Raw genomic sequence first — 47,835 nt, forward strand, 5'->3', positions numbered from 1 at the left:
ATTGGAGTAATGAATAGTCTGATTTTAATTTCTCGCCTTTAGGGCTTGGGGCTTTAAACCAATTCTTTCTGGTAAAAGGGCGGTTAGAAACCGCGTCTACACAGGTAAAACCCACCTCCGTGGGTAAAAAAACCTTGATTTTTTCTGAGCCCACGGAGGTGGGCTTTGTTTGTCTGCCCGTAAACTCCGCGAATTCCCTTCGCTGGGGCTTAAGGTAAAAGGGCGGTTAGAAACCGCGTCTACACAGGCAAAACCCACCTCCGTGGGTTAAAAAACCTTGATTTTTTCTGAGCCCACGGAGGTGGGCTTTGTTTGTCTGCCCGTAAACTCCGCGAATTCCATTCGCTGGGGCTATATTTCAGAGAATTCAAAACTGCGATCGAACTTAAAACTCAAAACTCACAACTACTTAAGTACCTTCTGCCTGGGAGGAATTTTCCTCAATAACCGATGACCTGAGTGTCAGCGGGCAGTGCAGTGGCCTCGGAGACCTTTTTAAACACGGTTGCCTGCTCGTTTAAGGAATTAGGCCGCGCCTGTCCGGGATTGGTGCCTTGCAACTGAAGGCGCATTTGACCTTCGGGAGTCAGCTCAAAAACAGTCTGAACGATTTCTGTGCTGCTGAGGCCGACATCCAGGTGCATCGGTTTTTGACCGAGATTAACTTTGTACCTCATTTCTTTGGCGCGGGCGGCTCCGTCGGGGCCTTTAGCCATGAGAAACAATTTGCCTTCTGGGGCAAAGACGAAGGTGAAAGACTGACCGGAGGGGACTGTGCCTTGCCATTGACCTAGGAGTTGCTTGTCGAGGTTGCTAGCGGCCGGGGCTGCTGCTTCGGCAATTGTTGGTGCTGCTGCGGATGCGGGGCCTTGCGCGGCGTTGAAGCTGGCGAGGATGCCGAAGAAGCAAAGGCCACCTGCGATCGCTTTGCCAATCATTTTTGAATTAGACATGAGACCGATCTCAAAATTGGTTATTTGTTTTGTACACTTTAGCGGTAAAACCGTACATTGTTTAGTTTTAATCTTTTTTGTGGGGAGGGAAATAGATTTAGGTAACATCCCATACCACCCGCTGCAATTTAGGGAATCTGCCGCCAAAGTACGCGCGGCGTAGCTATCCCGCGCGTGAATCGCCTCAACTCTCCTGACTCGGCTCTGATTTTGATTGTTGGCGCGAGCACTTCGCCAGCGCTGCGCTCCCCTCAAATCCGGCTGTATCGGATCTGTTGACTGTGAATGCGTTGATTCTTCTCAACGCAAAACACCTTGACAGATCAATTGCTTTCAGAAGTGCGATCGACTGTTTCTGCCGGAGATTCTGGTTGCGATTCTGGCGCGGTTTCCTGTTGTTTTTCAGCGCGTTTCGTTCGCTCCAAGGCTTCTGCGTAAGACCAAGCCACACTCACAATAAAAGCTTTCGCCATGCCGTCCAAATTTTCTGAATCTTCGCTTTCCGGCGGTTCAGGTTTTTGGTTGCCGTCGTTCATCATGTTTTTGTTTGCTCCCGGGCTGGTTTTTATAGCGAGTTTTTGCAGTGTGCGATCGATACCCACAAATTCTGATTTTTCTTGCACCCGCACCCTACATATCTTTGAAGGTATGACCTTGATTACCACAAATAATATCATAAATACGCGGATTCGATGACCGCATCAGAAATAAACTTGGTTCTTCGCTGGTTGCCCGCAACACTGACTCCTGATGAAATCTCTGCTTGTAAGTTTCGATAATTTCATTAATAGCTCGATTTTTTTGCGGGCTACTTTCATAAATCAAAATAACTATTGCTGCTGGAAACAATATAATTTAACATAAAAAGCTGCCCGCTCAAAAACCCAGTTTCTCATGAGAAACTGGGTTTTTGAACGTCAGTCGCAGTTGATTTATCCTTGCCTACTTGCTAGCGTCTGCGGTATTATCCTTTAATTCGCGGATACTTCTGTCAGCGGTGTCTTTGTACATCTCCCCGAATTCTTTCACGGCTGCTCCAGCTTCTTGACCAATCTTCTGAATTCTTTCGCCCGGAGAGTCAGAGGTGGCGCGAGCTTCTTGCCTCCATTCCCGAGTTGTTTGGGGTCTTTCGGGATTGTTGAGATCGGCATTTGAACCGACTTGTGTGCCATAAGCTTTGTTGCTGCGTCCGGCATCAACATTCGTTGTCAGCAGCAGAAAACCGACTAGAACAACACTCAAAAAACTCTTGATTTGAAAGCCCTTAAGCAGGGAACTGATGCGAGCGATGGCTGTAGAAATCAAATTCATCTCAGTAATACTCCCTAAGTTAATTGGTGATAATTCTCAACATTTTTTCATCTAATTGACTCGCTCTAAAATCAGCTAACGCCAGGGCAAGCCAAACTTAAATGCCACTTGCCATTAGCCACATCAATAGAGTTATAGGTGAGCGATGAATCTGGTAAACACTCAACCAATGTGTCAGTCAATTAGCTTTTTCCAACACAAATATCACCTTAACAGCAGCAAAAAACTTCTACCTCTTACTAAAGTCATAACTTAGTTAGAAGTAGAAATAGTATTTTTCAGCACATGGTTAGACTATTTTCAATCAATCATGATATACAGGGCAAATTATGATTGCAAGCGATCGCCAGTTTTGACATCAAACCAGTGCAGCAACTGAGGCGGAAAAACCAGCTCGACAATTTCTGAATTCCACTGGCGGTCATTTGGTAGCAAAACCCGCACCGTTACTGACTCCACACCTTTAACTCGGACGCTAACTAAATTTTGCATTCCCAAGTTTTCCACTAAATAAACCTCACCCTTAATTGCCTCTGGATCGGGCATCTTGCCTGCACCTGCATCTGCAAAGCTGAGGTGTTCCGGGCGAATACCTAAGACAATTTCTGGCGGCACAGTCGGCAGATTTGGTAGTGGAACTCCAGAATCGCCCAACATTGCAAAATTGCCACGGCATTTAAGCACTAGCAAATTCATTTGTGGGCTGCCTACAAAACCCGCTACAAACTGATTAGCAGGACGGTTATAAATTAAGTGTGGCGGATCTAGTTGTTGCACACTGCCATTATTAAGAACTGCGACTTTTGTTGAAAGTGTCATTGCTTCGGTTTGGTCGTGAGTAACGTAGACTACAGGGGCTTTTTGGGAGGAAAATAATTGTTTGAGTTCGGCCCTAACTTTTTCTCGCAATAATGCGTCTAGGTTGCTCAAAGGTTCGTCGAGTAAAAATACTTCCGGTTGGCGGACTAAGGCGCGTCCTAGGGCTACTCTCTGCCGCTGTCCGCCTGATAATTTGCCGGGTTTGCGATCGGCTAATTCGGTCAATCCGAGGGATGCTGCAACTTCCGTCACTAACCGATTGATTTCGCTGTCGGATATTTTGCGGAGTTTGAGGCTCGATGCCATATTGTCGTATACTGTCATGTGCGGATACAGCGCGTAACTTTGAAAAACCATTGCAATATCCCGATCGCCCGGTCTGAGATAAGTGACATCGCGATCGCCAATTCTAATCTCGCCCCGAGTCGGCTGTTCCAATCCTGCAATCAACCGCAGCGTGGTAGATTTGCCGCACCCAGACGGCCCTAGCAATGTCAGAAATTCGCCCTCGCTGACATCTAAGCTAATGTCTTTTACTGGTACAACTTTGGGGCTGTAGGTTTTATTGAGGTTTTTTAGTTGCAGTTTTGCCATGATTTTTTAATTGTTATTGGTTATTGGTTATTGGTTATTGGTTATTGGTTATTGGTTATTGGTTATTGGTTATTGGTTATTGGTTATTGGTTATTGGTTATTATAACAACCCACAAATAACCAATGAATAACCAATGAATGAATGACTAATAACTATCCTTTGACTGCCCCGGCTGTTAAACCTTGAACTATGCGCCGCTGGAACACCAAAACCAGCAAAACTAAGGGTAGGGTTCCTAAAACGGTGGCTGCTGCGATCGGGCCATAAGGAATCTCAAAGACTGACACACCGCTAAGTTGAGCAGTTGCAACGGGAATAGTTTTCATGGATTCGCGAGTGATAAATGTTAGTGCAAATATAAACTCGTTCCAAGCTGAAATAAATGTCAGAATTCCGGTGGTGACTAAGGCGGGAAATGTCATCGGTAGCACGATTTGCCACAGCATTTGAAAAGTGTTGTATCCGTCAACTTTAGCGGCATCTTCTAAATCTTTTGGCAGTTGTTGAAAGAAACTCCGCATGACCAAAATTGTCAAAGGCAGATTGATAGCGGTGTAAGGAATAATTAAGGCTAAATAATTATTGCCTAAATTCAAAGCTTTGACAATTTCCAACAGTCCCAAAAATAGGAGCACCGCCGGAAATAGCGTCACAATTGTCACAGTTGCCAGGATAATTTTCTCGCTCCACAACCGCAACCTGGCTAAAGCGTAAGCTGCGGGAGTTCCTACAGCCAAACATAGCAATGTCGAAGTAATGGAAACAAAAGCGCTATTTAAAATGTAAAGTGCAAACGGGCGGCGCTGGAACAATGACAGGTAATGCTCGAAGGTAATTCGTTTGGGAATGTAGACGTTGGGAATTGCTGAAATATCTGCGTTTACTTTGAAAGAAGTCAGCACTTGCCAGATGATGGGCGCGAGGAAATATGCGACAATTAATATCGCTGAGATGGGCAAGATTAATTGCCGGATGTTAAAGGTTTTTTTTGTAGGTTGTTCGCGGGCGATCGACATAATTTGTACCAATGAAAGGAATGTGCTAAGCTGTTCTTGATTTAGATTTAACTTTGGGGGCACGCGAACCCGCGCATGGGGCAAGAAACCGGGTTTCTATGAGTTTTGCGAACAGGAACGAGAAATATACGAAGAAACCCGGTTTCTGGGATTTGCGATCGCAAACTAACTTAACTTCCACCAATCCAAAATCTAAAATCTAAAATCTAAAATTGACTGGCGCGGGCTCTCGATAAGAGGTAACTGGCGATCGCAACTGCGGCCACTAACAGCAAAAAAGTACACACCACCAAAGCCGCCCCGTACCCAAAGTCTAAATACCTCATTACCGTGCTGTAAATGTAGATAGAAACCGTCTCTGTTGCCCCCGCCTGCCCCCCTCCCGTCATCACCTGAATCAAGTCAAAAATGCCGAAAGCTTGGGCAAATCGAAACAGCAAAGCAATCACAATTTGGGGCATCAGCAGTGGCAAGGTAACTTGACGGAAACTCTGCCAACTACTCGCGCCATCAATGGCGTGTGCTTCGTACAAATCACCGGAAATCGATTGCAATCCCGCTAACAAAAGCAAGCTGATAAACGGCGTAGTTTTCCACACATCAGCCGTAATCACTGCCATCATTGCCAAAGTCGGATCTCCCAGCCAGCTAATGCTCTTTTGAATCAATCCCAAGCGGATTAATATGTCATTAATTACGCCGTATTGGTCGTTAAAAATCCACGCCCAAGCTACACCCATTAATGCAGTCGGCAGCGCCCAAGGCAGCAGGGAAATTGTGCGGACAATGCCGCGCCCTGCGAAGGATTGATTCAAGACTAAGGCAATACCCATGCCGAGAATTAATTCCAGCAAAACAGAGGCGACTGTAAAGACTGTCGTGTTGCTTAAAGTTTGCCAGAAACGCCCGTCGCCTAGCATCCGACTGTAGTTGGCAAAACCGGAAAAAACCAGTTTTAATTCAGTACCGAGGTTTTGGGTGAATAAACTCAGCCAAAACGCGCGCAGGATTGGGTAAGCAAATACTAGCAGCAGAATTATCAAGGCTGGTGCTACTAATATCCATCCGGTTCTTTGTTCGCGCTGTCGCATCTTGTCTAATTGCACATTTCTCACCTTTAATTTATTTTTGGGCGGGCTAGAAGCCCACCCCACAATTTAATTAACTTTTTGTGGAACAGGCATCTTGCCTGTTTCTAACTCTTTGTGGAACAGGCATCTTGCCTGTTTCTAACTCTTTGTGGAACAGGCAAGATGCCTGTTTCTAACTCTTTGTGGAACAGGCAAGATGCCTGTTTCTGACTCTTTGTGGAACAGGCAAGATGCCTGTTTCTAACAGAATAGCAAGATGTCAGTTTTACGAAGCTTTGGCTGGTTTCAAACTGCCTAATAAATTGCGAGTTTCGCTAGCCGCTGCTTTCATTGCTTGTTCCGCACTCATTCTCCCGGTAAAAGCCGAACTCAAATAGCGCTGCAAAATATCAGAAGCTTGAGCGTATTGTGCTATGGGCGGGCGCAAAGCTGGCCGTTCCACTACTTTTAGCAGTTGCGGGTAGTGAGGATATTTGGCGACTATTTCTTTGTTGGTAAATAGGGATTTGTAACTGGGAATTAAACCTGTTTCTAAAATGAATTTGCGCTGGGTTTCCTCGCTGGTAAGGTATTTAATTGCCTTCCACGCTTGTTCAGGATGTTTTGAGGTTTTGGCAATTCCCCAGCCCCAGCCGCCCAAGCAGGAACCGCCTGTTTTACCGATACTGCTGAGCATTGGCTCGATCGCAATTTTGCCTCTCACCTTAGATCCCTCAGCATTTGCTAGCTTCCAAACATAGGGCCAGTTTCGCAAAAACAGCGCTTTCCCGTTTTGAAACAACAGCCTGGTTTCTTCTTCGCCGTAGGTAGTAACACCCGGTGGAGAGATGCCAGAGGCGATCGTATTTTTGAGAAATTCCACTGCTTTAATTGCCTCCGGTTTGTCTAACCCAACTTCAAAAGTTTTAGGGTTAGCCCAGAAGCCGCCGAAACCGGAGAGCACTTCGACAAACATCGCAGATACTCCCTCGTATTGTTTACCTTGCCATACATAACCCCAAGTTATCTTTCCCTGTTTCTGCAAATTTTGAGAGATTTTCACCATCTCTTCAAAGGTTTTCGGCGCTGGAATTCCCGCTTGTTTTAAAATGTCTTTGCGGTAATAAAGCATTCCGGCATCGGAAGCGTGGGGAATTCGGTAAACTCTGCCCCGATACCGCCCGCCTTCGACGTTACCTGGGATAAATTTTGATAGTTGTGCGGGGGAAATTCTGTCTGTTAAATCCATTACCCAACCTGCGGCTGCAAATTTGGGAACCCAAACAATATCCATGTTGATAATGTCGTAGGGCGAGTCGCCTAAAAGAAAGGCAGATGTATAAAGATTTTCTACCAGGTTTGTGTCAAAGGGCCCTTCTACGAGATTGATGCGAATATCGGGGTTTTTCTGTTCAAATTCTTTGACAAATGGTTTCCAGTTAACAATGTCTTGGCCTTGCATTAACATGGTGAGCACGACGGGCTGTTTCGTCAGTGCGGGCAGAATGAATAGAAACAAGACGGCGACTAATGTGACAGCGAATAAGGCTAAAAAACGGGGACGTTTTTGCCTTCGCTGGGGCGGAGAATTTATTTTTTGCATTGGCTTTTGAGAAGTGGCTGTGCGATCGCCTTATTTATCTGATAACTCGCTTTCTTTTGTTTCACGAGATTTAGCGAGTTTGTGCAATAAAAATTTAAGTAAACTTTAGCTTACTTCATAATCGTTGAGTGAAGAGTGCAAATTTTGATTTAACTGACTAGATCGCGAGTTAAGTAAACATCTATCTACAGATAGATATTGAGAAAATTGTCTAATATCGTTGCCGCTGGCATTGGTATGATTTAATCGTTGGGGCGATGCGTGAGTCATAGTCTCAGAGTGTGGATGTAAAGATTTCTCGCTCTCACGCACCCTACAAATAAATCATTCTTATTCCTTATTCCTTATTCCCTCTTCCCTCTTCCTTCTGTCAACTGTCAACTGTCAACTGTCAACTGTCAACTGTCAACTGTCAACTGTCAACTATCAACTGTCAAATCTTCTTTCTAAATACAAAAAACACCGCTCCTCAAAATAGGAGAACGGTGTATAGGGGGTGTTATGGGTTGTTGTCTGGGATTAACCCTAACAAATCGCGATCGGCTGCGGGTAAGCCTTGTGATGGTTAAAAAATTGGCACAAACCTGGACGCAAGTCCGGATCGCGATCGACCTTTACTGTTAGCCCAACCATTCCACAACAGCATCTTCCTTAGTATTGGTGCGACGTTCAGGGGTTTCGCGCTCGAATTTCATGTGGACAGCGCGGTTTTGTTCGCCGTCGGCTGCTACTGCAAAAATCGGATAGTCGATTAAGCCATCTTGGAAAGACATCTGGAAGCGGAAAGTACCGTCAGCATTGAGTTTAATCGGCTGTCCGCCTACGTAGACGGTGGCATCGGGCTCGGTAGCGCCGTAAACTATCAGTTCAGCATCAGCAACTAACCAGAACTGGCGGGGGCGCATCGGGGCGGCAAAGCCAACTCCCGACATACCGACACCCGACATACCGAAACCGGACATGGTGAGGCCCGACATACCGACACCGGACATACCGACACCCGACGCGGTGAGGCCGGACATTCCGACACCGGACATTCCGACACCCGACATGGTGAGGGCGGACATCCCCGCCCCAGCCCACATTCCAACGCCGGAGGGGAACACGTAGGAACTCAAAGCTTGTTCGTGGATGCCGACTTGCTGGATGGAACCGGCGACGTGCTGCATGGAACCGGCGACGTGCTGCATGGAACCGAAGATGGAACCAGCTACACGCATGGATTCGCCCGATTCTGCCATGCCGAAGATTTGTTCGTAGATGGCGTTGCCGGTGCTGTAACCAACACTGGCGCCGTTGGTGGCTTGTGCCATTTTCTTGGCAGGCGGAACGAGTTCGGCGAAGGTTTTGCCAGCCAAGTCTTCTTCCCATTCGAGGGTGATGAATTGGTCTTCAATCCAGTCGCTGGGATAGATGGGCGGGACGCGGACTTCGGCCGATCGCGCCAACACCAACCAGCGGCCGTCTGCACAGCGGTAGCCGATGTCGATCGCGTAGTCCCGATCGCTCACGGGGATTGGCACGTACCATTCGCGCGCCAGTTCGTCGCAGGGATATTCTTGAATGCTGTGCGGGCTTTGGATGTCGAGGTTAACATCTGTAACGTCGTAGATCCGCAGGGCGAGTTGCTGTCCACCTTGGCGGCGCAATTCTTGTTTGCGATCGTTCGAGATGTCCCAGTAAGTGTAGGCCCATTCTGGATCGCGGGGCATTAAAACAACCCGACTTTCGCCGTAGCCGTTGGGCAAATCTGCTAAACCTTCATCCACAGAGGCCAAAGAACCGCCTGTTCTATCTTCTTGACCTAGTTCAAATTTTGCTGCTTCCACTGCTTCTTGTGCCTCTAGTTTGCGAGATGGACTGTATGAAAATTTGTTGCGCTGAATTTCTTGAATTGATGCCAGGAGTTGCGATTTCCGCATCCGGCTGTAGCGAGAGACTCCACATTCGCTAGCAACTCTGCGGAGTTGTCGCAAAGTCATCTCTTCTAATGGTGGGCGTTCTTTTGCCATGAGTTTTTTCTCCTCTAATTTGGGATGGCGGGTTAGATTTTTCGGTTCAACACAAATGTGTTGAATTTTTGAGTTAGAAACTGTTTTAAATGCAAATATTATCGAGCTTCCAAATCTCTCCAACCTTTGAAGCCTTGCTGGTTTTTAGCTTGTCTTGTCCCCAATTGCGATCGGGGTTTGTGACTTTTTGGCTTCGGCGCGCACCGTCCGATCTAAATAAAACTTTATCTGTCGATTCTTGATTGACAAGATCGATTTTGTGAGTGCGATCGGTGCTGCTAGCAACGCTGTGCCGGCAGCACACGCGCTATTCGATTTCCAAAGCTGCTCAATTAATCAAAGCTTTTCTTTGGGATCGCTTTGTGATGATTTAATATTGCAGACAACTTGCGATCGGGTCAAGGGGTCTTTTGCCTCAATCATGGGTACTTATACGCATTTTCGGGCATCTGGGGATCGGTATGTCAAGACTTGATGACAATAAAACGCTTATGGGGATCTATCGCGAGCAATATATCAAGGTTTCATGACAATATGCTCCCAGGGGGTGATTTCCTTTGGGATAGTCCCGCTTCACGGGTTTGTTGATGAGTCTGGGAGTAGCTGTAGCTGTAGGGTGCGTCGCCATTCACAATCCCTTGCATAAAAATCGACAATCTCATAGCGACGCACCAGTGCCATAGCCGCCGAGTATAAACAAACCCCAAAATTATGTTGTAGCAAGACTTCAGAGAAATGGCATAGCTTGATATTTCTGATTCATTGGGGAGTGTCTAGCTGATCAAACAGTTGATTTAAAAAATCTTCCGCCTTTTGCCCTTTGCCTCGATCCATTTGTTCCAAACCCAGTTTAATTCCCTTTAAAGTCTCCAATAACTCCACCGCATCTAAAAGTTTCTGATAGGATTCGGCATCTTGAACAACTAACTCTGCTTTCCCGTTGACAGTTAGAACTAAAGGATGTTTTGTTTGCTTGAGGCGCTGCACAAACTCATTCGTATTACGTTTGAAATCGGTGAGAGAATGTATGTCTCTTGAAAGGTTTATCATAATAATGGCATTAAATTAGCATCTAATTCAATGCTACACCATGCCGGCGGACTTAGTCAATCAAATTTTGATAGTGAAGAAAATAGCGGAATCAAACGCGCTACTATAATAAATTACAGTAGTACGTCAATCCCAAATCTCAAATCCCATGTCCCTAACGCTTTACAACAGCTTAACTCGCCGCGAATCACCTTTCGAGCCCCTCGAACCCTCAAAGGTGCGGATGTATTGCTGTGGCGTTACGGTGTACGATTACTGCCACGTCGGCCACGCCCGCGCTTACATTGTTTGGGATATGGTGCGCCGATATCTGATGTGGCGCGGATATTCGGTGCGCTACGTTCAGAATTTTACCGATATTGATGACAAAATACTCAACCGCGCCCGCGAGACAAATTCCACAATGGAAGCCGTAGCCGAACGCTTCATCGACGAATATTTCGCCGATATGGACAAACTAAATATTCTCAGGGCCGACGAATATCCCCGCGCCACACACTCAATGGATGGCATAAAACGGCTGATTCACGAGTTAGAAAACAAAGGCTTTGCCTATGCGAACAGTGGCGACGTTTACTACAGCGTCCGCAAGTTTGCCGATTACGGAAAGCTTTCGGGCAGAAAGTTGGAAGAAATGGAAGCCGGGGCTAGCGGGAGATTGGAAACAGAAGAAATAGAAGCTCAAAAAAAGCAAGATTCCTCAGATTTCGCCCTGTGGAAAAGCGCTAAACCTGGTGAACCTTTTTGGGAATCATCTTGGGGAAAAGGTCGCCCCGGATGGCACATCGAATGTTCGGCGATGGTGCGCGATTGCTTGGGCGAAACTATTGATATTCACTGCGGCGGTTCCGATTTAACTTTTCCCCATCACGAAAACGAAATTGCTCAATCTGAAGCCGCGACGGGCAAGTCACTGGCTAATTATTGGATGCACAATGCTTTTGTGACTGTCAATGGCAGAAAGATGTCGAAGTCTTTGTACAATTTTATTACAATTCGCGATTTGTTGGAGGGGAATTGGTCGGGAGAACCTGAATCTGACCCCCCCCAGCCCCCCCTTGCTAAGGGGGGGAGTAAGAGTGACAATGAATCTGCCCTTGTTAAGGAGGGGAGTAAGAATCAAAGTGATAAGTCAAAAGCGGTGGAACCGATGGCGGTGAGGCTGTTTGTGTTTATGGCGCAGTATCGCAGTCAGATTGATTTTACCGAAGATGCGATCGCATCTGCTCGAAATGGCTGGAATACAATCAATGAAGGCTTGCTTTTTGGTATCCGATATGCCGACAAACTGAGTTGGGATGTTGAGAAAGTTGGACAATCTACCGAAGCTGTGCAGGAATTCCAAGCAGCGATGGATAATGATTTCAATACTCCCGCTGCTTTGGCTGTTTTGTTTGAACTAGCTAAGGAATTGGGTAAAGAAAGCAATATTTTGGTGCATCAAGGCAAAACTGAAACTTCGCCGGAATTGTTGCAACAAAAGTGGCTGACTTTGGTGAGTTTGGCGGGAGTTTTGGGGCTGGAGGTTCAGCCGGAAGCTGATAGCGATGATGGGGTTGGTGGTTTGAGTGATGGGGAGATTCAGGCGATGATTCAGCAGCGGAAGGATGCCCGGATAGCTAGGAATTTCGCTGAGGGCGATCGAATTCGTAACGAACTTAAGGATCAGGGAATTACTTTGATTGACCAAAAGGATGGTATCACGATTTGGCATCGCGGTTAAAATTTAGAGTTTTTAACTTAATCAAATGTTCGGACGGGCTAGAAGCCCATCCCACAAGAAAAAAACATTGTGGGATGGGCTTCTAGCCCGTCCTAATTATTTTTTAAAGAGGTCTCTTGTTTGCAAATTCGGCAACAGCCGCGACAAATTCTGCGGTTGATTCGTAGGGTAAAACGTTGCGCCCCGGCATTAATAAACCTTCAGCGTTGGGAAAGTTAGCCAAATATTGTGCTAATCTTTCCTCCGGTTTTTCTTGTTTACCCGATTGGCTGATGCTTGAGGCTTTTTCCCCCATGACAACGAGTGCGGGCTTCACGAACTTTTGAATCGTGCTACTATAATCCTGCCGCCAAAACCCCGCTAAAAACGAGTAAACCGCATGACGGCTGTCAGGATTTGCCGCCCCAGCCTGCAAAGCATCCAACCATTCGCTGTCAACATTTGCCGCATCGCCAAACAGTTGTTTTGCAGAAAAAGAGCGCAAAAATTCAGCGCGTCTGGCGTAGCGGTAAAAAGCATTTCCTAAGGGAGAGTCTAACAAATTCCAGACGATTCTTTGCTGTCTGTCTGTCGAATGTTTGTTCATCACCGCCCAAGCTGGAGGCCCGGCGAGGACTAATCCGTGGATTAAATTAGAACCGCTTTCCTGCTGCAATTTTGCTAATTCCAAGGCTACACACAGTAAAGCACCTTGCACGAGTACGATCGCAGGTTTTTTTACTACAGTCTCCAAGAAAAACTGCAACTGTGCCGCCCAATCGCTAGGATAGCAAGCCACAGCGGGCATTTCGCAATCACCGCAGCCCAAAAGGTCGGGATTGTAAATCGGATTTGTGTTGCCTGATTTGTACCAACTTTCGCAAAATCTCTGCCAAAAGACTCTTGACAATCCAACTCCGATGGGATGGATTAATAACAAAGGGATGCTATCTTCTGTCGCAGTAGTTGGGTTGTAAAAATCGTAAGCACAACGATATTTTTGCCATTCGTAAAACAGCGTTGGTGATTTTATAGATGAAATGGCGGACAAATCTTGGGTTGAATATTGTGGTTGCATATCAATGTTTTAATTGTTTATATACTATGCTACGACAATGCGAGTTTGAGCTTGGACATTTGGTTGCGAGTGGGCAATCCTAATCTCTACATTGCTGCCGAGTGCGTTGAGAAAACGAAATAGGCGTTCTGTAGAGAAGTCTGATAATTTACCGCGCATCAATGCTGATATTTTTGGTTCAGCGATTCCTAAGAGCTTTGCTGCTTCAGTTTGGGTTAGTTGGCGTTCCGAGATTAACTCACTGATTTGATGAGCTAGTTCTGCCTTAATCAATAGTTCATCAGGATTCGGGAGCCCTAAGTCAGCAAAGACATTCCCACTGCTGGAATGTACTTTTATTTCTTCAGCCATTTTGTTCCTCCAATTCTTTCCGATCTAAATATGTTTTATAGTGTTCTTTGGCACGTTTAAGCCGAGCTTCAATTAGCTCTATATCTTGCTTGGCGGTAGCAATTCCCTGCTTAGATTTCTTCTGAAAAGCATGGAGAACATAGACTATTCCTTCAAATTTCACCGTGTAGACCGATCTGTAAGTGTCTCCATCAAAATTATCAACAATTTCTAGAACACCAGCACCTTTAAATCCTCTAAGTGGTTTAGCATCAGGATGCTTTTTACCCAATTGAGCGCGGTACAAGGCGAAACCCATGATTTGCTGGACATCTTCGGGAAAGTCGCGCAAGTCGTCGCGGGAACTGCCGATCCATTCAACGGGTTTTAATAGCGAATTCATAATCTTAATTACACTATTTATATCATATCGTTTATTATAAAATCAAGGGTGACACAGGTAACAATATAATTATTTAATCATGTCAGAACAGCGGATTACCATTTCTATACCCAACTTGCTGCTGATTGTAGCATCGTCCTTGCTGCTAGTGCTGCTGTGGCAATTGCGCAGCCTGCTAGTAATTCTGATGATATCAGTTGTGCTCGCCGCGTCGATCGTCCCGATCGTCAATTGGGCCGAAACCATGCGCATTCCTCGCTGGCTGGCGGTGATTATGGTTTATTTAACTCTGATCGGCGGATTCAGCGGGACGGTAGTGTTAATCGGCCCTACAGTCATCGAACAAATCGAGTTATTGCTGCGACAGTTACCAGTTTACGCCGAAAGTCTCGAAACTGTAGCAACTAATCTATTGAGTCGCCTCACCGACGATGCGCCTGCTTTGGTGAGTCAGTTGCTGGATACTCAATCGCTGACTAATTGGCTGATTCGATCGAGCCAACAACTGGTTTTGCGATCGTACAGTTTAACTAGAGGCATTCTCGGCGGTTTCTTCAGCCTAGTTTTAGCATTATTTATTTCAGGTTACATGGTAGCCGATAGCGACACATTAATTAAAAGTTTAGTGCAGTTTTTCCCGAAACCTTGGGACACAAGATTAGCCGCACAAGCCACGCCAATCGGTCAAAGAATGGGGAGTTACATTCGCGGGCGGGTGTTAGTTTCGGGGATTTTAGGGATATTTATTACCACGGGTTTGAGCATTTTGGGAATGCCGGAATTTGCTTTAGGCTTAGGTGCGATCGCAGGTGTGACAAATCTGATTCCCTTCATCGGCCCGGTTTTGGGAGCAGTACCAGCATTAATCGTAGCATTAGCTAAAGGCGGCTGGGTACTTGTGTGGGTATTGCTGTTATTTGTATTTATCCAGAACTTAGAAACTTACGTGCTCGATCCTTTGCTGGTTGGTTCCTCGGTTGGCGTGCATCCTTTGTATCAATTGCTGTCTGTCTTGGGAGGCGTGCAAGTATTGGGAATTATCGGGGCCGTAATTGTGCCGCCTTGGTTTGCGGGAGTAGCAGCTTTGATTGAGAACTTGTATTTAAAACCGAAGCTGAGGAGTGAACATCGAGAGACAATAAATCAAGCTAAAAATAATTCTGACTTACCGTCTATAACACCTTGAACATTCAACACAGTAGACTTGAATTGTCAGAATTCACAAACTATATTGAAATCATCTGCGTTTATAGGGGTTCTCAAAAAAGTGAGGATAGCCCTATGCCCTATGCCCTATGCCCTATGCCCTATGCCCTATGCCGTTCGCGTACCTCATCTTTCTGAGAAAGGCTATATCTGTGTTTATCCGCTCATATCTGCGGTCGATCTATCAATCAAAGACTTAGGAAATAAGTCTAGTATCTAGAAGCCCGCTAACTAATAACTAATGACCAATGACTAATGACTAATGACCAATGACCAATGCCCTGTTTGGCCAATGCCCAATGCCCTGTTTGGCCAATGCCCTGTTTGGCCAATGCCCTGTTTGGCCAATGACCAATGACTAATGACTAAGGATTAATTGCCACTTCAATGCGGCGATTGCGCTGCCGATTAGCATCAGAACTATTATCCACCGAAGGGCGACTTTCCCCATAGCCGATCGCCACCCAATGATACTTCTGACCGAGCACACCCGACAAATACTGCACCACAGCCTGAGCCCGCGCAAACGACACATTGCGATTGTCCGCCGCTTCAAGAGCGTCGTCTGTGTGGCCCGCAACCCGCACCGTCGCCCCCTCGTAATTGCGCAAATCCGCCACCAAATTGTCCAAAATCGCACTGGTTCCCGCGCGCAAAGAAATGCTACCAGTATCAAACAAAACATCGCTGGGCAAAGTTACCATCAGCCCATCCCCTCCAAACACCGGATTATTGCCATTCTGTGGCGCAGTATTCGCAGTTTCAGGGTTCAGACTGGGGCTGCTGCCGATCGCGGGTAAAGCAGGCGCAAGACTTGCCGCCGTTGCTGGCGCAGCCAATTCCTGCGACATCAACTGCAACCGTTTTTCCAAAGTTTCCGTCGGGCGGCTGCTACCCAACTGACTCTCCAAAGCCGCCGTGCGGCCAATTAGCGCGTTCAACTCTCCCTGTAACCGTCTCAAATCCGACTGCAATTTCTCTCTCTGCGCCGGACTGACTTTTGACTGCGGAGTGGGTGTAGCCGTTGGTGCCGGGAGCGCCGGAATTGGCGTTGCTGGTGCGCGTTGCGGGCTGGGCTTCAAATTTTGAGTTAGACGCAGCAATCTCTCGGCAAGCGGCATCTGGGCGGTGTTAGAAGGGTAAATTTGGGCGATCGCCATCCCCAAAACCCAAGCAAAACCGCTGCCTACCCCCAGCAGCAGCAGTCGAAATATCAGCGATAGTACAAACAAACCTTTTCCCCGCGGCTTTGAGACGCGAGGCGGGGGGATTGAAGGTTTTTGGTTAAAAGATGGCGTCATATTGCCTCCCGGACTGTGCACATACCAGATTAATTTCGATACTATCTTACCTATCCGATTTTAGATTTTAGATTGGAGGACAAATCTACATTAGACAAGGTTGCATAAATCTTTGATTGATACAGAAACCGCAGATGTAAGGCAGATGTACGCAGATAAACGCAGATAAATTTTAAGATAGAAGAGCGAATGAATGCAATTGCTCGTCTAATCTAAAACAAAAACCCGGTTTTTCCAAATCTGGGGTTTAGCCACGCAGCATCTGCTGAGAAACCGGGTTTCTAGTCTCCTGCGTGTAAGCCGGAATTTGTTAGATAATGCTGTATAACTTTTGGAAAAAAACCGATGACCGACCCTTTAAATAGCCCTTATCCCGTTCCTTGGGAATGGATTAGTGACACTCACGCTAAGGTGAGCTCGGCTGCGGGCACCGGCCTCCGCTACTATCGCAGTCCTTCCTTAGTTTCAACTAACGGCCAATACGCGGCTTACAGTCGAATTGAGTTGCAAGTACAGCCGGAATTCGCCCGGTGTCGGGTTAGCAGCGTCATGTTTGTGGAAAATCTCAAAACTGGGGAACTGCAAACAGTGGCGGCTGCTTCCCCGCTGGCGGAAAGCGGAATGTATGCTAGCGATGACACAGATATGTCTGGGACGATCGCCATTTTAGTGCCTGTTGCTTGGAATCAAGAGGGTTCCCGCGTTCTCGCCCGCGAATTTGAAGCACTTTTCAACTCTTCCGATATGTCCGACTACGCGGTCATTTGGGACAAAAATGATAATTACACTTATACCGTTGCTCCCGCTCGCAGTCTTTACACTCATGCTGTATTGTTGGGTTGGAGTCAAGTTTGCCCCGGACAAGTTCTGTTTCGCGCCGGCCATTTGGGCGATCGATCTTGGCCTCTTTGTGCAGTCGATATGACCGGCCAAACGGTAGCTGTCAGCGAAGACAAACCCCTAGTTTTCGGCACTCAAGCCAGCACAGACTGGATCGAACCTAAAACTCGTTTTTAGATATTATGGCGGCATATTCTTTGATTTGGCCCACAATTATTTTACTTTCCGGTCAATCTTTAGAGCGATTCATTTTGACTCTGGGGCTGATAGCTGTGGCTGTTATTTTCGGTCTAACAGCTTTTATTTTTATTCGGATTTTCCTCAATTGGTTCCAGGCTAAATTTGAGCATAACCGCCATTTTTTTAGACGGGAGTTTAAAAAAATTGCAGGCAATTCAACTGCTAATCTTTCTGAACCTGAAAACGTTTTTTTAGAACCGCTGTTCTTCGAAAGTGACGGCAATTTAACTGCTGCTATTTTTGGAGTAGAAAGCGATATCTCAGAAGCGCTTGAGCCGGAGATAATCTGCGAAGATTCAGCAGCAGTTGCCCATCTCTACAAGCCGATCGCACTTTGGCACGGTCGCTTAATTTTGCCATCAAACGAACAGCGTCAGCCCTACGGCACAGTATTTTTAGAAGTAATCAATGCCCCGAAAAAATATCAAAATTTCATTGGCAAAACAGCATTTTTACAGTGGAGTACAAATCGCCAAGTACAGTTTTTTGTCCACGCCGTAAGTCAAGATATCAAGTTCACAAAACAAACTAAAAAAAGTCAAAAATCTGGTAACATCCATCCAGATAGATTGAACGGCTGGCGAAATGTCGGCCCTTTAGAAACTCTAGCAGGAACCAGACTCGAAGACAGCGTGACTGTGATGCTGCGGAGGCCGGTGATTGTCATCAACCACAGCAGCAGCGACAAACAGGAACTAATTATCGATCGCGAACCAGTACAAATTATCGGACGTTTGTGTGCCTTAGTCTCAATTTTACAGCGCCCAGAACCCGACAGCGACAAATTTATTGTCCGCCATTTCAACAAAACATCCCAACAATTTGACGGCGCGGCCGAAATCATTCGGATTCCGCAAGTACAGCCGGACAAAAACGGCATAGCGAGGTCTACAAATCACCAAATAGAACAATCGCCATTAAATCCAGACGGCTGGTACATTTACGGCGAAAGAGACGAAGATAATATTTTTGTAGTCCAAGCAATCGAACCCCGCAAAATTGCCCAATTAACACCTGATGAAACATATTTCGGCTTAAAAAAATCTCTCGATTATTTAAGCAGTGAAAACTGGCAAAATACATCAGCCCAAAAAGGACAAGCCAAAAGAGTATTGTTGACGCCAAATGATGCTACAGAAAATGCTTTAATCTCTCCTTGGCAAGAAGGAGATATCGGCATAGTGATTCACAGTTTCGGCGGTATCGGCGGCAAAAAAGGCGAAGCGGCACCGCTGGGAATTGTCACCGGGCATTTTGCTTTCGGAGTAGCAAAAGTTGTGCGCGATCGCTTTACTAGCGAACTGCGTTTTGACATAGAATACAAACAAGTATACGCCCACAATCCCGACGGAATTGTGGCAGGTTCCAGCAAATGGCAAAGTTACATGGGAGATTTGCAGCGGGGCTGGTTGGGCGATCGCCCGGTGTGCGATATTATTTGTAAATTAGACTGCGTGTGTTGCGACTACGATTTTGACGGCATAATCCTGTCACCCTTAACCGAATTAAACGAGCAACTCGATATCATGATGGCCCGCTACCGCACCGGAGACGGAACTGGTGCAAGTTTAGTCACGCCAGCAACTTCTTGCGTCCAAGATTCAAGTCAGGCAATTTACGCTACAATTAAAAAAATCACTGCCGAAATTGAGTCAAATCCTCAGATTCAAGACTGGCTGAACACCAATCCCACCGCCGCCCAAACTCAAAGATTTCAGCAGTTAATAGCATTAGGACAGAGTTTAGAAAAAGTATTAATTCCCCTTGGTATTGTCCGTCCAGATTGGCGCAAAAATTCCAGATTAGCCGGGATTGATTCGGAAATGAAAAAAACCTTTTTCGGTGGTATGGCGACTTTGATAAAAGCTGCTATTAGTTACAGAACAATGCTACCGAGGCGCACCCAAGATGAAATCGCCAAAGTTTTATTAAAACAAGGAGCATTTTTGTGGATAATTCGCACAAATCAAGTCGGGGGATTTGACTCAGGCATTGAGCCTCTAGCACCGACAGGACTTTGAGGAATATCATCTCCGATAACTACGGAATTATACCTAAGTGCGAGCGTCCCGCACAGCAAAGTCTTATCTCTCTGACAAAAGCTATATATATCCCTCAAGAAATGACTTGTTATCTCAAGGAAGAGTTATCATCTCTAGTTGGATTTAATAATGTTTTGCTTGGTTTTTTGGGAAATAGCAACAACATCAACACTGTACTAATAATACATAGTCCACCGAGTCCTTCCATAAGACTCAGTGGTAAGCGAAGCCAAATAATTGATGCAGCTACAGCCGACACAGGCTCTGCACTTGCCAACAAACTCGCTTCTGTAGGTGTAATATATCGAAGACTGTCTAGATATAGATAAAAAGCGATTAATGTGCCAAATATAATCACAAAACTAACAAACAAACCAGTAATAACAGACCAATGTTGACCTTGTATTTGCCAAGGAGAAGCGATCGGGCATAATGCAATCCCTCCTATAATCATGCCCCAGCCAATGATTACTTCAGAACCCCAACGTTGTAGCAAACTTGATGGATATAATGTGTAAAATGCAAGTGCAATTGCAGAACTTAATCCCCATGCTATTGATATAATGGAGACGGAAAGCTGGTAAATAGATCCATTTGTTACGAGAAGAAATGTACCTAACAAAGCAAGTCCTAGGGCTATAAACTCTTGAATGCTAGGAATTCTATTGTACTTTACTGCTAAGTAAATCATAATAAATAATGGAGCCAAATATTGCAATAATGTTGCTGTAGCAGCATTACCAGTTTGAATAGCTGCGAAATAGGTATACTGCACTCCCAACATACCAAAAATTCCAAAAATCACTAATCGAATCCGATCTTGGGGAGCATTCCACACAGCAAAAACTTGGTTGAATTTCTTTCGGAAACCTCCAATTATTAATAACAATATTCCTGAGATAAGAAGGCGCATTGTAACCAACCAACCGGGAGTAAATCCCTCATCTTGAAAAAGCCTTTGTGCCACCGTACCAGAAAGTCCCCATAAAGTGGCTGCTATCAGCACCATAGCCAGTCCCTTATAACGTAATAACTTAAGCTTTTTTGAGTCAGATGTGAGCATAGTTTTTAATCATTCCATCAAAGTCAACCTGTGCGCAGTGCACACCCTACAAAGTCAACCAGGTTCGTAGTGAGGACTTTAGTCCTCTGAATGGATGCGGACTAAAGTCCTCACTACGAACCCCATAAAATAGGTTCGTAGTGAGGACTTTAGCCCTCTGAATGGATGCGGACTAAAGTCCTCACTACGAACCGTTACCAAGGAGTGACTGCAACAGTGCCGCCCGGTGCCACAACTACTCGGAAATCAGCTAGCGGTTCCGCAGGCGGCCTGCTACCAATCGGTTTGTAAAGCAATTCAGAAAACGGCGTTTCAGATCGATCGACTGCGGCAGAATTCTCCGACTTGTAACCAACAATCGCCCCATCTTTAGCCACACTCACCCGATAAACCAACTCCGTATTAAAAACAGCAGGCTGATTCTTCAAAACTCCGTCAATTTCCTGAGAAAGTTTGCCCTTCAACAGGTCAATTTCGGCCGGATCGGTAATTGCCACGGCAATTGCCCCAGGAGTTGGCAAAGCTTCAGAAACAGGACTCGGCGTGCTTTCCGGTGCAGTGTTCGACTGCGGTGTGGCGCTAGGTGAAGCGATCGGAGTCGGAGTCGGAGTCCCTGGTAGCAAACCGTCAGCCGGAGGCGTGGGATTGGGATTCGGCGAACCCGAACCGCCCGAATTCGGCGTACCGAGATTCTGGCCCGCAGGATTCGGTTGTGGCACCGGATCTCTCGGGCGCTGGATTTCCGGTATCGGCACCAAGAAAAATGCCATCGCAGCCAAAGCCAAACTCGACACCCCCACCACAGCCGGCAAACTCCGCTTCGCCAAAGGTTCGGCCGACTTGATATAACGCTTGGAAATTGGGGTTAATTGCAGCGACAATTCCGGCAGCGTCTGCGTGTCGGCAAAAAATTGATCGATCGCCTCTACCAAGTCAAATAGCTGTACCGTCGTCAAATCTACGAATGCCGACAGTTCTGTTTTTTGATCGATTTGGGTGGCGCTGCCTGCTTCAGCGGGTAGAACTGTCAACCGATGCGAATTCCCGTCAATTCTGTGCAACTGCACCATACCCAAATTCGGGCCGTAGCGATCGGGATAATGCACTCCGCTCATAAATTCTTGAGCGTAGCTGCTGACGGCCCTCACCAAGCTTTCAAAAAACTCTCGTCCCCCGCTTAGGGGCTCCCGGAGACCTGTCACATAGCATTCAGCGCTCATTAATATCGAAAGCACCGGCCGTATATCTAACTGGCTAGCTGCCGATCCATCACTCAACCCTTCTAGAACCAGGGTGCAATTTGGCAGACTGTACTGACGCCTAATAGTCATTTTTACTCCACTTCTCCATCAAACAGGCTAACCCAGAAGCGCTGCATTCCCGCTGTGCCTGTACAAAATAGCAGTTTGCTCAACAAGTTTAAAGCTAGTTCGTTGAGCTTTTCGTCGGAATCGTAAGCTACAACTAGGGATCGCTTTGGGTTCATGCGCGATCGAAAGTGAGCTCGAAAACGTTCTAAATACTCGGCAAGCTGCAAGTTCTGGTTGAGGGGGATATTTCTCGATCGCAACTGCTGCGAATCTAGCAGCAACTGCCGAATTGTCGCGGTTAACTTGCGCGCCATATTGCAGGCGATCGCCACCAGCGCCTTTGCCTCCACAACCGTCAGGGAGCGGCGCTGGGTATAGCGTCTCAGCGGGTTAGTATTGCGCATCAGCCAAAAGGCAACCCGATTTTTGATAATTGACTCCAATTCCAGCTCCTTCGACACTGCCAGCATTTCTTCAGCACCTCCGAGATACAAGGCCTCGATCGCCAGCAACATCAAGTCAATTTGCAATCTAGCCCGGCGGGAACACCCGCCATCGTTCAGCGACAAGTCTGGCAAACTGTCTAAAATCAACGGGTTTGACTCGGTAAGCGAAGTTTCTGACGGCATTAAGATCACGGCAACATCCATTCCAAACAAACTATACGGGCAAGCGGGGTCTCGGGCATGACAAATTTTAAACCCGCGACTCCTCTGAGATACTTTATTTCGATCGTTGACTTTTAAGTATATAGATCAATCTAGCAGCAACCGACCGTCACGAGCGAGCTCTGGCGGCGTTCCGTTCGATCGCCACTGCGATCGGGAACAGGGGAAGAGGGGAAGAGGTGGAGATTGGGAGATTGGGAGATTTGGAGAATGGCCCAATTACCGATTCCCAACCGATTCCCGATTCCCCAGTGCGATCAATGTTCCTTCTTCTGGGGTTTCGCCGCCACTTCTTTTTGAGCCGTAAAATCAGTAGCCGCCACCCGATCCGTCAGACTAATTTTTCCCTTGAGGCTGTCTTTCTCCACAATTCCTCGCAGTTTGACATAACTGTTTTGACCGATCGCCGTGGATTCGCTGCAACCCGCTAAATTAGGAACCGCACCCGACAAGCTCAATCCTTGATTTTCCCACTTCCCGACTAAAGAAGGTTTTTCCTCGGCTGTTTTTTCCCGATCGCCCTCGCTGCTACCCGATCGCAAATTACCACTCAAATAAACACCCGATTGCTGAATTGTCAATACCAAAGCATCAGATTTCAGACATTCCGGCAAACTTTTAGCATCGAAGCGATAACTTCCCGCAATTGCCGGAGGAGCCTTTAAATTTGTTTCCCCGTAAGCAGTTACCACTTTAAACAGCAGCGAAACCGAGCCGATCGCAATCCCGTAAAATGCCAGCGATTTTAGACTTAAATGATTCATAATCTTGGGTAATTAGTCAGTAGTCATGAGTCAGTAGTCATGAGTCAGTAGTCAGTAGTCATGAGTCAGTAGTCATGAGTCAGTAGTCAGTAGTCAGTAGTCATGAGTCATGAGTCAGTAGTCATGAGTCATGACTCATTGGGAATTATTGCATTTTTCATCCGTTACATCCGTTACAAAATCCGCTGCCGAACTTCCTTCTAAGAACTACTTTGACTGAGTACCGAAGCCAAGTGCGATCGCACTTTAACGTAGCACCGCGCAATCAGTAGCGAAGAATGACACTGCACCGCCAATTCATCAGTATACTGTCCCAAAGTTTGGCGCTCAATTCCCCACTCCCGACTCGTACCCGCAATAGTCAAATCAGCATTAGCAGAAGCAGCAATCACCGCTTGAATTGGCTCAGCAGCCTCCACAATCGGAGTTTCAATGCGCGATCGCACCTCAACCGGCAACTGCTCCATCACTCGCTGAAACTCGTAACTCAGCTCGTTTCCCTCTTCCCCGTCAACCGCCACCCGCAGCACCGTCAAACGGCGTTCCTCGCTATTAACTAACAGTCTCAGCGCCAATTCTAACCCCAAATCATCATGAATGTTTGCCGCATAAGGCACTAACAAATTATTCAACCGTTCCCGGCCTCTGTCAACAAAAATTGCTACATCCACCTTAGCGTTGCTGAGAATTTGGCCGACACGTCCTCCCAAACGGTTGCTGCTAAAAGTAGGCCTGTGCCATCCTACTAAAATCAAATCCGCGCGATCGAGTTCCGCAATTTGCGCCGTTTCCCGCGCCACATCCTTGGTAATCCGAATGATGGGATGTACGAATTTTCGCGCCTCCGGCAGTTCCAAACTCTCAATCACTTCTGATAATTTCGAGCGGCGCTCTTGAATAATGCGATCGGCTTCTGCGGGCGTACTTTCAAAGGCATAATTTTCATTTAATTCAATCAAACTCAGAGGATGCACCGCCGCCGACTGCAAATCGTTACCGCCCACACCAGCAGCAGGCTGCGCCAGGGCGATCGCCAGTTGCAGCAAACCTTTCTGAGTGCTAGGATTAGCAACCGGTACTAAAATTCGATAAGTTGGCAGCAATTCCTTGTTAATTTCTGCACTTTCTCCACCCATTGATGAATCTTCTAATTCTGAATCTTCCGAACTCACTTCTGAGATATCTAACCGAATTAACCGTTTTGGATAAGTCCACTCCAATAGAGGCGAAGTCATAAAAGTTGTGACTAAAGCCATGATGACTAACATCGTAAATAGCAGCGGCGAAATCACCCCCAGAGAAAGACCGATATTCAGCACAATTAGTTCAGTCAAACCGCGAGTATTCATCATCCAGCCCAGCGCCGAAGCTTCGCGATTGCTAATGCCGCAGACTCTAGCAGCAACGTAAGTGCCGACGTATTTACCAATAATTGCTACTCCTAAAACTGCGGCACATAACAACCATAACTCTGGACTGTTTAGCAGACCGATTTCAGTTCGCAAACCGCTGTAAGCAAAAAAGATTGGCAGCAAAAATATCAGGACAAAATCTTCGGTTTTCTCAGCTAGTTCTCTGGTGAGTCCGGCATTTTTAGGCATAGCCGCCCCCAGCAAAAACGCGCCGAAAATTAAGTGAATGCCGATCAATTCAGTAATTAAAGCCGATGCTACAACTCCCATGTAAATGCCGGATAGCACTAATTGACTTAATCTGCCGGTGCGGTTGTAGTGCTTGGAAAGCCGCTGCAAGAACCAGCGGACTACAGTCAGCATGAAACCGATGTAAATTATAGATTCAAAAATGGTCGGCAAAGCGCCGATCATCGAGTTAGTGCGCGTAACTGCGATCGCCACCGCCAACAAACACCACGCCGTCACATCGTCTACAGCAGCGCAAGTCAAGGCCAGCGTCCCCAATTTTGTATTCTGCAAGTTGTGCTCTGTAATGATTCTTGCCAGCACTGGAAAGGCAGTAATTGACATCGCCGCCCCTAAAAACAGGGCAAAGGCTGTAAATGAAACGCTATTATTTGAAACGATCGGGTAGAGCAGCAGCGCTAGCAAACTCCCCAGGGAAAACGGCACTAAAATGCTGACGTGGGAAGTTAAAATCGCTATATCTAAATTGTTTTTGAGATACTTGGGATTCAGTTCCAAACCAATCAAGAACATGAAAAATATCAGCCCAACCTCAGAGAGCACGTTGAGGAAGGGAACGGCTTCGGCTGGAAAAAGTGCGGCTCCTAAATCTGGTGCAACCAAACCGAGGAGAGAAGGCCCGAGCATAATTCCTGCTACAATTTCTCCAATAACTTGAGGTTGTTTGATCGCTCGAAATGCTAAACCGACAAGTCGGGAAAGTGCGATCACAATTAGAACTTCAAGCAGGACGAGAATGGGGATGGGCATGGCGTTTTTAGCTTTGGGATTTTTGCGGTGCCAGAGGGGGACTCGTAAAGCCCGTAGAATTGCCGATCGAACAAAATGAATAAATAAATAAAAGCTCGATCGAACGTAGAAGGCACAAGACACGCACCAACGCCATTCTCTCACAGGCTAACAAAGGCTTTGGCAACCTCCAAGCTGGATCTTTTGTTTTTTTTCGTTTTTTCTCAGCAGCGCGATCGACTAACTTTAACCGTATTGTGCGCCCCCCGCACCCAACCTGCGGACTAAATCTCACTCAAGCGGGCGCGCACCCACCACGCAACACTACGGATAACCCAACCCAAACGATATCAGATAGTCAGAAAAAGTGGTGCTTCTAGTGATAAACTAGAAAAGTTGTTTCAATTCGCACATCCGGGTTTTCGGGTGTTTCGAGGGTGAAAACCCTCAGAAATACGACCGGGTGGAGGATTAACCCGAATACAGGAGTTAGAAATATCATGCCAGTAGTTAGTTTGGCTCAAATGTTAGAGTCAGGGGTTCACTTCGGACACCAAACCCGCCGGTGGAACCCGAAAATGGCTCCCTACATTTTTACAGAGCGCAACGGGGTTCACATCATCGACCTCGTGCAAACCGCTCAGCTTATGGAAGACGCCTACGAGTACATGAGAGTGGCCTCGGAAAAAGGCAAAAAGTTTTTGTTCGTGGGTACGAAGCGCCAAGCAGCCGGGATTGTAGCCCAAGAAGCTCAACGCTGTGGTGCTTACTACGTTAACCAGCGCTGGCTGGGTGGAATGCTCACCAACTGGACGACGATCAAGTCTCGCGTAGAGCGCCTCAAGGATTTGGAGCGCCGCGAGGAAATCGGCGCCCTGGATTTGCTGCCGAAAAAAGAAGCTTCAGTGTTGCGCCGAGAAATGGCAAAACTCCAGAAGTATCTGGGCGGAATCAAAACTATGCGCAAGATTCCTGACGGAGTGGTGCTGGTAGACCAACGCCGCGAGTATAATGCTGTGTTGGAATGCCAAAAGCTGGGAATTCCCATCGTCTCTCTGTTGGACACCAACTGCGACCCGGATTTGGTTGACATTGCGATTCCGGCAAACGACGATGCTATTCGATCGATCAAACTGATTGTCGGCAAGTTGGCTGACGCCATCTACGAAGGCCGTCACGGTCAGCAAGGCGGCGACGGTGAGGAAGACTACGACTACGAAGGTGGTTACGAAGGCGCTGAATACGATGTCGAAATCGAAGAATTGGATGACCCCAATTATGTAGAACCCGACGAAGCCGACGCTGACGGCGAAGAAACCGAGAGCTAATATTGCGATCGGAATCTGACACTAAGCAATTAAAAATTAAAGATTGAAAATTAAAAATAATAATTTTTAATTGGACATTTTTAATTTTTAATTGTAAATGGCACAGGTCTAAGTCATTAGTAGATTTCGGACAAAAGCATTCGTTGTGTTAGTGTTAGCACCAAAATTAATTATGGTGCTACACGTACAAAGTCCGCCCTAATGCCGACTGGGTATTTCTTCACTCCTGTCCAATCATTAACATTAAGATTAGTAACTAATGACTAATGACTAATGACTAATGACTGATGACTGATGACTAATGACTAATGACTAATAACTAATTTTGATTGGGAACTTAAAGAAGATGGCGGACATATCTGCAAAACTTGTTAAAGAATTGCGCGACAAAACCGGCGCCGGCATGATGGACTGCAAAAAAGCCCTCATTGAAAACGATGGCGATGTCGAAACATCAATTGAGTGGCTGCGGAAAAAAGGTCTAGCTTCAGCAGGCAAAAAAGGTGGACGAGTTGCCTCGGAAGGTATCGTAGGCAGCTACATTCACACTGGCGGCCGCGTGGGAGTGTTGGTGGAAGTTAACTGCGAAACCGATTTTGTCGCCCGCCGCGAAGATTTCCAAGCTTTGGTGCGGAATATTGCGATGCAAATTGCAGCTTGTCCGAATGTGGAATACGTGAAAGTTGAAGATATCCCCGCCGAAATTATCGATCGCGAAAAGGCAATTGAAATGGGCAAGGATGACTTGGGCAACAAGCCGGACAACATCAAAGAAAAGATTGTTCAAGGCCGCATTGACAAGCGCTTGAAAGAGTTATGTTTGATGGATCAGCCTTTTATTAGAGATCAGAATATCTCGGTAGAAGAGTTGGTGAAACAAACGATCGCCCAAATCGGAGAAAAGGTCGAAGTGCGCCGCTTCGTGCGTTTTGTGTTGGGCGAAGGCATTGAGAAGGTAGAAGCTAACTTTGCTGATGAAGTGGCAGCCCAAATGGGTGCTCAATAATCAAAATTAAGATTGAGAATTAAAAATGTGAAAAGCTAATTTTTCACATTTTTAATTTTTACAGGACATTCCTGGACGCACAACCTCATTTGTAGGGTGCGCAATGCGCACCTTAACGCTATAAGTAGCGCGTCAAAACACTGCGTAAGTCCCGCAGGACTCATGCACTGCGTACCAAAAACCCGGTTCCTAACCAGTATTCACTCTTTGAGTCAAACAATTTGTGGCAGAAACCGGCTTTTTTTGCCGATCGTCCTAATTTTAATTTTATACTGGCTATTTTAATTTTATACGGGAGATATGGTGGGAGCAAGAGAGCGCATAGAACAAGATATGGCAGGACTCGATGAGGCTTTAGCAGCCTTGAATTTGGAGTTTCGCAGTACCTACGAGAGCTATTTAACTGCCTTGGGACAAGCGGTGCGGCAGCAGTTAATTTTGGCGTGCTATCACCTTTGCACTCAAGCGGTGCCGGAGTCGTTTCTCAAGTTGTCCTTCGACGGGCGGCAAAAAATGCAGCAGTCAGTCAGGCGTTTGGCTGCCGCGTCTGAACAAAAATTGCGATCGCTCGCCACCCAATCACAGGAAGAAGAAGAAATAGAAGAAGAAATAGAGGAAGAAATAGAGGAAGAAATAGAGGAAGAAATAGAGGAAGAAATAGAGGAAGAAATAGAGGAAGAAATAGAATTTCCCGCCAGAAACTATCAATTTTCCACCACAAATTACCAGTTGCCAATTGCCAATCCCCCGGAAAGTTTGGCGCGCTGGCAAAATAATATTGAAAAGTCGATCGCCCAGATCGTCAAGCTGCTGTCTCGCGACACCAACCGCTTACTGCAACAGTCTGGAATCTTGCCAAGTCAATTACCAGAACCGGTTCTAGAAGCAGCTTCTCAAGCAGAATTGTCAGGCGACAGCGTGGCTGGGCCCCCTAACTTATTAAATTTAATCATTGAAACCGATAACTCCTCGGCACCGCCAAACTTAGGAGAAACACCGAATTCTACAGCGCTGCGGATTACAGCGATTAAACTGCGGCTGTCGGAAATAGAGTTTGCCGATGCGGGAACCTCGGCTTGGCGCCAGCAAATTCGCAACCTCTCTGTACGCTTGAACTCCCTCGGTCGCGATTACCAGAAAAAGCAGCGGGAGCTCGCTGTGGTGGAGGCTGAGTCGGCTTGGCGATCGAGTTGGTTTGAAGATTGAGGGAACAGTTGACAGTTGACAGTTGACAGTTGACAGTTGACAGTTGACAGAAGGAAGAGCTTCGAGGGAAGAAGGAAGAGGTTCGAGGTTCGAGGTTCGAGGGGAAAAGGTAAAACTTTTAGGGTATTGAGAAACCTGGTTTATTCAAGAAACCGGGTTTCTCGATGTTATACTTTTTTGGTGGGAGCTGGTTAGAAGAAAAATTTAAAATCTAAAATCTAAAATCTAAAATTGATATGACTATCGATCGACCAGAATGGCAGCGATTACAAAAAGCTCTTTCAGTAGAAGCCGATCGCGGATTTAACGACCTCCAGGGCAGTCAATACCGCTTCAGCGAGTTTCTAGGCCTCAGTTTGAGGCAGTTGGCAGGTGCTGTGGCGGGTTCTTCGCGCGATCGAGCTAGACAACTAGCTGCTGAATTTGACATCTACCCTCAGAAGGATCTCGAAGGGCGCCAACATTCGATCGCCATTACAGTCAGTTTCCTCAGACAAATGGAGCAAGTTTGGGAAGAACCAGCCCAGCGCCCGATCGAACAAAACACTGCCGATGTAAGCGCCCCAGCCGTTTCTGTTCCCCGAACCGCACCCCTGAATACAGCACCCCCAGCAGCCAGCTTGACTCTTGACCAACCGTTAACGCGCGTGACCGGCATCGGGCCCGCCAACGGCAACCGCTTGCTAAAACTCGGTTTAGACACCGTATATGACCTGCTTTACTACTATCCCCGCAACCACATCGACTATGCCAAGCAAGTACGAATTCGCGAACTTGTCGCCGGGGAAACTGTTACTTTAATCGCTGAAGTAAAGCGCTGCAATTGTTTTTCTAGCCCGAAGAATAAGAAATTAACCATATTAGAAGTAATTTTAAAAGACAGCACCGGAGAAATAAAAATTAGTCGCTTTTTTGCAGGGCCTCGCTACAGCAATCGCGGCTGGCAAGAATTCAAAAAGCGCGAGTATTGTACAGGTGCGGTGCTCGCAGCTTCGGGGTTGGTGAAGCAGGGTAAATATGGCATTACTTTAGACAATCCTGAGTTAGAAGTATTAGATGACTCCGGCGGTGCGATCGAATCCATGAAAGTCGGCCGCCTGATTCCTGTTTATCCGCTGACGGAAGGTGTGGATGCGGGTTCCGTGAGGCGATCGATCTTAGCTGCAATGCCGGCGGCGAAACTGTTGCCGGAATCGCTACCGGATGATTTGCGCGATCGTTACGGGTTAATGGGTTTAGCCGATGCCGTGACGAATATTCACTTTCCAGTCGATCGAGATTGTCTATCCGCCGCCCGCCGCCGCTTAGTTTTTGACGAATTTTTCTACCTACAATTAGGACTCTTAAAGCGTCGCCAAACCCAAAGAAAAGCTCAAGCTAGTGCAGTCATCCTTCCTAGCGGCAAATTAATCGAACATTTTTATGAAATATTGCCTTTTGCGATGACGAATGCTCAAGAAAGAGTAATTAACGACATCCTCAACGATTTAGCTTCGCCGCAACCGATGAACAGATTAGTACAAGGCGATGTCGGCGCGGGCAAAACTGTAGTCGCCGTAGTCGCAATGTTAGCAGCAATTCAATCCGGCTATCAAGCCGCTTTAATGGCACCAACAGAAGTTTTAGCAGAACAACATTACCGCAAATTGGTAGGTTGGTTTAATTTGATGCACTTGTCCGTCGAACTGTTAACTGGTTCAACAAAGGTAGCAAAACGCCGGGAAATTCACAGCCAGTTAGAAAGTGGAGAATTGCCTGTTTTAGTGGGAACTCACGCGCTGATTCAAGATACGGTGAATTTCCATAAATTGGGTTTGGCAGTAATTGATGAACAGCACAGATTCGGTGTGCAGCAGCGCGCTAAATTGCAGCAAAAAGGCGAATCTCCACACGTTTTGACGATGACGGCAACTCCCATTCCCCGGACGCTGGCACTGACGCTGCACGGCGATTTAGACGTGAGTCAAATTGATGAACTTCCCCCCGGTAGGCAGGCGATTCAAACGACTGTTCTGTCGGCAAAAGAACGCAGTCAAGCTTACGATTTGATTCGGCGGGAAGTGGCGAGCGGGCATCAGGTTTATGTGGTGCTGCCGCTGGTGGAGGAGTCGGAAAAGTTGGATGTGCGATCGGCAATTGAGGAAAAAGAGAAACTCGAAAAAAGTATATTTCCTGAATTTAAGGTGGGTTTGCTCCACGGTAGGATGAGCAGTGCTGACAAAGATGAGGCAATTACTAAGTTTCGGGACAAAGAAACTGATATTTTAGTATCTACTACTGTGGTGGAAGTGGGAGTAGATGTGCCGAATGCAACAGTAATGATGATTGAAAATTCGGAGCGTTTTGGACTGTCGCAATTGCACCAGTTGCGGGGTAGAGTTGGTCGGGGAAAAAGCCGTTCTTATTGTTTGTTGATGCCTGGTTCCAAAACTGCGGAAGCTATGCAGAGAATGAAGGTTTTAGAACAATCTCAAGATGGCTTTTTCATTGCGGAAATGGACATGAGATTGCGCGGGCCTGGTCAGGTTTTGGGAATGCGGCAGTCGGGTTTACCAGATTTTGCTTTGGCGAGTTTGGTGGAGGATCAGGAGGTTTTGGAGTTGGCGAGGGCGGCGGCTCAAATGGTAATTGAGAGTGATGAAAGTTTGAATCAGTGGCCGGTGGTTCGGGATGAATTGGATAGGAGATATCGCCGGATGATGAGTGGCTCGATTTTGACTTAGGAATGAGAATTCAATAACTTACAATCTTTATTGTTCTTGTGGGATGGGCGTCCCGCCCGTTCTTTCTGGACGGGCGGGACGCCCATCCCACAAACTTGTGTAAATTATTTAATTTGCGATCCTTAGACGGCGGTTGAAACCACTGCCCATTCTTCAACCTGCGGAGGCACGTGAAAGTTTGTGTAGACGCGGTTTCAACCGCCCGGTCTTCTGAATAAAATAACGCAATTTTAACTGCCCGTTCTTCAACCTGCGGAGGCACGTGAAAGTTTGTGTAGACGCGGTTTCAACCGCCCGGTCTTCTCCGACCAAAGAAACCGGGTTTTTCAGCTTTGTCTGGGTTATTTTTATGAGTTGTAAGGATTCCCGCACTTATTCATCCAAGAATCCTTCGCAGGAATGACGGAGAAGTGTCAAAATTAAGATAGTCCTGCCAAAAACAGGGAAAAGGAAATCCAGCCCGTACTCGCTGGTAAGGTAGCATTAATTCCTCGCTTGTCAAGCTTGCAGTTGGTCGCCGACGGTTCGTCGCATTTAATCTCAACAGTAATTATGAAAGATCTCACTCGTTATCGAAATATTGGCATCTTCGCCCACGTGGATGCTGGCAAGACCACCACAACTGAAAGAATCCTGAAACTGACAGGCAAAATCCACAAAATCGGTGAAGTTCACGAAGGCGCGGCGACGACTGACTTCATGGAACAGGAGCAAGAGCGCGGGATTACGATTCAATCCGCTGCTACCACCTGCTTCTGGAATGAGCATCAGCTCAACATCATTGATACTCCCGGACACGTCGATTTTACGATCGAGGTTTACCGTTCGCTGAAGGTTCTCGATGGTGGCATCGGTGTATTCTGCGGTTCCGGTGGAGTTGAACCGCAATCGGAAACAAACTGGCGCTACGCTAACGATTCTAAAGTTGCTCGTATTGTCTACATCAATAAGCTCGATCGCACGGGTGCAGATTTTTACCGAGTTGTCAAGCAAGTCGATAAAGTCCTGGCAGCTAAACCGATGGTAATGGTTTTGCCGATCGGCATTGAAGAAAAGTTTTGCGGCGCAGTAGATTTGCTGACCCGCAAAGCCTGGATCTGGGATGACTCCGGCGATCCGATGGGCTACGAAATTACCGATGTTCCAGCCGATATGGTGGATGATGTCGAGAAATACCGCGAACAGTTGATCGAACTCGCCGTCGAGCAGGACGATCACCTGATGGAACAGTACCTCGAAGGAAACGAGCCGAGTATCGAAGACCTCAAGCGGTGCATCCGCAAGGGTACTCGCGACTTGGCATTTTTCCCGACTTACTGCGGCTCGTCGTTTAAGAACAAGTGCGTGCAGTTGGTTCTCGATGCAGTGGTTGACTATCTGCCGAATCCGATGGAAGTATTGCCGCAGCCAGAGGTTGATCTCGATGGTGAGGAAACAGGCAATTTTGCGATCGTCGATCCAGAAGGCCCCTTGCGCGCCCTGGCATTTAAGATTATGGACGATCGCTTCGGCGCTTTAACCTTCACGCGCTTGTACTCCGGTACGCTATCTAAAGGCGATACCGTACTCAACACCGCCACAGGCAAGACCGAGCGCATCAGCCGTTTGGTAGAAATGCACGCCAATTCTCGCGAAGAAATTGATTCGGCTCAAGCAGGCGACATTGTGGCGATTGTGGGCATGAAGAACGTCCGCACCGGACACACCATCTGCGACCCCAAAAATCCCGCAACCCTAGAGCCAATGGTTTTCCCAGAACCAGTCATCTCCATTTCGGTAAGACCGAAAGTCAAAGGAGGCGAAGAAAAAATGGGAGCAGCGCTGACCAAGATGGTACAAGAAGACCCATCTTTCCACATGGTGACAGACGAAGAAAGCGGCGAAACCATTCTCAAGGGCATGGGCGAACTGCACCTCGACATCAAAGTGGACATTCTGAGACGCACCCACGGCGTCGAGGTAGAAGTTGGCGAACCGCAGGTAGCTTACCGCGAGTCGATCACGAAGCGCCTCGAAGACAACTACGTCCACAAGAAACAATCCGGTGGTTCAGGTCAATTTGCGAAAATCGGCTATATCGTCGAGCCCGGTGAAGTCGGCAGCGGCTTCGTGTTCGAGTCAAAAGTAACGGGCGGCAGCGTACCGAGAGAGTATTGGCAAGCCGTGCAAAAAGGCTTTGAAAGCTGTATCGATGTGGGAGTCTTGGCTGGCTTCCCCTGCTTGGATTTGAAATTTACCCTGGTTGATGGAGGTTTCCACCCGGTTGACTCTTCAGCAATGGCCTTTGAAATTGCTGCAAAAGCCGCCTACCGCCAATCGGTTCCCAAAGCTGGGCCTCAGTTGCTCGAACCAATTATGAATGTCGATGTCTTCACTCCAGACGATCACATGGGTGATGTCATCGGCGACCTCAACCGCCGCCGGGGGATGATGAAATCTCAGGAAACAGGACAAACAGGAGCGCGGATCAAGGCAGATGTGCCGTTGAGCGAAATGTTTGGCTACATTGGCGACTTGCGTACGATGACTTCTGGCCGCGGTCAATTCTCGATGTCTTTCTCGCACTATTCTCCTTGTCCGAGCAATATTGCTGAGGAAGTGATCAAGGATGCGAAAGAGCGTCAAGCTGCGAAGTAATGTATTTGACTCCTGGTAGGTACTATCTGGAGTCAAACAGAAAAATTAGATCCCCGCTTTTTGAAGAAATCGGGGATCTAATTTTTGTAAACTATCGGTTAGAATAAGTCAACAAAACATATTAGATAGTAGAACCACGAGCAGACTTCAACAACATCTTGATTTCTTCAATAGTAAATGGTGGTGAACGACGATGAATCATAGCGTGACAATTTGGACAAACAGGACGCAAATCTTTTATAGGATCAATTTCATATTCTTCTGCAATCTCTGAAAGGGGTCGTAGATGATGAACATGAATGAAACCTTTTCCCACTTGCCCAAAAGCTCTGCCAAAATCGAAACCACAAATAGAGCAACTTGAACCGTGAGAATCAATACATTTTTGCCGAGCTTTAGGATCTCGTTCATAGGCGTTGACTAAAACTTGCCGTACTGCCCCCTCACGAAATGTTTGTACTGAATCTACTTCATCAGGAAAGAATCTAGTAGTAGTTACAGATTCCTGAACCTGAAGCGGATTTTGCCAATCCCACAAACATTTTAGGTATTCTTCAAAACGGTCTTCCTCACCAAGAAACACATTTGATGCAGCACGAAAGATAGCAAAGATTTCGACAAAGTTATTAATCACTGGCTGAGCTGCATCTAGGTCTTTAATAGGAAGAACTAGGGATGGACTCCAAATATAGGTACTTTTCCAATCTCGTTCAGAAACCAATTGCAGCTTGTTAATGAATTCATCATACTCTAACCCCTCAGCTTCTTCCTGTGTAATAGTATCAGAGTAAATATAATATTCACCCTGCTTCAAAATTGTAGTAACATCTTCCACATGATTTTTTAGGACTTGGACAATCGGATTGCTTTCTAACCCTCTTAATCCATAAATTTGCATATACAACCTATCATAAGTACACTCGAACCTCAGTTGGAGACACCTATTTTTTATTCCTTTAATAATCAAGCCAGCGGTTGCTATTTTGAATGGCTTGGTTTTCTTGGCTCCAGAGCGATGAGCTGGTGTAGTCGTTATTCGACAATCTGAGAGTACATCTGTGCCATAAACTTGGTGAATTTGGTCACAAGCTTGTTTAATGATTATTTTAAGCTTAGGGATAAGTAATTCTTTTAGCTTATCAGCACGCTCTCGATTGTCTTCGACTGAGAAGAGATATTGTTCAGCAGACCCTATGAGTGGCAAGTCAACGATTTGTGACAATTCGGTTTCCTCAACTGAACTCATATTTGTTCTCCGACATGACAAGTGCAACGAAAACTAATTAATATTTTAGCTTTTTTTCGACATATCCTGAAATCGGTCATGCTTCCCCGGCTCCTAAAACTTGTGCTGTGGTGAGTTTCAGCCTTGTAGGGTGCGTCAGGCGCGAATACTTACTGGACAAGGGAAACGCTTATGGACTGACGCACCCTACTCTTGGTGCATCCGCGATTGTTAAAATTCTCGGCGTTGATTTGTCTTAATCTGCGGTTTCGCGATCGCTCAAAGATTTATGCAATAAGTCAAATATCATATTTGCTAAAATACAATTAATAATCTAATAATCTACAACCCAGGTAGGCAGCCATGACAGCCACCCTAATCCAGAATCAAACTAGCGGAATTATGCTGAACAACATTAGCTGGACAACATACGAATCCCTGCTGAATGAGTTAGCCCAACAGAGAGGAATTCGCCTGACTTACGATCGCGGAAACTTAGAAATTATGACTCCATCAGCACCTCATGAAGGCAGTAAAAAGATTTTAGGCCGTTTTGTAGAAAGTGTGACTGAAGAATTAAATATCGAAATTCGGAGTTTGGGTTCACTAACTTTTCGGCGCGAGGATTTAGAACGCGGTTTGGAACCCGATCAGTGCTACTATATCGAGAATGAGGCAAGTGTCCGCAATCTCAAGCAAATCAACTTAAATCAAGATCCGCCACCAGATTTAGTAATCGAGATTGACATCACCAGCAGTTCGATTAACCGAATGGAATTGTATGCAGCTTTGGGCGTACTGGAAGTCTGGCGTTATGACGGTTCCCTCCTAAAATTTTATCAGTTAGAGGGCAAAGAATATGCAGAAAGAAATGTTTCGCCTAAGTTTCCGTTTCTGTCGGCTGCTGAGATTCTCCGGTTTCTAGAAATGCAGAATACTGCGGGAGAAACATCGATGATTCGAGCATTTCGGGAGTGGGTGAGGAGTCAAATTCAGTCTGGGGAGTGATTCGGGCTGCGCGTCAATCAAGCTAATTTTTGCTAAGATACGATCAATAATCTACAACCCAGGTAGGTAGCCATGACAGCCACCCTGATTCAAACCCCAATAACCGGAATTCTGCTAAAAAACATTAGCTGGAAAACTTACGAATCCTTGCTACATGAGCTAGCCCAACAGGGAGGAATTCGCCTGACTTACGATCGCGGAAATTTAGAAATTATGACTCCATCAGCACCCCACGAAAAGTACAAAAAAATCTTGGGACGTTTTGTAGAAAGCGTGAGTGATGAATTGAATGTTGAAATTTGCAGTTTGGGTTCTCTAACTTGCAGGCGCGAGGATTTGGCTCGCGGTTTGGAACCGGATCAGTGCTACTATATTCAAAATGAGGATGTGGTTTGGGACAAACAGCAAATCGATCTAAATCAAGATCCGCCACCAGATTTAGTGGTGGAAATTGACGTGACTAGCAGTTCGATCGATCGCCTTTCTTTATATGCAAGTTTGGGCGTACCGGAAGTTTGGCGCTACGACGGAAATCGTTTAATAATTTATCAGTTGGAAGCACAGGAATATGCAGAAAGAGATGTTTCTCCGACTTTTCCTTTTTTGTCGCAAGTTGAGATGCTGCGCTTTTTAGAATTGAGGAGGACTACTAAGGAAAATGCTTTGATTCGCTTATTCCGCGAGTGGGTGAGGAGTCAAATTCAGCAAGGGGAATAGATGGGTGCGATCGACTCTTGAAAACCTTATTTAATTTTACTTCAAACTTATTGGTTTTGATTAATTTGTCCCTTTACCCAATTCCGAAATGCTTTAACTAATTCCAAATAATCCATTGTTTCCGCCTGTTCCAAAAAACTGACAATCTCTAAAATAGCCACACTCGGAAATGCCAAACTGCGATCGCACTCCACATACCCTTGACTCTCGAATCTGTTAATTCTGAGCCGCGAACCATTGTAAATCCAAACTTCCGGGACTCCCAGATCCGCATAAATTTGCAACGTACTGTCGGATCTGCTGGTAATATCAATTTCCAAAACTAAATCCGGTGGCGGATCTTGACTCATATCAAGTCTTTTTTTGCCTTTAATTGCACTAACATTCTGGATGTAAAAACATTTGTCTGGTTCTACACCAAGAAGTTCAGGACGTTTGAATGTAGTAGAACCAAGAGGCTCAATTCTCACATCTAATTCTTCTGCTAAGGTTTCAACAAATCGACCCAATACTTCTTTGAAATGTTCATGTTCAGGAGAAGGTGTCATAATTTCCAAAATTCCACGATTATATATTAGCCGGAGTCGCCTATGACTGAGTTCGGTAAGTAAAGTTTCATAAGTTTGCCAACTGATATTCGATAGCTCAACTATTTGTTCGGGGGCACTGAGAGTTTTAGCAGTCATGGCACTACTTGGGTGAAGAGTTCGTAGGCGCAAGCCGGGGCGTAGCCATCGCGCTTTTAAAGTATATCATATCATCTAAAACATAGGTTCGTAGTGAGGAATTCAGTCCTCTCTTATTTGATGCGGAATGAATTCTTCACTACGAACCACATTACAATTTATTCACCGCCCAAATCAGCGCGAAACTTCTGGACAACTCGATTCAACTCCACCGAATGAGAAGCTTTAAATAAAATACGATCGCCCGCAGCGACAAAATCCATCAAATGCCTAACTAAATCTGCGTGAGAATCCTCCCCCGTAATATTTTCCACCTGCACAAAAGGCAAACCCGCCGCACCCGCAGCCATCGCCGCAGCTTCCTCAAAATCAGCAAACACAAACAAAGCATCAAGGTTTAAATCTCGCGCCGCTTTTCCCACTTGTCGATGAAATTCGATCGCCCTTTCGCCCAATTCCTTCATCGTGCCCAACACCGCAATCCGGCGCTTTCCCGGAGTATCCGCTAACAATCTCAGCGCCGCCAACATCGACTCCAAACCAGCATTGTAAGTCTCATCCAGAATCACAATATCCTGCGGTAAATCGTAGCGGCGCGCCCGTCCATCCGGTAACTGCACAGACAAACCTGGCTGTAAAACTTCCCAATCAATACCTAAAACTTTGGCTACCGCCAAAGCCGCTAAATAATTTACAGCATTGTGCCGTCCAGCCAAGGGCAGCGGCAATTCTCTACCTTCTACAGACATGGTATCATTATTAATTAATTCCCCGCACAAATCGCCGCCTTCTAATCCGTAACTTAAAGTTTTCCCCTGCCAAACTTGCGCCGCAGTTGCGATTAATCTGTCAGAATCGTGATTGAGAATAGCAATGCTATCAGCAGGCATTTCGGCTAACAACTCGCACTTAGCTTGGGCGATCGCATCTTCCGAACCCAATCGCCCGATATGCGCCGTTCCGACGTTAGTAATTACCGCAACTGTAGGACGCGCAATTTGCGACAGCAGCGCAATTTCGCCTAGTCCGCGCATTCCCATTTCAATTACAGCATAATTGTGTGACGGCGAAAGCTCTAACAGAGTTTTGGGGACTCCAATTTCATTGTTGTAGTTAAATTGAGTTTTTAGAACGTTTCCGCTGGTTGACAAAACTGCCGCAATCAATTCTTTAGCAGTAGTTTTACCTACCGAACCAGTAACAGCAATTATCGGTATGCTGAATTGGTCGCGCCACCAACGGGCGATCGCCTGATAAGCTGTTAAAGTATCGTCAACGCGCAACAGCGGAAAATCAGGCAATTCCTGTTGGTAAGTGCGATCGACTACGGCTGCAATCGCCCCCAAATCACGGGCTTTGGTCACAAATTGATGCCCGTCAAAATTTTCACCCCGCAGCGCCAAAAATACTTCGCCCCCTTCAATAGTGCGCGTATCTGTAGCAATACCTGTCCCTAAAGCTGTCAGAACGTCCTCAGACAAAGCAGGTAAAGGTACAGTTAAAATTTCAGCAAGTCGGGCGATACTGACGCGACAGACCATATTAGCAGCACTCACATTTCAAATAATTATTTTCACAGCTAATCCTACCGCGCCCCATCTCACATTTAACTGACAGAGGGCTGCCGACTGGGATTGAGATTAAGAATCCTCATCCTCAATCGTCCCACCACCCAGAAATCAGAACCCACCCACAATCTTTACCAATACTTTACAAAGTTTATGGTGATTTTAGGCCTTGCGAATTGCCAACAATTCATGTAATGCTTGTATTGGTAAATAGTTTAACTAAGCAAAAATATCGATCGGCTATCTGACCGCTTCCACCCCTAAGCCTTGTCCGGCGAGAAGCTCGGTTGACTCAATTGTGGTGCTTCATCTGCCAATTCATCAAACCAATGGCGCTTAAAGCTCCTGTCCAATCCCTCGGAGGGTTAATCCACAGTGAACGACTACAACAGACAGAGCCAAGAAGAAGAACAGCTACTTTACAACCACTGGCTGGAGTTGGTACAAGTAGAGCAGCCGATCGAACTGATCGACCGTTTTCGCACTTTGTTTATCCACGGTAACGGATATGGCGATCGCACAATCGCCGACGCACTCGAAAAAATAGCAGCTTCACCCTACGCCGAACAAGAATTCAAATACATCCTCAACCGGTGCTGCCACATTTTGATCAACCGCTGGCAAACCTACCCCAGCAAGCAAGCAGCCATCCCGGAATTAATCGCTTTGTTTGAAGAAGCCCCCAAAATAGCATTAGGATACAGTCGATCGCGATCTGCTTGCTCCATCCCCAAATTAGTAAATCAATTTACCGAAAGCGAACAGTACCTCACCCTCAAACGTTTAGCCAAAGTCATAACTCACAGCAGTGAAGACAGCAGCAACAGCAAAATCCCCGCCACCCTAGCCCTCGGAAGCTTAATTCCCCGCTACCCTTACCTCTACAAACACTGCCTCCTCAGCGACGACAGCACCTACGAACAGCAAAAAATCATTCAAAAAATCCAAGCTCAAAAGCAGCAGCAATTTGAAATCGACCTCTCGCAATACGTCGCTCACCAAGTGAGAAAAGCCCAAACAGCGCGCCGACAAACCTCAATCTCCTTCGGCAGGAATATACAGCCTATAAAAAACCCGACGCTGTTGGGCGACCCGGAACTGTTCTTTGCCCTCAAGCAATTTGTGGGAAAAGTAGAAGGAGCCGATACATACAGACAGCTAGCGGGGCGCTTCACCGCGAACGCCAGCACAAATCAATCTTACGGCTCCTTTAAAGACGACTTGTACGAATACCTGATTTCCTCCATCACGGACGATCGCTACGGCAAGTGTCAATTCAACGAAAAATTGTATAAGCAACTACAATCTACTTTACCCGACAGCGAAGGTCAGAAGTTAACCGAATTTCTCACGATCAGAACTTGCAGTCAGTTATTGAACTTTTTAGTAGTAGAGAGTCCGGCGCGGCCCAACCACTTTGTCTTCATCGACCTGATCTCAAACCTCGGGCCCACCCAAACCACTGGTTTGCTGCTGAAAATAGTATTAATTTGCGGCAAAGTCAAGCCCTACCTAGAAAAGCGGCTGGCAATTTTGTTCGGTCACTACGAATTCTGTACCCGAGAAAGCTTGGTGTGGTTAGTCAAAGCCCTAGAAAACCTGAATCTAGCTTTGAGTACCAATTTTGGCAAAGTAGACGTGTCTTTCCTGCGGTAGCGGGCGGCGCGGCAACTTTCTCAGATTCCACCTCGCCAAAACACCAGAGGTCGAAATCTGGTTTCTGAATACCCTAAAAGTTTGACGTTGAATTATAACGACCTAATTAACTGCTTAAAGCTACTCAAAAGACGGTACTCTGTGTTAAAATGCCAAGTGTATCAGATTCGGTTGCAGGCTTTGTTCATTGCTACAGAATTGTTTAAAAACTTGCCCTTCTGTATCGGCAGGGGACTCTCCGAAACTGAAATCTTTGCACTGTCTAAATTTTGGAGTTATTCCTCATGTCGATATACGTCGGTAACTTATCCTATCAAGTTACCCAAGAAGACATCACCACCGTCTTCGCCGAATACGGAACCGTTAAGCGAGTACATCTACCTACCGACAGAGAAACCAGTCGCCCCCGCGGCTTTGGTTTCGTAGAAATGTCAACAGATGCCGAAGAAGATGCAGCAATTGCTGCTCTCGACGGAGCAGAGTGGATGGGTCGCGACCTCAAAGTAAACAAAGCCAAGCCTCGCGAAGATGAAGGCGGCCGGGGCGGCGGCAGCCGGGGCGGCGGCGGCCCAGGCAAATTTGCTCGCGGCGGCGGCGGTGGCGGCGGTGGCGGCGGCGGCGGACGTTATTAATTTCCTAATTAATTTCCGAGAATAAAGATTTGAGATTGGAGAGCTGAAATTGGGGATCGAAGCCACTTGGCTGCGAACTCTAGCTTTGAACCACCGTCCGAACCATTTCCGGCCCGGTTGCTCCCAACCCCTGCTCTTCAAGTTTCCCCCTCTACCTCCGTAAATATACCAAAAAGCCAGGGGCCTAACCCTTGGCTTTTTGGTATGAAGATATGAGGGTTTGAGTCAGAAACAATCTGGACGCAGCGCTGCGAGTGCCATCAGATTTTAATCATCAGGTTCGATGCTGCTGCTCAATCCGTGATTGTTGAGCGTTTCAGCGTAAAACTCAGCGTGTTCGAGAGCGCAAACAATCACCAGTCCCATTCCGTTAGTGTGGGCTTCCATCATCACATTCACAGCCTGTGGCTGAGTCAGACTGGGTACTGTGGCCATCAAAGTCTGCACCACGTACTCCATAGGGTTGAAATCATCATTGTGCAGCAGAACGCGGTAGCGCGGTGCCAACTTGCGGACTGTAGAACGCTTTTCAATAATTTCGACAGACACTAATCTATACCTCCTGACTTGTAGGATGTTAAAATTTGTCAATAATCTTGAGCCGGATTGCTCCGCTGTGCAAGAGTATCTCACTTTCAGTTATTTTATTGAAATCTCCAAATTCAGACAAGGCAGCCGCCGCTGGCAGTTGCCAGTTGTGAACCCAACACCCAACCCAGAGGGCGGTATCCTCCGACTGTAGCCACAACCTTTCTCGCGCCATAATTAGAAAGGCGAGATCGGTTAAAAATAAAAAACTACTACCTGTTGAGTCTCCAGAACTGACGGCATCTTATATGAAACGTAAACCTAACTCCTACAACGACAGATTCAGCGACGAGGCATCCCGGGGAGACGAAGACTCCGGCCCTTTTGGCGGACAGTCGCGGCGCCAACCTCAGTCCGGTAAACCCTCTTTCCTCAATTCGGCCACCATCGGGATTTTAACAGCCGTTTTTATTCTGGGAATTGGGATCGGCATTGCCTTTAGCTCCACAGCTACAATTAGCCCAGAAAACGTAGCATCGCGCGAATTTATCGATCGCAGCGCCCCGAACCCCGAACTTTGCGTGCAGTTTGGAGCCAGCGCGATGGTGACAGATATGCGCCTCTACGTCACCCTCAACCCCTTCAACGTGTACATCTCGCAGCCGAGTATGCGCCCCGGATGCGTGCTGCGAACCAATAACTGGGCAATTCTCGAACAAAGAAAACTGATCGACCAAAACCAAGTGCGAGAGTGCAAAAATCGCATGAATACCTTTGGCTTCACCGGCGCCCTGGAAAGTCAACCACAAATTAACTGTATCTACCAAAACGACGGCGCTAAAAACCTGTTTCTCAACCAACCGGGTTCGGGAGTTCCCGCGACTGAAAGTCAAAATTTCTAAATTGCCCAAACCAACCGGGTTCGGGAGTTCCAGCGACTGACGGTCAAAATTTCTAAATTGCCGCTCAGCAGATGTTGAAGGAAGAGGGAAGAGGGAAAAGTTCCTGATTCCGTCTTCCTTCAACATCTGCCTCTATGCGTTACAATCCCGTACATTGCTGCTTACCGAATTTCCTTTAACATCAAAAACCCAACTCAGGGAAATCTTCAGTTAACTGAACTTGCACAATTTGGCCAGGTTGAATAGTAGCAGGTTGAGGAGCAGCGACGTAAGTTGTAGCAACACCTGCGGCCGCTCCAGCCAGCAAACCGATGCCAGAAAAGCCGCTCAGCAAGAACAAAGCTAAGCCGCCAATGCCACTATTGCGAAACACACTGCGATCGCTCGGTTGGGGCCTGCGGCCTCCCAAGGGCTGCGAGCTAGCCAAGAGAGGGATATTGCGGCCGTTGAGACTAATCGCTTCCACCACAAATTTACTGCCGAGGTTAGTAGTTTCAAAGCGGCCGATGACCGGCGTATTCGCAGGTACGATCGTATTGCCGCGGCTGTCGAGAATTCCCGCTTGCAACAGCAACACTTCCTGCCGGCTGGGTTTCGCTTGCAGGCGCAAAGGCCGATCGCCCGGGTACAGCAAACTCAGCTCCGCGCCCGCCGGTAACAACACATTTGCCCGAGTCGCGGCTTGCAAAGCAGGATTCTGGCGATCGCCCGGAAGCGGTTCGCCAAAGGTCAGAGTCCGCTGTTGGGGTGTAGCAGCAGCCGTTATTTGAGGAGCTAGGCGCGGTACAGCAGCGGCTCGTACAGTACGACGTTCATCAAGGCGAACATTGACTAAAGGCACTGTTAGCGGTCGAATTTGGTCATTCTCCGCGGGCTGCCGCGCCGAATTTGTAGGGGGATTCGAGGAAGCAAGAGACTCAGGTCGATCGACCTCTGCGGCAGTAGTTGAGTTAGCATCTGTTAGCGGTTGATTTTGCGGTACTGCTATTGCAGGCTGGGCTTGCATTTCGGGAGTTTCCACTGCACTAGGTGCGATCGGCGAACGCAACACCCAGCGATTTTCTGCCACTTTTTGGAATTGAATTTGTTCACCGTTGAAAACCACTCCCGGAGCCAAATTTACCAAAATTCTCGCGCTTCCTGATTCCAGTTGAGTCACGCCCACAGAACGCACAGTGCCTTGCGGGTATAGCTGAGTGGCATCTACTCCGATCTCGGTATTGGGCAAATCCACAGCAATTTGAGACGGGTTGAGTAGAGAATAGGTAGGATTTGTGCCATCTGGGAGAGTAATTTCTAGCTGATTTGTGGCGGGATCGAACTGCCAACTTGTGACTGTAGAAGCATTTGCTGGTTGCTGTGTTATTTGCAGTGTCGCACCTGCGGTGGCGGTGACGGCTACACTCAGACCGATCGACACAGAGCCTAACAATGAGCGTAAAATACACTTAACACTCAATTTTTGTAAGTCGGCCCCAAATTTCGGCGGTAATTTTTGGTATTGCATGGCTGCTGCGTAAAAATTTAGAATTTAACTAGCTTTGAGGATATTTTTTTTTGGTAGAGGTGTTGCGGGCGATTCCGGCTCGGGGTAGCTGCGCGCGATCGTTAAGGCAAGCGCGGCTTGACGCTGAAAGTTTAGCATTAATTGGTAATTTCAGAACAGTCAGTTAAAACATTTTGCCTGATGCCAACAGACACGCATTCATGATCCTTTTCTTTTCCTTCCCCTTCAACTAAGATAAGTGCGCCACCAACAGCAAAAAAACTGGTAGTGGTTACCCGAAGCAGGAGTAATTAACACGAAAAAATTAACTGAATGGAAATTACAATAATCGCACAGTTAGGTTCGTAGTAAGGACTTTAGTCCGCATCCACGAAAAAACTAAAGTCCTCACAGTTAGGTTCGTAGTGAGGACTTTAGTCCGCATAATTAAAGGACTAAAGTCCTCACTACGAACCTTTCCGATACCAATTTTTAAAAGTCTTGCTAGAGTTATGAACTCTCTAGGAATTATTAGTGCTAAGCATATAGCCTTTATCAAAAAGTTTCGCGGATATCATTTACCTACAAAGCTTTATGATAAACGGTTTCATCCTAGACACTTTACCTGGTAAACGCTATAATTTGCCGCCGAACCAGGCAATGCCGTTTCCCTAAAGATGAGATTCTCTAGTTGCGTTAGTAGCAAGAATTTTCATGATTGGTATGAGATTTGTCTTACCGAGGAAGAGTCACGAAATCCAGAGCAGTAATAGCATTGTTAGCCCCAAAGACATTAGCTAAAATTTCCCCAGTGGCGGCAACTTGCAGGACATAACCGTTGGCCGAGGAGTTAATTCGCAAGGAATCAAAACTTCTGCCACCAGTTAACACAAACTTGTCAATTCCTACTTCAAAATTGAGCACAGTATCGATACCGCTGTTGCTATTTAACACAAAACGATCGCTGCCTGCACCTCCAATTAAAGTATCGTCTCCCCCGTCGCCAAACAGCCAGTCATCCCCTGCACCCCCGTTGAGAATATCATTATCTTTCCCTCCGTAGAGAGTGTCGTTACCGTCACCGCCGTTGAGGGTATCTTGGCCTTCATTGCCGTACAAAAGGTCGTCACCGCTGCCACCGTTGATGCAGTCTTGCTGGCCGTTGGCACCGACGGCGCCTCGGTCGTTTTCCCCGCGATCGCCAAAAATGGTATCGTTGCCATCATCGCCGCACAAAATATCGCTGCCACCATCGCCGTAAATCAAGTCATTGCCGGCATCTCCGTGTACCAAATCGTCATCCTTACCGCCGTGAAGAGTATCGTTACCCTCTTGGCCGCCGAGAGAATCAGAACTCTCACCGCCGTTGAGATAATCGTTACCCTCGCCCCCAAACAGCAAATCGCGGCCGTTAACATCGCTGACTAACTGATTTTGCAAGCCGCCGTAAAGCGAATCGTCTCCCTCGCCACCGACAATCGTGTCGGAACCGAGTTCGCCCAAAATCAAGTCATTACCTTTGCCGCCAAACATCAAGTCATTACCTTTGCCGCCAAAAATGCTGTCGTTACCGCTACCGCCACCGATGATGTCGCCGCTGTCGTTGCCGAAAATTAAGTCACTTTCCTCCGTAGCGATGGTGATGTTATTGTCAATGCCGTAGTCGCCGAGAATCGTATCAGGGCCTTGATTGCCGTAGAGAGTATCCGACTCGGTTTCGCCAAAAATCAGATCGCCCCCTTTGCCTCCAAACACCAAATCGCGGCCGTTACCGCCGAGTAAAGTATCGTCGCCTTGTTGGCCGTTGAGTAAGTCGTTGCCGTTGCCTCCGTAGAGCAAATCTCGGCCGTCTGGGTCGTTATTGAGGGAGTTTTGGACGCCGCCGAACAGAGAGTCGTCTCCGCTGTCTCCGTAGAGAGTATCAGCGCCCTTGTCGCCCCAAATCTGGTCGTTTTCTTTGCCACCATAGGCAAGATCTGCGCCTTTACCAGCGTAAACCGTGTCGTTGCCTTGATTGCCAGCAATTAAATCCTCGGAAGCACCCCCGAAAATCAGGTCGCCACTGTTACCAGTCAGGTCAATATTGTTGCCGTTGTCGCCGACGATCGTGTCGGAACCGCGATCGCCGTACAATGTGTCGGAACCGCGATCGCCAAAAATGCGATCGTCTTGTTTGCCCCCAAAAACCACATCGTTTTGTTTGCCGGCGTAAACGATATCGTTTTGTTTGCCAGCGGCGATGAAGTCTCGCTGTTGGTCTCCGAAGATGATATCTGAACCGCCTTCACCTAAAACTGTGTCGTCGCCGGTGAAAGAAACAAACAGTTCGTTAGAGTCGTTCCCTGTTAGATAATCGTTGCCGAGAGTCCCTAGAATCGTGTTTTGGATGTCGGTGAGTGGGGCGGCGTTTGACTCGAAGTTGAGTATTTGCTGGCGCTCTTGTTGGGGAAATGTGAAGTTCGGCTGCTGGGGCAGGGGGTCGCAACCGCAACCGGTATCCGGTTCGGGCACTGAACCGAAAATAGGCGCGGGCGTCGGTGTGGGTACGGGCGCGGGCGTCGGTGTGGGTACGGGTGCGGGTGTGGGTGTGGGTGTGGGTACGGGTGCGGGTGTGGGTGTGGGTGTGGGTACTGGTGCGGGTGTGGGTGTGGTTACTGGCCCGGGGTTGGGCGTGGGTGTGGTTACTGGCCCGGGGTTGGGCGCGGGTGTCGGTGTGGGCACGGGCGCGGGTGTCGGTGTGGGTACGGGCGCGGGTGTCGGT

Annotated in this window: 40 protein-coding genes; 15 read left to right on the top strand and 25 right to left on the bottom strand. The window is 47.0% G+C overall.

Going from position 1 to position 47,835, the window contains the following annotated elements; all coding sequences use genetic code 11:
- Positions 1 to 440 precede the first annotated feature (440 nt).
- From QUB68_RS27750 to QUB68_RS27790, 9 genes are all read right to left on the bottom strand, one after another.
- The gene (locus QUB68_RS27750) at positions 441 to 953 is read right to left on the bottom strand and encodes a hypothetical protein (RefSeq protein ID WP_332998126.1); all 513 of its coding nucleotides are present in this window, start codon (positions 951 to 953) and stop codon (positions 441 to 443) included.
- Between the two features lie 323 nt (positions 954 to 1,276).
- Positions 1,277 to 1,618, bottom strand: a complete 342-nt coding sequence (locus tag QUB68_RS27755; protein WP_332998177.1) for a hypothetical protein — start codon at positions 1,616 to 1,618, stop codon at positions 1,277 to 1,279.
- Positions 1,584 to 1,802: a DUF3574 domain-containing protein gene (locus tag QUB68_RS27760; protein ID WP_332998127.1), complete on the bottom strand. Its 219-nt coding sequence runs from the start codon at positions 1,800 to 1,802 to the stop codon at positions 1,584 to 1,586. Before QUB68_RS27760 ends, QUB68_RS27755 begins: the two co-directional genes overlap by 35 nt.
- A gap of 93 nt (positions 1,803 to 1,895) precedes the next feature.
- The gene (locus tag QUB68_RS27765) at positions 1,896 to 2,264 is read right to left on the bottom strand and encodes a hypothetical protein (protein ID WP_332998128.1); all 369 of its coding nucleotides are present in this window, start codon (positions 2,262 to 2,264) and stop codon (positions 1,896 to 1,898) included.
- A gap of 327 nt (positions 2,265 to 2,591) precedes the next feature.
- Positions 2,592 to 3,677, bottom strand: coding sequence for an ABC transporter ATP-binding protein (locus tag QUB68_RS27770; protein ID WP_332998129.1), 1,086 nt, complete (start codon positions 3,675 to 3,677; stop codon positions 2,592 to 2,594).
- Positions 3,678 to 3,830: 153 nt separating this feature from the next.
- The gene (locus tag QUB68_RS27775; protein WP_332998175.1) at positions 3,831 to 4,694 is read right to left on the bottom strand and encodes a carbohydrate ABC transporter permease; all 864 of its coding nucleotides are present in this window, start codon (positions 4,692 to 4,694) and stop codon (positions 3,831 to 3,833) included.
- A gap of 206 nt (positions 4,695 to 4,900) precedes the next feature.
- Entirely contained in the window at positions 4,901 to 5,785 is an 885-nt protein-coding gene (locus QUB68_RS27780) for a carbohydrate ABC transporter permease (protein ID WP_442923137.1), read from the bottom strand.
- Between the two features lie 265 nt (positions 5,786 to 6,050).
- Positions 6,051 to 7,367: an ABC transporter substrate-binding protein gene (locus QUB68_RS27785; protein WP_332998131.1), complete on the bottom strand. Its 1,317-nt coding sequence runs from the start codon at positions 7,365 to 7,367 to the stop codon at positions 6,051 to 6,053.
- 620 nt (positions 7,368 to 7,987) lie between these two features.
- Positions 7,988 to 9,379, bottom strand: coding sequence for a DUF4912 domain-containing protein (locus QUB68_RS27790; protein WP_332998132.1), 1,392 nt, complete (start codon positions 9,377 to 9,379; stop codon positions 7,988 to 7,990).
- A 238-nt stretch (positions 9,380 to 9,617) separates the two neighbouring features.
- Between QUB68_RS27790 and QUB68_RS27795 the strand changes: the two genes are divergently transcribed.
- The gene (locus QUB68_RS27795; protein ID WP_332998133.1) at positions 9,618 to 9,854 is read left to right on the top strand and encodes a hypothetical protein; all 237 of its coding nucleotides are present in this window, start codon (positions 9,618 to 9,620) and stop codon (positions 9,852 to 9,854) included.
- Between the two features lie 284 nt (positions 9,855 to 10,138).
- Here the strand turns inward: QUB68_RS27795 and QUB68_RS27800 are convergent, their stop codons facing one another.
- The gene (locus QUB68_RS27800; RefSeq protein WP_332998134.1) at positions 10,139 to 10,429 is read right to left on the bottom strand and encodes a type II toxin-antitoxin system Phd/YefM family antitoxin; all 291 of its coding nucleotides are present in this window, start codon (positions 10,427 to 10,429) and stop codon (positions 10,139 to 10,141) included.
- A gap of 148 nt (positions 10,430 to 10,577) precedes the next feature.
- Here QUB68_RS27800 and cysS point away from each other — a divergent pair, with 148 nt between their 5' ends.
- Positions 10,578 to 12,152 carry a cysteine--tRNA ligase gene (gene cysS / locus QUB68_RS27805; RefSeq protein ID WP_332998135.1) on the top strand — a complete coding sequence of 525 codons (1,575 nt, stop codon included), beginning with the start codon at positions 10,578 to 10,580 and terminating at the stop codon, positions 12,150 to 12,152.
- A gap of 103 nt (positions 12,153 to 12,255) precedes the next feature.
- On the opposite strand, the gene QUB68_RS27810 is transcribed toward cysS, so the two are convergent.
- The 3 genes from QUB68_RS27810 to QUB68_RS27820 are packed head-to-tail and all read right to left on the bottom strand — an operon-like array spanning position 12,256 to position 13,942.
- Positions 12,256 to 13,209 carry an alpha/beta fold hydrolase gene (locus QUB68_RS27810; protein ID WP_332998136.1) on the bottom strand — a complete coding sequence of 318 codons (954 nt, stop codon included), beginning with the start codon at positions 13,207 to 13,209 and terminating at the stop codon, positions 12,256 to 12,258.
- Positions 13,210 to 13,233: 24 nt separating this feature from the next.
- Positions 13,234 to 13,560: a helix-turn-helix domain-containing protein gene (locus QUB68_RS27815; RefSeq protein ID WP_332998137.1), complete on the bottom strand. Its 327-nt coding sequence runs from the start codon at positions 13,558 to 13,560 to the stop codon at positions 13,234 to 13,236.
- The gene (locus QUB68_RS27820) at positions 13,553 to 13,942 is read right to left on the bottom strand and encodes a type II toxin-antitoxin system RelE/ParE family toxin (protein ID WP_332998138.1); all 390 of its coding nucleotides are present in this window, start codon (positions 13,940 to 13,942) and stop codon (positions 13,553 to 13,555) included. The genes QUB68_RS27815 and QUB68_RS27820 overlap by 8 nt, the downstream gene beginning before the upstream one ends.
- 79 nt (positions 13,943 to 14,021) lie before the next feature.
- Here QUB68_RS27820 and QUB68_RS27825 point away from each other — a divergent pair, with 79 nt between their 5' ends.
- Positions 14,022 to 15,128: an AI-2E family transporter gene (locus tag QUB68_RS27825; RefSeq protein WP_332998139.1), complete on the top strand. Its 1,107-nt coding sequence runs from the start codon at positions 14,022 to 14,024 to the stop codon at positions 15,126 to 15,128.
- Positions 15,129 to 15,513: 385 nt separating this feature from the next.
- Here QUB68_RS27825 and QUB68_RS27830 read toward each other — a convergent pair whose 3' ends face one another.
- On the bottom strand, positions 15,514 to 16,449 hold the full coding sequence (locus QUB68_RS27830; RefSeq protein WP_332998140.1) for an OmpA family protein: 936 nt from the start codon (positions 16,447 to 16,449) through the stop codon (positions 15,514 to 15,516).
- A gap of 345 nt (positions 16,450 to 16,794) precedes the next feature.
- Here QUB68_RS27830 and QUB68_RS27835 point away from each other — a divergent pair, with 345 nt between their 5' ends.
- Both QUB68_RS27835 and QUB68_RS27840 read left to right on the top strand, forming a co-directional pair.
- Positions 16,795 to 17,466 carry a hypothetical protein gene (locus QUB68_RS27835; protein WP_332998141.1) on the top strand — a complete coding sequence of 224 codons (672 nt, stop codon included), beginning with the start codon at positions 16,795 to 16,797 and terminating at the stop codon, positions 17,464 to 17,466.
- A gap of 5 nt (positions 17,467 to 17,471) precedes the next feature.
- The gene (locus QUB68_RS27840; protein WP_332998142.1) at positions 17,472 to 19,550 is read left to right on the top strand and encodes an abortive infection protein; all 2,079 of its coding nucleotides are present in this window, start codon (positions 17,472 to 17,474) and stop codon (positions 19,548 to 19,550) included.
- Between the two features lie 109 nt (positions 19,551 to 19,659).
- Here the strand turns inward: QUB68_RS27840 and QUB68_RS27845 are convergent, their stop codons facing one another.
- The 5 genes from QUB68_RS27845 to QUB68_RS27865 all read right to left on the bottom strand — a co-directional run bounded on the left by QUB68_RS27845 (position 19,660) and on the right by QUB68_RS27865 (position 25,931).
- Entirely contained in the window at positions 19,660 to 20,634 is a 975-nt protein-coding gene (locus tag QUB68_RS27845; protein ID WP_332998143.1) for a DMT family transporter, read from the bottom strand.
- A 194-nt stretch (positions 20,635 to 20,828) separates the two neighbouring features.
- Positions 20,829 to 21,965, bottom strand: coding sequence for a DUF4335 domain-containing protein (locus QUB68_RS27850; protein ID WP_332998144.1), 1,137 nt, complete (start codon positions 21,963 to 21,965; stop codon positions 20,829 to 20,831).
- 2 nt (positions 21,966 to 21,967) lie between these two features.
- Positions 21,968 to 22,594 (bottom strand): DUF3038 domain-containing protein, encoded by a 627-nt coding sequence (locus QUB68_RS27855; RefSeq protein ID WP_332998145.1) that lies wholly within the window; start codon positions 22,592 to 22,594, stop codon positions 21,968 to 21,970.
- A 275-nt stretch (positions 22,595 to 22,869) separates the two neighbouring features.
- The gene (locus QUB68_RS27860; RefSeq protein WP_332998146.1) at positions 22,870 to 23,376 is read right to left on the bottom strand and encodes a hypothetical protein; all 507 of its coding nucleotides are present in this window, start codon (positions 23,374 to 23,376) and stop codon (positions 22,870 to 22,872) included.
- A 200-nt stretch (positions 23,377 to 23,576) separates the two neighbouring features.
- Complete coding sequence (locus QUB68_RS27865) at positions 23,577 to 25,931, bottom strand: cation:proton antiporter (RefSeq protein WP_332998147.1); 2,355 nt, start codon at positions 25,929 to 25,931, stop codon at positions 23,577 to 23,579.
- A 335-nt stretch (positions 25,932 to 26,266) separates the two neighbouring features.
- Between QUB68_RS27865 and rpsB the strand changes: the two genes are divergently transcribed.
- The 5 genes from rpsB to fusA all read left to right on the top strand — a co-directional run bounded on the left by rpsB (position 26,267) and on the right by fusA (position 34,666).
- Positions 26,267 to 27,094, top strand: coding sequence for a 30S ribosomal protein S2 (gene rpsB / locus QUB68_RS27870; RefSeq protein ID WP_332998148.1), 828 nt, complete (start codon positions 26,267 to 26,269; stop codon positions 27,092 to 27,094).
- 346 nt (positions 27,095 to 27,440) lie between these two features.
- Entirely contained in the window at positions 27,441 to 28,100 is a 660-nt protein-coding gene (tsf, locus tag QUB68_RS27875) for a translation elongation factor Ts (RefSeq protein ID WP_332998149.1), read from the top strand.
- A 300-nt stretch (positions 28,101 to 28,400) separates the two neighbouring features.
- Positions 28,401 to 29,306: a hypothetical protein gene (locus tag QUB68_RS27880; RefSeq protein ID WP_332998150.1), complete on the top strand. Its 906-nt coding sequence runs from the start codon at positions 28,401 to 28,403 to the stop codon at positions 29,304 to 29,306.
- Between the two features lie 236 nt (positions 29,307 to 29,542).
- Positions 29,543 to 32,029 (top strand): ATP-dependent DNA helicase RecG, encoded by a 2,487-nt coding sequence (recG, locus tag QUB68_RS27885; RefSeq protein WP_332998151.1) that lies wholly within the window; start codon positions 29,543 to 29,545, stop codon positions 32,027 to 32,029.
- A gap of 552 nt (positions 32,030 to 32,581) precedes the next feature.
- Positions 32,582 to 34,666, top strand: coding sequence for an elongation factor G (gene fusA / locus QUB68_RS27890; protein ID WP_332998152.1), 2,085 nt, complete (start codon positions 32,582 to 32,584; stop codon positions 34,664 to 34,666).
- Between the two features lie 121 nt (positions 34,667 to 34,787).
- Here the strand turns inward: fusA and QUB68_RS27895 are convergent, their stop codons facing one another.
- Positions 34,788 to 35,912: an HNH endonuclease gene (locus tag QUB68_RS27895; RefSeq protein ID WP_332998153.1), complete on the bottom strand. Its 1,125-nt coding sequence runs from the start codon at positions 35,910 to 35,912 to the stop codon at positions 34,788 to 34,790.
- 342 nt (positions 35,913 to 36,254) lie between these two features.
- Between QUB68_RS27895 and QUB68_RS27900 the strand changes: the two genes are divergently transcribed.
- Both QUB68_RS27900 and QUB68_RS27905 read left to right on the top strand, forming a co-directional pair.
- Positions 36,255 to 36,899 carry a Uma2 family endonuclease gene (locus QUB68_RS27900; RefSeq protein ID WP_332998154.1) on the top strand — a complete coding sequence of 215 codons (645 nt, stop codon included), beginning with the start codon at positions 36,255 to 36,257 and terminating at the stop codon, positions 36,897 to 36,899.
- A gap of 72 nt (positions 36,900 to 36,971) precedes the next feature.
- Positions 36,972 to 37,616 carry a Uma2 family endonuclease gene (locus QUB68_RS27905; RefSeq protein ID WP_332998155.1) on the top strand — a complete coding sequence of 215 codons (645 nt, stop codon included), beginning with the start codon at positions 36,972 to 36,974 and terminating at the stop codon, positions 37,614 to 37,616.
- Between the two features lie 47 nt (positions 37,617 to 37,663).
- Here the strand turns inward: QUB68_RS27905 and QUB68_RS27910 are convergent, their stop codons facing one another.
- Positions 37,664 to 38,302, bottom strand: a complete 639-nt coding sequence (locus tag QUB68_RS27910; RefSeq protein ID WP_332998156.1) for a Uma2 family endonuclease — start codon at positions 38,300 to 38,302, stop codon at positions 37,664 to 37,666.
- Between the two features lie 158 nt (positions 38,303 to 38,460).
- Entirely contained in the window at positions 38,461 to 39,843 is a 1,383-nt protein-coding gene (locus tag QUB68_RS27915; RefSeq protein WP_332998176.1) for a UDP-N-acetylmuramoyl-tripeptide--D-alanyl-D-alanine ligase, read from the bottom strand.
- 402 nt (positions 39,844 to 40,245) lie between these two features.
- On the opposite strand from QUB68_RS27915, the gene QUB68_RS27920 reads away from it, so the two are divergent.
- Together QUB68_RS27920 and QUB68_RS27925 are read left to right on the top strand one after the other, a co-directional pair.
- Positions 40,246 to 41,526, top strand: coding sequence for a hypothetical protein (locus QUB68_RS27920; RefSeq protein ID WP_332998157.1), 1,281 nt, complete (start codon positions 40,246 to 40,248; stop codon positions 41,524 to 41,526).
- 284 nt (positions 41,527 to 41,810) lie between these two features.
- On the top strand, positions 41,811 to 42,158 hold the full coding sequence (locus QUB68_RS27925) for an RNA recognition motif domain-containing protein (RefSeq protein WP_332998158.1): 348 nt from the start codon (positions 41,811 to 41,813) through the stop codon (positions 42,156 to 42,158).
- Between the two features lie 267 nt (positions 42,159 to 42,425).
- Here QUB68_RS27925 and clpS read toward each other — a convergent pair whose 3' ends face one another.
- Positions 42,426 to 42,707: an ATP-dependent Clp protease adapter ClpS gene (gene clpS, locus QUB68_RS27930; RefSeq protein ID WP_332998159.1), complete on the bottom strand. Its 282-nt coding sequence runs from the start codon at positions 42,705 to 42,707 to the stop codon at positions 42,426 to 42,428.
- A 287-nt stretch (positions 42,708 to 42,994) separates the two neighbouring features.
- On the opposite strand from clpS, the gene QUB68_RS27935 reads away from it, so the two are divergent.
- Positions 42,995 to 43,588 carry a DUF3172 domain-containing protein gene (locus tag QUB68_RS27935; RefSeq protein ID WP_332998160.1) on the top strand — a complete coding sequence of 198 codons (594 nt, stop codon included), beginning with the start codon at positions 42,995 to 42,997 and terminating at the stop codon, positions 43,586 to 43,588.
- A gap of 181 nt (positions 43,589 to 43,769) precedes the next feature.
- Here the strand turns inward: QUB68_RS27935 and QUB68_RS27940 are convergent, their stop codons facing one another.
- Together QUB68_RS27940 and QUB68_RS27945 are read right to left on the bottom strand one after the other, a co-directional pair.
- Complete coding sequence (locus QUB68_RS27940) at positions 43,770 to 45,095, bottom strand: AMIN domain-containing protein (RefSeq protein WP_332998161.1); 1,326 nt, start codon at positions 45,093 to 45,095, stop codon at positions 43,770 to 43,772.
- Positions 45,096 to 45,809: 714 nt separating this feature from the next.
- Positions 45,810 to 47,835: calcium-binding protein (locus QUB68_RS27945; RefSeq protein ID WP_332998162.1), on the bottom strand; the 2,026-nt coding region annotated here is incomplete at its 5' end.

The sequence above is a fragment of the Microcoleus sp. A006_D1 genome (assembly GCF_036702805.1).
Lineage (GTDB): Bacteria > Cyanobacteriota > Cyanobacteriia > Cyanobacteriales > Microcoleaceae > Microcoleus.

Excerpts from the sequence above, each read along its gene's own strand:
- tsf (WP_332998149.1), top strand. The coding sequence starts at position 27,441 with ATGGCGGACATATCTGCAAAACTTGTTAAAGAATTGCGCGACAAAACC.
- QUB68_RS27900 (WP_332998154.1), top strand. The coding sequence starts at position 36,255 with ATGACAGCCACCCTAATCCAGAATCAAACTAGCGGAATTATGCTGAAC.
- QUB68_RS27750 (WP_332998126.1), bottom strand. The coding sequence starts at position 953 with ATGTCTAATTCAAAAATGATTGGCAAAGCGATCGCAGGTGGCCTTTGC.
- QUB68_RS27770 (WP_332998129.1), bottom strand. The coding sequence starts at position 3,677 with ATGGCAAAACTGCAACTAAAAAACCTCAATAAAACCTACAGCCCCAAA.
- QUB68_RS27855 (WP_332998145.1), bottom strand. The coding sequence starts at position 22,594 with ATGGATGTTGCCGTGATCTTAATGCCGTCAGAAACTTCGCTTACCGAG.
- QUB68_RS27815 (WP_332998137.1), bottom strand. The coding sequence starts at position 13,560 with ATGGCTGAAGAAATAAAAGTACATTCCAGCAGTGGGAATGTCTTTGCT.
- QUB68_RS27765 (WP_332998128.1), bottom strand. The coding sequence starts at position 2,264 with ATGAATTTGATTTCTACAGCCATCGCTCGCATCAGTTCCCTGCTTAAG.
- QUB68_RS27775 (WP_332998175.1), bottom strand. The coding sequence starts at position 4,694 with ATGTCGATCGCCCGCGAACAACCTACAAAAAAAACCTTTAACATCCGG.
- QUB68_RS27785 (WP_332998131.1), bottom strand. The coding sequence starts at position 7,367 with ATGCAAAAAATAAATTCTCCGCCCCAGCGAAGGCAAAAACGTCCCCGT.
- QUB68_RS27910 (WP_332998156.1), bottom strand. The coding sequence starts at position 38,302 with ATGACTGCTAAAACTCTCAGTGCCCCCGAACAAATAGTTGAGCTATCG.
- QUB68_RS27850 (WP_332998144.1), bottom strand. The coding sequence starts at position 21,965 with ATGACTATTAGGCGTCAGTACAGTCTGCCAAATTGCACCCTGGTTCTA.
- QUB68_RS27940 (WP_332998161.1), bottom strand. The coding sequence starts at position 45,095 with ATGCAATACCAAAAATTACCGCCGAAATTTGGGGCCGACTTACAAAAA.
- cysS (WP_332998135.1), top strand. The coding sequence starts at position 10,578 with ATGTCCCTAACGCTTTACAACAGCTTAACTCGCCGCGAATCACCTTTC.
- recG (WP_332998151.1), top strand. The coding sequence starts at position 29,543 with ATGACTATCGATCGACCAGAATGGCAGCGATTACAAAAAGCTCTTTCA.
- QUB68_RS27880 (WP_332998150.1), top strand. The coding sequence starts at position 28,401 with ATGGTGGGAGCAAGAGAGCGCATAGAACAAGATATGGCAGGACTCGAT.
- QUB68_RS27925 (WP_332998158.1), top strand. The coding sequence starts at position 41,811 with ATGTCGATATACGTCGGTAACTTATCCTATCAAGTTACCCAAGAAGAC.
- QUB68_RS27780 (WP_442923137.1), bottom strand. The coding sequence starts at position 5,785 with ATGCGACAGCGCGAACAAAGAACCGGATGGATATTAGTAGCACCAGCC.
- QUB68_RS27820 (WP_332998138.1), bottom strand. The coding sequence starts at position 13,942 with ATGAATTCGCTATTAAAACCCGTTGAATGGATCGGCAGTTCCCGCGAC.
- QUB68_RS27800 (WP_332998134.1), bottom strand. The coding sequence starts at position 10,429 with ATGATAAACCTTTCAAGAGACATACATTCTCTCACCGATTTCAAACGT.
- fusA (WP_332998152.1), top strand. The coding sequence starts at position 32,582 with ATGAAAGATCTCACTCGTTATCGAAATATTGGCATCTTCGCCCACGTG.
- QUB68_RS27860 (WP_332998146.1), bottom strand. The coding sequence starts at position 23,376 with ATGAATCATTTAAGTCTAAAATCGCTGGCATTTTACGGGATTGCGATC.
- QUB68_RS27840 (WP_332998142.1), top strand. The coding sequence starts at position 17,472 with ATGGCGGCATATTCTTTGATTTGGCCCACAATTATTTTACTTTCCGGT.
- QUB68_RS27905 (WP_332998155.1), top strand. The coding sequence starts at position 36,972 with ATGACAGCCACCCTGATTCAAACCCCAATAACCGGAATTCTGCTAAAA.
- QUB68_RS27935 (WP_332998160.1), top strand. The coding sequence starts at position 42,995 with ATGAAACGTAAACCTAACTCCTACAACGACAGATTCAGCGACGAGGCA.
- QUB68_RS27810 (WP_332998136.1), bottom strand. The coding sequence starts at position 13,209 with ATGCAACCACAATATTCAACCCAAGATTTGTCCGCCATTTCATCTATA.
- QUB68_RS27830 (WP_332998140.1), bottom strand. The coding sequence starts at position 16,449 with ATGACGCCATCTTTTAACCAAAAACCTTCAATCCCCCCGCCTCGCGTC.
- rpsB (WP_332998148.1), top strand. The coding sequence starts at position 26,267 with ATGCCAGTAGTTAGTTTGGCTCAAATGTTAGAGTCAGGGGTTCACTTC.
- QUB68_RS27845 (WP_332998143.1), bottom strand. The coding sequence starts at position 20,634 with ATGCTCACATCTGACTCAAAAAAGCTTAAGTTATTACGTTATAAGGGA.
- QUB68_RS27790 (WP_332998132.1), bottom strand. The coding sequence starts at position 9,379 with ATGGCAAAAGAACGCCCACCATTAGAAGAGATGACTTTGCGACAACTC.
- QUB68_RS27895 (WP_332998153.1), bottom strand. The coding sequence starts at position 35,912 with ATGAGTTCAGTTGAGGAAACCGAATTGTCACAAATCGTTGACTTGCCA.
- QUB68_RS27825 (WP_332998139.1), top strand. The coding sequence starts at position 14,022 with ATGTCAGAACAGCGGATTACCATTTCTATACCCAACTTGCTGCTGATT.
- QUB68_RS27915 (WP_332998176.1), bottom strand. The coding sequence starts at position 39,843 with ATGGTCTGTCGCGTCAGTATCGCCCGACTTGCTGAAATTTTAACTGTA.
- QUB68_RS27835 (WP_332998141.1), top strand. The coding sequence starts at position 16,795 with ATGACCGACCCTTTAAATAGCCCTTATCCCGTTCCTTGGGAATGGATT.